Below are 55840 nucleotides of genomic sequence, written 5' to 3' on the forward strand. Positions count from 1 at the left end.
CGGTCGCCTGAGCGCAAGCTCAGGCGAAAGCCCTCCCCGTTGCCCAGCGCCCACGCCCCGGATAGTGTCCGCGGCGACAAGAAAGGACCGCCCCATGATGGACACCGAGAAAACCCGCGCCAGCGCGTGGTTCCGCGACCTCCGCGACCAGATCGTCGCCGCCTTCGAGGCGCTGGAGGACAGCCACGACACCGGCCCCTTCATCGACATGGCCCCCGGGCGCTTCGAGGTGACCGAGACGACGCGCCAGTCCGACGACGGGTCGGATGCGGGCGGCGGCCTGATGAGCGTGATGCGCGGCGGGCGCGTGTACGAGAAGGTCGGCGTCAACGTCTCCACCGTCTACGGCACGCTTGGGAAGGCGGCGCAGCAGGCCATGGCGGCGCGCGGCGTACCGGGGATCGAGGCCGATCCGCGTTTCTGGGCCTCGGGCATCTCCCTCGTCGCCCACATGCAAAACCCGCATTGCCCCGCCGTCCACATGAACACCCGGATGTTCTGGACCCCCGGCGCCTGGTGGTTCGGCGGCGGCTCGGACCTCAACCCCTGCATCGAATACGACGAGGACACAGCGCATTTCCACGCCACCCAGAAGTCGCATCTCGACCCCCACGGCGAGACACTCTACCCCGAGCTCAAGGCCTGGGCCGACGAGTATTTCTACATCCCGCATCGCAAGCGCGCGCGTGGGGTCGGCGGCATTTTCATGGACGACCGCAACACCGGCGACTGGGAGGCAGACTTTGCCCTGACGCAGGACATTGGCCGCGCCTTCCTGCCCGCCTACTTGCCGCTGGTCGAAAAACGCCGCGTGCAAAACTGCACCGATGCGGACAAGGACACGCAGTTGATCCACCGTGGCCTCTATGCCGAATACAACCTCGTCTACGACCGCGGGACCAAGTTCGGGCTGGCCACCGGGCATGATGCCAACGCCGTCCTCATGTCCTTGCCCCCCTTGGCAAAATGGGTTTGAAACATTCGTGATCGCCCAAAGGGGGAGGGACTTGCGAAGCGTTCTCTCTCCTACTAAATCACCGCGCATGGCCGATCTGCTTACGGCCATGGCCGGTGATTCTGGCGCCTCCGAGCGGCTGCCCCGTTCGCGCCCCGTGGCCCCGGCCCCATCTTCTTGGGGCTTACAGTGACCTTCTACGACATCGACGTTTCCGCTCCGGTTTCTGCCAATGCGGACATCCTCATCGACGCGCCTGCCCATGCTGTCTGGGCGCGGCTTTCCCACGTCTCCGGCTGGCCCGAATGGAACACGGGCGTCCAGTGGATCAGCGCGCAGGTGCCGCTGACCACCGGCACCGGGTTCGAGATGCGCTCTGCCGGGCAGACCGTGCGCGGCCGCATCCAGGCCGTCCGCCCCGAGGACATGCTGTGCTGGTCCAGCTCGGCTCTGTTCGTGTCGGCCCGGCATCTGGTGACGCTAGAAGACCTCGGCACGCAGACCCGCGTGCATGTGTCCGCCGCCTATCGCGGTGCCTGGCCCGTGGCCATGCCGAAACGCGCGCGCCGGCATCTGAAAGCGATGATCCAGACCGGCCTCGAAGACCTGCGCAACGCCGTCGAACGCCGCCCGGTCAAGCGCAAGGCCGCCTGAAAATAACACCCTGAACGACAAATCCCGAACGACAAAGGCCGGGCGGATCACACCGCCCGCCATTCTCCCGGCGCAAGCCCTTCGACCGACCAATCCCCCACCGACCAGCGGACCAGCCGCAGGCAGGGCAGGCCCACATGCGCCGTCATGCGCCGCACCTGCCGGTTCCTGCCCTCGCGGATCGTCAGCCGCAGCCACGAATCCGGCACCGTCTTGCGATACCTGACCGGCGGGTCGCGCACCCACAGCTCCGGCGGCGCGATCTGTTCGCAGCCCGCAGGCAGAGTCTTGCCGTCCTTCAGCACCACGCCCGCACGCAATTCGGCCAGCTGCGCCTCCGATGGCACGCCCTCCACCTGCACCAGATAGGTCTTGGGCTGCTTGTACTTGGGCGAGGCAATCCGGGCCTGCAATTTGCCGTTGTCCGTCAGCACCAGCAGCCCTTCGGAATCCCGGTCCAGCCGCCCCGCCGGGTAAACCCCCGGCACATTCACGAATTCCGACAGCGTCTGACGCGCGGTCCCCTCCGTCCCCTTGTCGGTGAATTGCGACAGCACGTTGAAGGGCTTGTTGAGCAGGATCACCTTGGTCACGACCGTTTCTCCCCAAAGAACGCCTGCAACAATTCTGCCGCCGCCGCCGCGCCGATGCCGTCATAGACCTCTGGCACATGGTGGCACTGAGGGTGCGCATAGACCCGAGGCCCGCGCTCCACCCCGCCCGATTTTGGATCGGAGGCCCCGTAATAGACCCGCGCCACCCGCGCAAAGGAGATCGCCGTGGCGCACATCGGGCAAGGCTCCAGCGTCACATACAGATCATGTCCCGGCAGACGGTCCTTGCCCGCCGCCGCGCAGGCCGCGCGCAGGGCCAGCACCTCGGCATGGGCGGTAGGGTCGTGCAGTTCGCGCGTCCGGTTGCCCGCCCGCGCCACCACGACGCCCTCGGGCGACACGACCACCGCGCCGACCGGCACCTCGCCGCGCGCCGCCGCTGCCCGCGCCTCGACCAGCGCCTCATCCATGTAAGACCGAAACTGCATGTGCCCCCATAACCGTTGCGAAAGCCACGGGAAAGCCGCTTCCCCGCAGGACCCACCCGCGTTAATGGAGGGCATGAGCACAGAAACCCCTCCCGGCGACCGAATCGCCAAGGTCATCGCCCGCGCCGGCCGCGCCAGCCGCCGCGAAGCTGAACGCATGATCGAGGAGGGCCGCGTCACCGTGAACGGCGAGGTCGTCACCTCGCCCGCGCTGAACGTCACCGACCGTGACCGCATCGTCGTGGACAACGAACCCCTTGAGGCCGCCGAAGAGGCGCGCATGTGGCTCTATTACAAGCCCAACGGCCTCGTCACGACGAACAAGGACGAAAAGGGCCGGGCCACGATCTTCGACGAACTGCCCGAGGACATGCCGCGCGTCATGTCTGTCGGACGTCTCGACCTGAACTCCGAAGGGCTGCTGCTGCTGACCAATGACGGCGCGCTGAAGCGCAAGCTGGAACTGCCGTCGACCGGCTGGCTGCGCCGCTACCGCGTGCGGGTGAACGGGCGGCCCACCGACCCGCAACTGCAACCGCTGCGCGATGGGATCACCATCGACGGCGAGAATTTCCAGCCGATGATCGTCTCGCTCGACCGCCAGCAGGGCGCGAACGCATGGCTGACCGTTGGCCTGCGCGAGGGCAAGAACCGCGAGATCCGCCGCGCCATGGCCGATATCGGCCTGACCGTGAACCGTCTCATCCGCATTTCCTACGGCCCGTTCCAGCTGGGACAGATGAAGGAAGGCGAGGTCATCGAGGTCCGCCGCAAGGTGCTCCGCGACCAACTGGGCATGGCCGACGCGCCCGAGGACACGGGCGGCGAGGCAAAGCCCAAGCCCCGCGTCCAGCGCAACCGCAAGCCCGGCCCCGCCTCGGGCGTGCCCGGCACCGCGCGTCGCGACGGCAAGCCCGCTGCCAAGCCGTTCGGCAAGTCCGGGGACAAACCATCCGCCAAACCGGGACGACCCGGCAAACCCGTAGCAAAGCCGTCAGGCAAGTCTTCTGGCAAATCGTCTGACAAGCCATCGGGCCGGTCGTTCGGCAAATCCTCGGGCAACCCCGACTCGCGCACGGACAGGGAATCGCCTCGCGCCTTCGGTGCGCGTCCGGCCGGCAAGACCGGTGGGAAAGCGGGTGGGAAGCCCGGCCAGCGGTCAGCCAAAGCCCCCGGACCCCGCTCCGACGGCCCGTCGAGGCCGAAAAACGGCCCGAAACGCCCGCCGCGCTAACGCGATATTAAGGATATCAAGGTTTTTCCCGCTACCCGCCCCGTTTTTGCCCGGATTGGCAAACAGGTTGGGAGCATGATGACAACATCCCTCGCCCTCCTCATCCTGTTCGGATCGGCCCTTCTGGTGCTCGGAAACCTGCGCGTCGTCGTGCAGGACACCTACGCGATGATCACGACCTGCGCCACGCGGGCACGCGCCAGCGGGCAGATGATCCCGCGGCTGGCCTTCCTGCTGCTGTGGCTGCTGATCTTCTCCCTGAGCTTTGCGTGATGACCCGCGCCCTGCATCATAATCGCTCCAGCGAGGTGCCGCCCTGCCATGCGGACACCGATTCCGGCCTGAACATCCTGTTCCTGGCCGCCTTTCCGCTGTTCGCGTGGTTGTTTCAGGGGTCTTTTACCGGCATTGCCACCGCGATGGTGGAACTCTGGCTGCTGTCCGTGGCCCTGCGCCTGATCTCGACGGGCCAGCGCCTGCACCGGCAGTACGACGCCAATCCCACCGCCCGCGCGCCACGTGTCCCACGCAAGCTGCTTGGCTCGGTGCTAATGGGCATCATGGTCATGTTGCTCGCCGGGCACCACTTTCACGCCTTGATGGTGCCGCTGGTGCTGGGCACCGTGGCCGCACTCCTCAGCCTTGCCGCCTTCGGCATCGATCCTTTGCGTCACAAGCCTGCTCCGATGGCGCAGGGCAACGACGACCGCGAAACTGTGCTTTTGACGCTGGAACGGACCGACCATGCGCTCGCGCAGATCGCTGACCGTGTCGCCATGCTGGAAGACGCCGAAATAACCCGCCGAACCGAGGCCGCGCGCACCCTCGTGATGCGCCTCATGCGGAGCTTCTCGCGCGACCCGCAGTCGCTGCAACGGCTCGACCGCCCGGTGGCAAAGTTCATCGGCCTGCTCGACGCAGAGGCCAACCGCCTCTGCACCGGTGCCCCGGGCGAAAGCTCGATCTTCGCGCGCCGCCGTTACATCGCCAAACTCGACGTCATGACCGAAAGCTTCGAAACCTCCGCGCGCAAAACCCGCGTGCGCGGTGACAAGGACGCCTTCGAACTGGAGGCAGACCTGCTTCTCGACCGGATGCCGCAGAACAACGTCGCCTGACATCAGGCACAGCGTCACCTCCGCCCAATCGGCGAAGTGACGCGCCTCCGGCTCAGTTCCCCCTAGCAAGCGCAGCATTTTGCTCCTAAGTTTCCTGCGTATGCACAGTGCCGGGGGGCCATCCATGTCCGGAAACGCCTTGCAAAAGGTCAGTTACATCCTGTTGATCGTCCTGCTTTTCGGAGTGGCAACCGGCTGGCTGGGGGGCGTCTGATGGCCAAGCGTTTCGGTGGAAAATACAGCCCCGGCGGCAGCAGCACGCAGGACCAGCCCCGCGACGAACGGCCCGCCTACAAGGGGGCCAAGGTCGCGCCCGCTGGCGCGCGCTCCAACGTGATGTTCATTCCGGGCATCATCCTCGCCTTCTTTGCCATCCAAAGCGCGCCGATGCAGATGGCCGCTGGCCTTCTGGGCGCCGGTGCGCTGGTGCTGGGCGCCTGGCTCCTGCGTGACGGGCTGAAGGCGCAGGCCGCCTATGACGAACGCAAGGTCGCCCGGCGCCCCGCCATCCCCCGCAAACTGCTGGCCGCCGTGCTGACCGGCATCGGTGCAGGCCTCGCCGTCTGGCGGGCGCATGGCGGGTTGGTCGCGCCCGTGCTCTTTGGTCTGGCTGCCACAGCACTGCACATCGGCGCCTTTGGCGTTGATCCGATGACCGACAAGGGCATGGAGGGCATCGACACCTTCCAGCAGGACCGCGTTGCCCGCGTGGTGGACGAGGCCGAAAGCCACCTCGCCGCCATGACCGACGCCGTCAAACGCGCCGACGACGCCTCGGTCGAGGCTCGCGTCGACCGGTTCGCCACCAAGGTGCGCGAGATGATCCGCACGGTCGAGGAAGACCCGCGCGACCTGACGGCGGCCAAGAAATTCCTCGGCGTCTACCTCATGGGGGCCAAGGACGCCGCCATCAAATTCGCCGACATCTATGCCCGCAACCAGGACCGCGCCGCAAAAAGCGACTTCATGATGCTGCTCACGGACCTCGAGGAAAGCTTCGACCAGAAGCACCGCGCCCTGCTGCTGGATGACAACGCCGATCTGAACATCGAAATTGACGTGCTGCGCGACAGGCTGCGGCGCGAGGGTGTGCATCTCGAACGCGAGATGAGTTAAGTTAAAGAAAACGGGGGATCCCACCAATGTCCGAGAATGTGCGCCAGGAAGCGGAAAAGACGCTCCAGATGGTTGATGAAGTGAACTCCGTTGTTCTGCCGGAACCGGCCGACGCCAACGCCATCGTGCCGCTGAAGGAAGCGCCGGCCGAGACCTCCGAGGAAATCCGCTCGCGGATGGAAGAGATCGACATGGGCGATACGCAGTCCATCGTCTCCTTCGGCTCCGCCGCGCAGGCCGAGCTTCAGACCATCTCGCAGCAGATGCTGACTGACGTGCGCAACAAGGACGTTGGCCCGGCGGGCGACAGCCTGCGCAACATCGTCACCACGATCCGCGGGTTTTCCGTGTCCGAACTGGATGTGCGCCGCGAGCGCAGCTGGTGGGAGAAACTGATCGGCCGCGCCGCGCCCTTTGCGAAATTCACCGCGCGCTACGAGACCGTTCAGGCGCAGATCGACAAGGTCACCGATGACCTGCTCAAGCACGAGCACATCCTGCTGAAGGACATCAAGTCGCTCGACCTGCTTTATGAAAAGACCCTGCAATTCTACGACGAGCTGGCGCTCTACATCGCCGCGGGCGAGGAAAAGCTCGAAGAGCTGGACACCGTGACCATCCCCGCCAAGGAGGCCGAGGTGCAGGCCGCGCCCGAGGGTGAACAGGTCATGACCGCCCAGGAACTGCGCGACCTGCGCGGCGCGCGGGACGATCTGGAACGCCGCGTGCACGACCTGAAACTGACCCGCCAGGTGACCATGCAGTCCCTGCCGTCGATCCGACTCGTGCAGGAAAACGACAAGTCGCTGGTGACAAAGATCAACTCGACCCTCGTCAACACCGTGCCGCTCTGGGAAACCCAGCTGGCGCAGGCGGTCACCATCCAACGGTCCAAGCAGGCCGCCGCCGCCGTGCGCGACGCCAACGACCTGACCAACGAGCTGCTCACCGCCAATGCGTCGAACCTGCGCGACAGCAACAAGATGATCCGCGAGGAAATGGAACGCGGCGTCTTTGACATCGAGGCGGTCAAGCAGGCCAATGCCGACCTGATCGGCACCATCGAGGACAGCCTCCGCATCGCCGACGAGGGCAAGGCCCGTCGCGCCAAGGCCGAGGAAGAGCTCAAGAAAATGGAGCACGAGCTGCGCGACACCCTCGCCGCCGCAAAGGCGCGCAAGACCGGCACCGGCGACGTCGCCGCGACTTCGGTGCCGTCCTGAGCATGCGTCTGCTGGTCCGTACCACGGCCCTGATCGGTCTCGTTGCCCTCGCGGGCTGCGAGACCTCCACCATGGCCCCGCGCCAGACCAGCGTGACTCCGCAGGAACGACCCGCCAGGGTGGCGACGCCCGCCGCCCCGGCGCCCATCGCCCAGCCCGCCGCCCCCTCGGCGGAGAGCCGGGCGATGCAAACCTACTACGCCCGCGTGCAGGCCGACCTTCTGGCGCAGGGCCTTTTGCGCACCGACGGTGGCGGGCCGGACACGCCCTTTACCGACACCATGCTGGTGCGCAACTTCATGTCCATCGCCCTGCAGGAGGAATACGCCCGGGGGCAGGGTCTGCGTCCTTCCGGCGGCGCACCCTCGGCGGTGAAGAAATGGACCCAGTCTGTCCGCATCACCACCGAATTCACGCCCAACGTGCCGCTCGACCAGCGCGACTGGGACCGTGCCGAGGTAGCGAAATACGCCAACCGCATCCGTGGCATCACCGGCCACGACATTCAGGTCACCGATCAGGCCGCCAATTTCCACGTGATCTTTGCCGCGCAGGACGACCAATCCCTCGTGGCAGACCGCATCCGCCAGATCGTGCCGGACGTGAACCCGCAGGCGCTTCGCCTGTTCCGCGACATCCCGCGCGGCATCCATTGCCTCGTCGTCGCCTTCGCCACCGAGAACGGCGGCTACGACTACGGCAATGCCATCGCAGTCATCCGCTCCGAACACCCCGAGCTGATGCGCCGCTCCTGCATCCACGAGGAAGTGGCGCAGGGCTTCGGCCTGACCAACGACGACCCGCGTGCGCGGCCCACGATCTTCAACGACGACGACGAATTTGCCCTGCTGACACGGCACGACGAGCTGCTGTTGCAGATCCTCTACGACCCCCGTCTGCGTCCCGGCATGAGCGCCGAGGCCGCCCTTCCCATCGTCCGGAGCCGCGCCGCCGCGCTGACCGGCTACGACACACCGAGTTGACCCGCATGTTCGATCAGCAGCGTTTCCCCTACGGCCCCCGCCCCGCCACGACCCATGTGGTGCTGATCCTGTTCAGTTGCTGCACCACCGTTGCGGCGCTCGTCGCCTTCATCGGCACCTACCGCGCCGATCTCGGCTTTGACGACACCTCCGCGGGGCTGGCGTTTCTGGGCATCAGCCTGGTGTCAGCCTTCTACTGCGTCGTGTTCAAACGCGCCGCCGACGCGGTGCGCAAGGGGGACACCTACGTTGAACTCGGCCCCCAGCGCCTGACCCTGCGCAAGCTTTTCGAAACCAACCTCATCACCTACGACGGGATCAACCGGCTCGACCTGCGCCAGATCGGCCGCTCGCGCGAGCTGGAGATCCACCATGACGGCACGCCCGTCACGATCCAGGAAAACGCCATCGCCATACCCGGCGTTTTCGACATGATCGTCAAGGAATTGCAGCGCCGCGCCCCCCGCGCCCCGCTCGAGACGTAAAGGAGATTTTCACATGGCCATTTTCGACTTCCTCAAGGGCCAGTTCATCGACGTCATTCACTGGACCGATGACACCCGCGACACCCTCGTCTGGCGGTTCGAGCGCGAGGGCCACGAGATCAAGTACGGCGCCAAGCTGACCGTCCGCGAGGGCCAGGCCGCCGTCTTCATCCACGAAGGCCAGATGGCCGACGTCTTCACCCCCGGCCTGTACATGTTGGAAACCAACAACATGCCGATCATGACGTCGCTGCAACACTGGGACCACGGCTTTCAGTCGCCATTCAAAAGCGAAATCTACTTCGTCAACACCAACCGCTTCACCAACCTGAAATGGGGCACGAAAAACCCCATCATGCTGCGTGACCCGGAATTTGGCCCCACCCGCATCCGCGCCTTCGGCACCTATTCGATCAAGGTGGCCGATCCGGGCGTCTTCATGACCGAGATCGTCGGCACCGACGGCGAGTTCACCACCGACGAGGTCGCCTTCCAGATCCGCAACATCATCGTGCAGGAGTTCTCCAAGGCCATCGCCAAGTCCGGCATCCCGGTGCTCGACATGGCCGCCAACACCGGCGAGGTGGGCGAGCTGATCGCCAAGGCCATCGAACCCACCATCTCCGCCTATGGCCTCTCGCTGCCCGAGATGTACATCGAAAACATCTCCCTCCCGCCCGAGGTCGAAAAGGCCCTCGACGCCCGCACCTCGCGCGGGCTGGCCGGGAACCTCGACGACCACATGAAATGGAAGGCCGCCGAGGCCATGGGCAAGGGCGGTGCCATGGATCAATCCATGGGCATGGGCTTTGGCGCGGGCATGGGCATGAACATGGCCCAGCAGATGACCCAGCCCTCCGGCCCGTGGGGCGCGCAACAGCAACCGCAGGCCGCCCCCCAGATGGCGCCCCCCCCGCCGCCTCCGCCGCCCGTCGAACACGTCTGGCATGTGGCCAAGAACGGCCAGACCAGCGGCCCCTTCTCCAAGGCCGACCTCGGAAAAATGGTCTCAACCGGTGAATTCGACCGCGAGACCCACGTCTGGACCCAAGGCCAGGACGGCTGGAAGAAAGCCTCCGACATCGCGGAACTGGCGCAGCTCTTCACCGTGATGCCGCCGCCCCCGCCGCCGATGTAATCCATCGAAAACCTCACACAGCCCCGGCCCACCGCCGGGGCTTCGCCCATCCGTCCCCTGCTTCTTTGGTTTTCCAAATACCCTCGGGGGAATCGCTCGGCAGGAGCGATGGGGGCAGCGCCCCCTGCTCCGCCCCCCGAAGCCCTATTCCAGCGCGCTCATCAACGCCGGTCCATAGCAGGCATAGCCCGGAAACCGCATCCCATCCGCCCGCTCCGCCGGAAAGGCGCGGTACGGGTCCACTTGGCTCTCCACGATCAGCGCACCGTCGACGCACAGATCCTGCGCCGCGTTCCCGATGTTGAAGCCAAAACCCCCCGGCCCGCAACTCGTCCCGAACCCGTCCATGTTCCAGGCCTGCGGCATGTCCACCCCCATGCCTTCCACCAGGAACTGCGCGCTGGCGGGATCAAAATGCAGCTTCCACCAGGTTTCCTCGTTCAGCCGCGTCAGCCCCCACGTGCCGACCACCGCGCCGTCCCGGCTGCCCTCGATGAAGAAACAGGTCACGTCCCCCGCCGTCACCAACGGCCCCGTGACCGTCCGCGCATCATAGGACATCCCGCCACGCATGACGTAGCCGCCCTCGCCCTCCCAGGCAAAGCGCCAGGCGACCTCTTCGGCCATCGCAGGCCCGCCACACAGCCCGGCGCACAAAAGCACCAGCACGATCCGACACATGTCTCACTCCCGACCGATCCGAGAGCAGCCTACCCTGTCACATCCGCGCGACAACCCCGCCCTGTGTCCCGACGGTCCCGTCAGAAGGTAAATTTCCCGCTACCATCGACGGGTCAGAGCAACTGACACGTTTATTCAGTAGGCTGTCTTCAGGCCCCGGCGACTTTCGCCCGGCCCCGTTCGAAAGGTACTCTCCATGGCCCGTCAATCCGGCTATTCCGCCCTCCAGATCTCGCTCCACTGGATCGTCGCGATCCTCATCTTCGCCGCCTGGTTCCTCGGAGAAGGCATGGGCAAGCTGCTGCACCAGAAAATGGACGGCACGTTCACCGGAAGCACGCCATTGCACGTCATCCTCGGTATCGCGGTGCTGGTCTTCGTCGTCATTCGCATCGCCACCCGGGTCAAGCAGGGCGCGCCCGACGCGGTGCCCAGCGGTCAGCCGCTGCTCGACAAGGCGGCGGGCTGGATGCACGGCCTGCTCTACCTCCTGATGGTGCTTGTCCCCGTCGGCGGCATCCTGACCTGGGGCGCAGGCTTTGCCTCTCTGGGTGACGTACATGCCGTGGCCGGCAATGCGCTGTTCTTCCTCGCGCTCGCCCATGCAGCCGTGGGCATCTTTCACGGCGTGGTCAAGAAGGACGGCGTGATGATGCGCATGATGAAGCCCGCCGCCTGACCGCGCGCATTAACCTTTCCGACGCAACGTCACGGGCACCGACGTCCAAATGGTTAACAACCGGCCGGAATCCCCCCGGAAACCGGCCGGTTCATCCCTTACGGATCGGAAAGGTTCGACAAGATCGGGTAAATCCGGGACCGCAGCCTTGCGCGATCCCGGCGCATCGTCCCCACAGCTTGCGTCCCGCGCAAAACTTGCAGCCCCGCACGCCGTGTTAACGCCCCTCAATCCCTAACCCGCGTTTACCCTTTTTCCCGGCTGCGTCCGCGCATAATATGGCCGCAAACCGCATTTCAGGATCGCCTTTCATGACCGACACGCCGCCCGCCGCCCCGATCCCGGACACGACCCCCGACGCGACCCCGGACAAGGCGAACGAGGAACACCGCTTTCCCTGTGACCAATGCGGCGCTGACTACCGCTTCGATCCTGAAAAGATGATGCTTATCTGTGACTTCTGCGGATCGACCCGCGAAGTCATCGAACAGACCGGCCCCTGGGACGGCGGCATCAGGGAACTGGACTTCGAGAAGGCGATCAAGAACCTCCTCCCCTTGCAGGAGATGGAGGAAACCCGCGTCACCACCTGCCCGAACTGCGCCGCGCAGATCGAATTCGACCCCGACGTCCACGCCACGGAATGCCCGTTCTGCGCCACGCCCGTCGTCACCGACACCGGCACCCACAGGCATATCAAGCCCCGGGGATTGCTGCCTTTTTCCCTCGACGAATCCGCCGCGCGCGAGGCGATGAACGGCTGGCTGGGCAAGCTTTGGTTTGCGCCAAACGGCCTTCAGGACTATGCCCGCAAGGGCCGCAAGATGCAGGGCATCTATGTCCCCTACTGGACTTTCGACGCCAACACGACCTCTGATTACAGCGGCGCGCGCGGCACCGTTTACTACGAAACCCAGACAGTGCATCGCGACGGCAAGACCCAGCAGGTTCAAGTGCAAAAGGTCCGCTGGACCCCGACCTCGGGCCGCGTCTCGCGCTTTTTCGACGACGTTCTGGTACTGGCCTCCAAGGCGCTGCCAAAGCGCTTCACAGACGCGCTGGAGCCGTGGGACCTCACGGCCATGGAGCCCTACCGCCCTGAATTCCTTGCTGGTTTCCGGGCTGAAGGTTACCAGGTCGACCTCGACGAGGGCTTTGTCGAAGCGCGGCAAAAGATGGATCGCCAGATCGAACGCGACGTGAAATTCGACATCGGCGGCGACCGCCAGCGCATCAACCGCATTGACACGGACGTGCGCGACATCACCTTCAAGCATGTCCTCCTGCCCGTCTGGCTGGCCGCCTACAAGTACCGCGGCAAGAGCTACCGCTTCGTGGTAAACGGCCGCACAGGCCGGGTGCAGGGCGAACGCCCGTGGTCGGCATGGAAGATCGCCTTCGCCGTGATCCTCGGCCTGATCGTGGCGGCAGGCGTCGGCTATTTCGTCGCCCAGAACCAGTGAATCGACTCAGGGGGCGAACGGTGCCTTTACCATTGCGTCATTCTCTGGATGTAAACCTTTACGCAACTCAGGTTTACATCCATCGCCCTTCTTGACGCGCGCCAAGTTTTCTCCCTTCCCCGGAGCCTTGAAAAGCTGGTAGATAGCGCAAACATCCTCAACCAAGGACGGCCAAGATGATCCTCTGCTGCGGCGAATCCCTGATCGACATGCTCCCCCGCGAGACCACGGCAGGCGAGCCCGCCTTTTCGCCCTACGCGGGCGGCGCGGTGATGAACACAGCCATCGCTCTGGGCCGTCTCGGCGCGCCTGCGGGTTACTTCGGCGGCGTCTCGGACGACCTCTTTGGCAAGATCCTGACCGACACGCTCAGCGCCTCGCGTGTCGACACCAGCCTCTGCGCCTTCTCTTCGCGCCCAACCACGCTGGCCTTCGTGACGTTGAAGGACGGCCACGCCACATACGCCTTCTACGACGAGAACACTGCCGGGCGGATGCTGTCCGAGGACGACATCCCCGCCCTCGACGCAGGGACCAAGGCGCTGTTTTTCGGCGGTATTTCCCTCGTCAGCGAGCCTGCTGCGGATACCTATGCCGCCTTCTGCGACCGTGCCGGTGACCGCGTGGTGATGATCGACCCGAACATCCGCCCCGGCTTCATCACCGACGAACCCCGCTACCGCGCCCGCCTGAGCGCGATGCTGAAACGCGCCGACATCGTCAAGATCTCGGACGAGGACATGGCCTGGCTCGGCACCTCGCCCGAAGCCCTGCTGAAGGACGGGACCGCGCTGGTGCTGGTCACGCGCGGGGCGGACGGCGTCGACATGCACTCGCGCGAAGGCATGAAGACCGTCCCGGCGCAAAAGGTCACCGTGGTCGACACGGTCGGTGCGGGCGACACGTTCAACGCGGGTTTCCTCGCCGGCCTCGACCGTAACGACATGCTTTCACGGGAAAAACTTGCTGCAGCATGGCTGGACGACCTTGTCCTCGCCGCCGAACTGGGCGTCCAGGCGGCGGCCATCACCGTCTCCCGCGCAGGGGCGAACCCGCCGTGGGAGGACGAACTGTGAGGGCCCTCGTCCAGCGCGTCACCCGCGCCCAGGTCGACATCAACAACACCACCTTGGGCGAGATCGGCCAAGGCGTCCTGATCCTGATCTGCGCCATGCAGGGTGACACCGAGGCACAGGCCGACAAGCTCGCCGCCAAGATCGCCAAACTCCGGATATTCAAGGACGAAGACGGCAAGATGAACCGCTCGCTTCAGGATATCGAAGGCGCCGCGCTGATCGTCAGCCAGTTCACCCTCTCCGCCGACACCTCGCGCGGCAACCGCCCCGGATTCTCCACCGCCGCGCCCCCTGCCGAGGGCGAGCGCCTGTACGAATACTTCACCGCGCGGCTCCAGGCGCAGGGCATCGCTGTCGCCACGGGCCGCTTCGGCGCCGACATGGCGGTCAGCCTCACGAATGACGGCCCTGTCACGATCTGGATGGACACCGAGGCATAGGGGGCTCTGCCCCCGCTCCTGCGGAGCTCCCCCGAGGGTATTTGAAAAACCAAAGAAGAGCAAAGGCGCGCTTCATCTTCTTTGGTTTCCGAAATACCTCCGCCGGAGGCAAACCCGAGGAGACCGCCGAAGGCGGGCGAACGAGACACAAAGCGCGCGCGCAGCGCGCTCCGTCAGATCACCGCTCGCGGAACGCTTCACGCGATTTGTATAGGGGTTTCAATAGGTACTGGAGCACCGTCTTTTCCCCGGTGTGCAGCTCGGCCTGCGCCTGCATCCCCGGACGGACCTCCATCGCCACCTGCCGATCCGTCAGGGACGACGTGTCAACGCGCACCATCACCTTGTAGTGTGGCGGCTGTTCGGGGCGGCGCTCGTCCTTGAAGGTGTCGGCGGAGATCACGTCCACCCGCCCCTTCAGCGTGCCGTAGATCGTGTAGTCGTAGGCCGACAGTTTGATCGTCGCCTCCTGACCCGGGCGGATGTTGGCGATGTTCTCGGGCTTCACCTTGGCCTCGACGAACAGTTCCTCGTCCACCGGGATGATCTGGAGGATCTCCTCGCCGGGACGCACCACGCCACCGATGGTGGTCACCGACAGCTTGTTCACCACGCCATGCATGGGCGACACGAGCACCGTCCGGTTCAGCTGGTCCATGGACGCCTTCAGGTTCTGCTTCAGCGTCGCCAGCTCTTTCAGCGTCTCGGAATATTCCTCCGCACGCACCAGTTCCGTTTGCGTAACGATTTCGTCGTAACTTTTGCGGGCGTCCGCATGAGCCTTGCGGGCGCGAGTCACTTCGATCAGCGCCACGACCTTCTTGTCCAGCAGGTTCTCCAGCAGCGACAATTCCTCGGAGGCCTGGTCCAGCACCTTCTGCGCCCCGGCGCGCCGCGCGAAATAGTCCGACTGCCGCGCCGCCAGCAGCGCCTGTTCCGACGCCACGATGGTCGGCGACCGCTCTGCCAAAGAGGCGGGAACCTCGACGATCGAAGCCCCCGCCAGTTCGGCCTCGAGCCGCAGGCGGCGGATCTCGAGGGCGGTGATCTGGTCGTTCAGGTCGTCCACGGAGGACCGGAACTGCACCCCTTGCAGCCGCGCCAGCACGTCGCCGCGCAGCACTTCGTCGCCCTCTTTCACCAGCAATTCCGAGAGGATACCGCCTTCGAGGTTCTGGATGATCTGCGGGCGCGAGCTGGAAATGATTTCGCCATCCGCCTTCACGATCTCGTCGAGCCAGGCCATCGAGGCCCAGATGATGAAGGCCCAGACCGAGATGGCACAAAGCCAGATGGTCAGCGACGGGCCGCGCAGCTTTGCGTTCAGCTGCGCGTTGAGGTTCGTGGTCGTGGTCGCCATTTACGCAGCCCCCTTCCGCAGATGCGCCAGCACCTGGTCGCGCGGTCCGTCCACGGCCATGCGGCCATGCGACAGGATCATCGTGCGGGTCGCCAGTTGCAGGATCGGCACGCGGTGCGTCGCGATGACCGCCGTGCGCCCGTCCAGCCAGCTTTCCAGCCGCGCAATCAGCGCCTTTTCCAGCGTCTGGTCCAGCGCCGCCGTGGGTTCGTCCAGCAGGCAGATCTGCGGGTCCTGCAACCACAGCCGCGCCCAGCCGATCGACTGTCGCTGTCCGACAGACAGACCTTCGCCGCCGTCATGGATGTCCAGATCCAGCCCCTTGGCATGGGCGCGCACATAGGGACCCAACCCCGCAAAGTCGAGCGCGTCCATCAGGCGCTGGTCGTCGCGTTCCAGCAGAGACAGGTTCAGGTTGTCGCGCAGCGTCCCGTGGAACAGCCGCACATCCTGACCGAGGTAGCCGATGCCGCGCCGCAGGTCCTTGGGTTCGATCTGGGACATCTCCGTTCCGTCGATCAACACCTTGCCCGTGGCGGGCGCATAAAGCCCGGTCAGCATCTTGAGCAGCGTCGACTTGCCCGACCCGTTCGAGCCAAGCACCGCCAGCACCTGCCCCGGCATGATCTTCAGGCCCTTGAGGTCCAGCACCGCCGCGCCCTCGGGGTCGTACTTGTAGGTCACGCCGTCCAGCTCGTAGGTGCCTTCGAACCGTTCCCGGCGCAGGTAGGTGCGCGTTCCGGACCGGTCCTGAGCCGCATGGGCGATGGAATCCAGCCCGTCCAGCGCCGCCTTGACGTTGCCCCAGCGGGCGAGGATGCCAGACAGCTGCGTCAACGGTGCCAGCGTGCGCGAACACAGGATGCCCACGGCGATGATCGAGCCGACAGTGAATTCGCCTGCAAAAACAAGGTAGGTGCCGGTGATGACCGCCGTTACGTAGGTCGCCTGCTGGATGCCCTGCGCCCAGAAGCCCAGCGTCGCCGCCAGCTTGCGCTGGTCCGACGACTTCAGCGCCTGCACGGCGGTCAGTTCCTCCCAAAGGCGCACGAAACGGTCCTCGGCGCGCTGCGTCTTGATGGTGTCCAGCTCGACCACGGCCTCTTGCAGCAGGCGCGACATCTTGGTCGATGCGCCCTGCATTTCCTGCGTCAGGCGGATCATCTTCTTTTGCAGCAGCATCCCCGGCACGACCATCAGCACGCCGCCGATGACCAGCACCCAGACCACCGATCCGGCGATGGACCAGACCATCAGCAGGAAGATGAAAACAAAGGGAATGTCCGCCAGCGCCCCCGCCGTCGAGGCGGTAAAGAACTCGCGCACCGACCCGAATTCGCGCATGGCGCTGAACAGCTGCGCGGGCGACCGCCCCGGCAGGTCCGAGCGCATGCCCAGCAGGCGCTTCATCAGCATGTTCTGCACGCCCAGCTCGATCTGGCGGCCTGCGCCATCCAGCAGTTGCGAACGCGCGACCTTCAGGAACCCTTCCAGCAACAGGGCAAGACCCGCCCCTGCCGCCAGCACCCAAAGCGTTGCCTCGGATTGATGCGGGATCACGCGGTCATAGACCTGCAAGCTGAACAGCGCCACGGACACCGCCAGAAGGTTCGCCATGAACGACCCCACGGCGACCTCGCCAAAGGCCTTGGTGAACTGGCCGAACTGGCCCCAGAACCAATGCCGCTCGCGCTCGACCTTGGCGTGTTTCTCGGAAAGTAGCGCGACAGGCGCTTCGGCCCGGATCAACTGCCCCGAGAAGAAGCGCCCGAACTCGGCAATCCCCACCTCGGACTGGCGCGAGACGGTGGTGTCGTCGTAGATCGTCAGCCCACCCGCGTCCTGAGACAGCACCAGCACGGCCTGCCCGTTGGTCATCACCGCGATGGCAGGCCAAAGGCCGGGCACCAGCGTATCGGGCTCGTCGGTCAGGGCGAGCAGCCCCGCCGCCTCGACCCCCATGCGCAGGGCGAAGGCGTCGAAACTGTCGTCGCAGCCCGCGTGTTGCGACAGCGCTTCGAGGATGTCGGTGGCCTTGGCCTCGACCCCCAGACGCCCCGCAAGCACACGGATCAGGTCCGCGCGCGCCCGTGCCTTGGCCGAGAACCGCGACCCCGAAGCCGTGCCGGATTTGCGCAAACTGTCGCGGGCGCGGCCCGCCATATGCAGAACCTGGCTCAAATCGAGGCTCCCTCCGCAAGCGCACCGCGCAGGCGCGCCAGTTCAAGCTCGGCGCGGGCGGCCTTGTATTTCAGCTCGATCTCGGTTTCCAACGCGCGGGCGTAGGTCTCGTAGGTCCCGACCACGTCCATGACCTGCCGCTGACCGCCTTCGAACTGGCGCTGGAACAGCTCCAGGTTCTGCTTGGCCGACAGGGTCAGACCTTCGGCCTCGGCGGCCTGGCGGGTGTAGGCCTCCAGCTTGGACTGCTGGCTGGCGATATGGCGTGCCGCGATCTCGCGGGATTCGATGACGCGGCGATCGGCGGTTTCCTTGGTGGCCTCGATGGCCTGGAATTCCGCCAGCGTGCCAAGTCCAAAGAGACTGTCCGTGGTGACCTCCAGCCCGCCGTTCAGGCCATTGTCGCCGATGGTGCCCGTGGCCGACAGGCCCGGCAGGTGGCTTGCCCGGGCGATGCGCGCCTCAGCCATGGCCTGCTCGCGCTCGGCCCGTGCACGCAGTACGCCCAGCGCCTCTCCGGCATCGGAATTGCGCAGCGCGCCCAACCCGCGCAGGTCGTTCAGCTGACGCGAGGACATGGCGTTGAGTTCCGCCATGGCGGAGGCCGTTGCCTCCTGCGCCTCAGCGCTGCGGGCGCGGATCGAGGCCAGTTTTTGCTGCAGGATGTTGAGGTCTGACATGTCGGACACGCCGCCGTCCACGCGCTGCTGCATGACCCACTCGAAACGGGCCATATCCTCGTAGGCGCGGTTCAAGTGGTTCGACAGGTCGCGGTTCTCCTCGGCCATCACGTAAAGCGACAGAGCCTCGTAGACGCGCTTGTTGCCATCCTCGACCAGCGTGACGGCGGCCGCCTCGACGTTGGCCTTGGCCAAGTCGCGCTCGGCCTGCTTGCGGCCATTGTCGAACAACACTTGGTTGATGACCAGCTGCGCCACGAAATCGCCCAGCGATGTCAGCGAAATGTTCGGCCCGATGCGCGGCATCCAGTTCTTCTGCGCCGCCTCGGCACGCAGTTGCGCCACGCGCAGCTCCGCCTCGGCCACGCGGGCATCAGACGCGATCACCGCGTCGGCCACCTGCGCGTAGGGCGTGCCCGACATGACCACCGTGGGCCGCGTCTGCAACGCGTTGATGATCTCGGACGCGTCGGTGGGTTTCACCACCGCCTTTTGGACCTGTCCTCCCCCGGTGGGCGCCGTCGCTTCGGACCCACGGAACCGGGATACGATCCCGTCGCCTGTATCACTCATACACCCCGGGAGCATCGCCAAAACAGCGATGAGTCCCAGGCTCCGCCTGCTCGTACTCATGGTCGTGCCCCCGTTATCGGCGCGAAAAGATTCTTGTGTGTCGGGATCCGGGGCCCGGTTTGTCCGGGCCTCCGGATGAAAAACGCCCGCCTCCCCCGCGAGGGAGGCGGATATCCTCAGATCACCCCGTTGATCTTGGTGATCTCGTCATCAATCAGAAGCGTCGCATCACCCAGGGTGAAGACGTTGTAATTGTGGCCGTTCTCGGAATGCGTGCCAGCCGCCTGCGCACCGACGATGTTGATGATATCGTCAGAGCCACCGTGGATCGCCACGGTGTCGGTGGTCTCGGACAGCGCCTTGATTTGGCTTTCCGTGATCGTCAGTTCGCTGTCCTCTGCGAACTGCAGGTCGATGGTGTCGACGTTGAAGGCCCGCAGCGCATTGGCGATGCTGTCCGACATCTGCACCGTATTGGTGTGGGTGTCGTCCGTCACCAGATACGCGCCCGAGGTGTTCCCCGCCGCGTCGGTCGAAGCCAGCACGAGATGCGTGCCGTCGGCCACCGGGTTCTGCAGGAACAGGTAGGCGTCATCGCCGCTTTCGACCACGTTGGACAGCGCGACCTCGGACACGGAGGCCGCACCGCTCGGGTTGATCACCTTGCCCAGGAACAGGGCGTCGTCGGTGTTGTCGGTCCAGATCTGTGCCACACCGCCGCCCGAGCGGCCATAGCCGTCCCAGGACAGCGTGTCCGGTGCCTCGGTGTCAATCGCCAGCGTCTCGGTGATCGTGTCGACGTTGCCTGCCGCGTCGGTCGCCGTGATGCTGATCTGATGGTTCGGCAGGGTCCCCGTCGGGACCGAGCTGGACGGAATGTTGAGCGACCACGCACCCGAGGCCGAAACAACCGCCGTATGCACCACGCCACCCATCGTGACCGTCACGGTCGAGCCCGGCTCGACGTCACCCGTCAGGGTGATGCCTGCTGCCGCTTCGGCGTAGTTGATGACGTTGTCACCGGCGACGGGACGGTTCAGGTCCAGTTCATTCACCAGCGTGTCGATGCCGATGGTCACCGAGGTCTGCGCCGTGTTGCCCGCCACGTCGGTGGTGTCCACCGTCGCCACGCGCGACGTCTCGCCCGTCGGAATGGCCGAGGCCGGGAGGGACACGGACCAGTTGCCCTGGCTGTCCACCGTCGCGGTCTGCTGCACGCCGTTGAAGGTCACCTTCACTGTCGCGCCCGGCTCGGTCGTGCCCGTCAGGCTGAAGCCATCCATGCGCTCGACCGCGTTGATGACATTGTCGCCCTCGACCGGGTTGGTCGAAGTGGCAAAGTTCAGCACCTCGGTGTCGAAATGCAGGCTGTCCGTCCGCAGCAGCTGGTTGCCCGCGCTGTCGGTGATCTGCGCCGTGATCGTGGCGTCATAGGTGCCCTGTGTGATCTCGTGCGCGGCAAAGGGTGCCGTCCACTTGCCGTTGGCACCGGTCAGGACGGTATGGGACACACCGCCCATGGTCACCACGACCCACTGGCCCGGCGTCGAGGTGCCGGTGATGATGACACCATCCGACGCTTCGACGAAGTTCACCACATCGTCGCCCTCGACCGGGGTCGAGTCGATGGTCAGGAGACCCGCGTCGGTGTCAACGGTCACGGTGCGGTTCAGCGTTTCCACGTTGCCCGCAAGGTCCGTGGCGGTGATGGTCATCGCCGCCGTGGTCTCTCCGGTCGGGATCTGCGCGGCGGTGAAATTCGCCGTCCAGTTGCCGTTTGCGTCGACCGAGGCATTCACCGTGTGGCCGTTCATCGTCAGCACAACCGAGCTGCCCGGCTCGGTTGTACCCGTCATGGTCAGGCCCGCCGTCCGCTCTGCCGCGTTGATGACGCCATCGGCACCACCGGGTGTCGAGGTGGTGGCAAAGTTGCGCACCAGCGTGTCCACCGCGACGGTCCCCGAAGCGGTCTCGACGTTGCCCGCCGCGTCGGTCGCCCGCGCGGTGACGGTCAGCGTGCGCTCTCCGGTCGGGATCTCGGCGGCGGAGTAGAACACCGTCCAGCTGCCGTCGCTGGCGACGACCGCCGGGTGGGTGATATTGCCCATGGTGACCGTCACGATCGCGCCCGGCTCGGCAGTGCCGCGCAGGGTCACGCCATCGGAATGCTCAACCTTGTTGATGATGCCGTCGGTCTCGACGCCCGCCGTGTTGACCGAAACGCTGGTCACGGTGTCGATGTCGATGGAGCCATTGACCGTCGCCACGTTGCCATAAAGGTCGGTGGATTTCGCAGCCACAGCCAGAGTGGTGTCGCCGGTCGGGATCTCCGACGCAGGCAGGGTCACGCTCCAGGTCGTGCCGGTGACGGTGGCGGTGTAGTCGCTGCCGTTCACGGTAACTACGACGGTGCTGCCCGCCTCGGTCGTGCCGGTCAGGACCACGCCATCGGCGCGCTCAACCGCGTTCACGGTGCCGTCGCCTTCGACGCCTGCCGTGTTCATCGTGACCGAGGTCGTCGTGTCCACCGGCATCGCGAAGGTCGAGGTGGTGGAGTTGCCCGCAAGGTCGGTCGCCTTGAACGTCCCGGACAGCGTCGACACACCCGTGGGAACCAGCGCCGTCGGGATGGACATGGTCCACTCGCCGTTGCCGTTCGCCGTGGTCTGCAGCGTCGTGCCCTGGATGGTCAGCGTAATCGCGGCCCCCGGTTCGGAGGTGCCGTTGACCATGACGCCCGACAGGCGCTCGGCGGCGTTGATGGTGCCATCCGCGTCCGCCACGAAGTACAGGATGGACACGTTAGTATCCACCGTGACGGTGCCCGAGGCGCTGGAGGTGTTGCCCGCCCCATCGGTCGAGGTCACGGTCAGCGTCCCGGTGTAGCCCAGTTCGGAATGGCCCGGCCCGCCGTCGATCAGCGAGGGAGAGACATTCATCGTCCAGGCACCATTGGTGCCCACGGTGGCGGTGCCCAGCGTGTTGTTGCCAGAGGTCACGACGACCGTCGCGCCCGGCTCGCCGGTGCCGGTCACGGTGACCTGGCCCGCGAATTCCGCCGCGTTGATGACGCCGTCGCTCGCGATGGTCGCGGTGTTGATGGTGACGGCAGCCTCGGTGTCCACGTCAAAGGTATGCGACATGGAGGACACGTTGCCTGCGGTGTCGGTCGACACGATCTCTGCCGTGGCGGTGTAGGTGCCTGCGGCAAGGTCGGTCGCCGAGAAGGTCACGCTCCAGTCGCCATTGGCATCGGCGGTGGCCGTCTGCGCGACGCCCGCGATGGTGACGACGATGCTGGACCCCGCCTGCGAGGTGCCGGTAAAGGTCACGCCCGCCGCATGCTCTGCACCCGAGATCAGGTCGTCCCCGGTCAGCGGCGCGTTGTCCAGCGCGATCGTGTTGACCGTGTCGATCTGCACGCTGTCCGTCACGGTCGTCGCATTGCCGAAGGAATCCGTGGCTGTCAGGGTGATGTCAGTAATGTATTCGCCCTCGGGGAAGACCGAGTCGTCGAAGGTGAAGGACCACGAGCCGTCGCCGCCGATCACCATGGACTGGCTGTTGCCGTCGATGGTGATGGTCACGGTCGCGCCCGCCTCGCCGGTGCCGCCGATGGTCACACCATTGGCGTGCTCGACCGCATTGACGATCTCCGCGACCGAAACGGTGCCCTCGGTGATGTCCAGCGCCGGGGGCGTCGTGTCGATGGTGAAGCTCGGGCCGTCCAGATCGGTCACGGTGCCGTTCGGATCGGTCACGGTGACGTCGACATCGACGTAGGTGCCGTCATCCGGGAAATCGTCGCCCTCGAAGATCACTTCCCAGACGCGGTCCTCGCCTGCGGTGCCGGTGACGGTCTCGTCACCGATGACCACCTCGACCGTCGAACCGGGGTTCGCGGTGCCGGTCACAGTCAGAACCGGAGCATCGTTGCCACTGATATCATAGGACGCGTCGGCGCTGTCCACGGTCGGAGCGACCCAGGTGTCTGTCGGCGTCGTGGTTTCCGTGGGCGTCGGTGTATCGCCACCGCCACCACCACCGCCGCCACCACCGCCGCCACCACCAAACAGCAGCGGCAGACCCAGCAGCGCGCCAAGGCCACCGGCCCCCGCGCCTCCCAGACCCAGAAGCGGCAGGGCGGCCAACATGCCCACATCTTCTTCTTCGCCGTCGTAGGCACCCGCCACCTGCGGCATGACCTCCGGATCGTCGATAAAGATCAGCTGGTCGGAGGGGCTCCACTTGCCCCAGCTTTCGGTCGGGCCGTATTGCGCGAACAGCGCGCCACCATCCGCCTCGACAAAGCTGACCTCGTTCAGGTCGCCATTCGCAGACAGGAACAGACGGCTGTTCGCCGCGCCCGCCATCTCGCCGCTGAAGTAGTTTTCCAGCACGATCACGCGCCCATCAGCGAGCGTGATAAGCAGATCGTTCGCTGCGCGGTCATAGCCACGCAGGTCCATCTGGCTGATATTCAGGGAAATATCGTTGCCGACACCCGCGTCGAGAAGGAAACCTTGGCCTTCGCCGCCCACGGAGCCACGCTCCACCGTACCCGCACTGGTACGGATCACGAAATCAATCGCGTTCATGATCACACCGCTCTACCTCTGTGCCCGCCTTGTTTTTTATGCGGCGGGCTTCTTGCTCTAAGGCATGCTTAACGCATTCCCGCCACATTCGCTAGGCGGAAATTGACGTTAACGGCAAATGACGGGGTTTTCGGGGTCGTCAGCACCAAATCAGCTATAGATTGTGGCAGAAATGTGGCAGGGATACTAACTATTCAGACGTATAGCCTGCCCTGTGGCCGCAGACTCCTGGGCGGCGAGACCCATCTGAACCGCTTTCATGCCATCTGACAGCGTCACTTCGCAGCCCTGAAGGCCCCTGACAGCGCTCAGAAAGCGTTGATGCTGGTAAAAGGTCGATCCGTTGTGGTCGCCCGCGTCCAGCAGGTCCGGGTCGACAGGGATCTCCAGCACGCGCGGGCCGCGAGGATTGCGGGGGCTGACCACAACCTGGGGGACAGGCGGCGCGCCCAGATCAGAGGGCCAGAACCGCCCCGGACCGGGGACGAGCGCCTCGATTTTCCCCGCTGGACCAACGGCGGACAGCTCCTCCTGGTACTCCGCGCCCTCCGCGTACATGCACAGTTCGAGCATGGCACGGGCACCATTGGCGAAATCCACGATGACATAACCGCTGTCCCAGATATCCGGCGTTTCGCCGTCGTAGCGCTCGTCGAGATGGTTCACCACCTGCCCCGCGCTGGCCATCACCCGCACCGGCTCGGACTTCAGCGCCAGCCGCATGAGATCGAAGAAATGGCAGCACTTCTCGACCAGTGTCCCGCCGGTGTTGCGGTTGAACCGGTTCCAATGCCCGACCTTGGGCAGGAAGGGAAAGCGATGCTCGCGGATGGTCAGCATCTTCACGCCACCGGTCACCTCCTGCAGCTGCTCCAGAAAGACCGCGATCGGCGGCATGTAGCGGTATTCCATCGCGACCCAGATCGGCGCCGGGTAGGATTCGGCGATCCGCGCCACGCGCGCCGCATCGGCGGGGTCGGTGAACAGCGGCTTTTCCATCAGGATCGGCATCGGCCGCCGCGCCGCCACCTGCTCCAACTGACCGATGTGCAGATGGTTCGGACTGGCCACCAGCAGCGCGTCGATATCCTCACGCGCCAGAAGCGCATCGATGGAATCGACCATCGCGGCCCCTGGCACCATCAGCCGCGCCGCCTTTGCCATCATCCCGGAGGGCTCAAAGATCGCACCCACCTCGGCCCCGTCCAGAAGCGCGATGTTGCGCAGGTGCTCCTGCCCCATCATGCCACATCCGATCACGCCGTAGCGGATCACCTTCGTTCCGTGGTCCTTCATTTCAATCGCGCCACATAGGTTGCCACATTGGTATCGATCCACCCCCGCGAGACCTCGGCCCGCCGGCCGTCATGGTCAAAACTGATGCGCGTCGCCAGCAAGGTCGACGCCCCGGCGGTCAGCCCGTACTCCGGCGGCGCCCAATCCGGCACCGGGGCAACCCCCATCCTGTCCTCGACCCGGTGGATCACCAGCCCCAGCTTGTCGCGGTAATAAAGATACAGGGACTCCGACAGATCCTCGCGCGCCATGCGCGGCGCATAGGAGGCGTCCAGCCAGATCTCCTCGATGATCGCAGGCACCTTGTTCAGCCGCCGCAGACGGCGAATGCGATGCGCCTTGTCGCTGGTCCCGAATGCGGGCAGGTCGGCGGGCTTGTCCACCGTGGTCACGTCCAGCACCTGCGCCGTGGGCAGGCCACCGCCCTCCAGCAGTTCGACCCGGAAGAAGGCATAGACCGCCTGCACATCCGCCTTGGCCCGGATGTAATTGCCCGACCCCTGCACCCGCTCCAGCAGTCCCTTTTCGACCAGCTGATCCAACGCCTTGCGCAGGGTGCCCACGGAAATCCCCAGCCGTTCGGCATAGTCGCGTTCCGGCGGCAAGCGCTCGCCATCCGCCAACCGCCCCGCGTTGATGTCGCGGATCAGCATCTCGCTGATTTGCAGGTACAGCGGCAGGGCGTGGCGGTCGGTCATCTTTCAATTCCGAAATTGATACACCATTGATCTACTCCGTTTCCGCTGCTACGCAATATGGAAAATGCACCCGGAGGGCATCTTATGACCGTGGTTCCCATCACCTCCCCCGACCTCGACGCGGCCGAGGTGTCGTGGTTCGCGGCGCTCTGCTCGGATGACTACGAATACCTCGGAGTCCCTGAGGGCCGGTTAAGATCATCCTGGTCGCATTGTTCCTCGCTGGTGCAGGAGGCCGAGAGGCAGGGGTTCCGCAACATCCTCTGCCCGTCCTCCTACCAGGTTGGGCAGGACACGCTGTCCTTCGTCGCGGGCTGCGCGCCGATCACCGAGCGTATCAACATGCTGGCCGCCGTGCGCTGCGGCGAGATGCAGCCGATCATGCTGGCCCGCACCATCGCCACGCTCGACCACATGCTGCAAGGCAGGCTGACGGTGAACATCATCTCCTCCGACTTCCCGGGCGAGAAGGCCGACTCGGCCTACCGCTACCAGCGCTCGCGCGAGGTGGTGGAAATCCTCAAACAGGCCTGGACGCAGGACGAAATCAATCACGACGGCCAAGTCTACCAGTTCCACGGCCTCACCACCGACCCCGCGAAGCCCTACCAGCAAGGCGGACCGCTCCTGTACTTCGGCGGCTACTCCCCCGACGCGCTGGAGCTCTGCGGCCAGCACTGCGACGTCTACCTGATGTGGCCGGAGCCCAAGGACCAGATCGCGGAACGCATGAAGGCTGTGCACGCCGTCGCCGACCGTTACGGCCGCACGCTGGATTACGGTTTGCGCGTGCATGTCATCGTGCGCGACACCGAAGCCGAGGCGCGCGAATGGGCCGAGCACATCACCTCGAAACTCGACGACGAGATGGGAAAGCTGATCCGGGAACGGGCACTCGATTCCGGCTCGCTCGGTGTGTCGCATCAGGCGCGGGCGCGGGAACTGGCGGACCAGTACGGGTATGTCGAGCCCCACCTCTGGACCGGCATCGGTCGTGCCCGTTCCGGCTGTGGGGCGGCCATCGTCGGGTCGACGGATCAGGTGCTCTCGGAACTCGAGGCCTACAGGAAGATGGGGATCCGCGCCTTCATCCTGTCCGGCTATCCGCACCACGACGAGTGCCGCCATTTCGGTGCCCGTGTCCTGCCACAGCTGAAGACCTGTTCGTTGCCCCATGCCTATGGCAGGGTGCCCGCAACCGCCCCGCACACTCCGCTAGCCGAAGGACCCCGCCGCTGATGGCCAATGATCTGGAACGAATTTCCCTCACCGATGACGTCACCCTCTCGCGCCTTGTTTATGGCATGTGGCGGCTGGGGGACGATGCGGACACCTCGCCCGAACATGTCCGCGCCAAGATCGACGCTTGTCTGGATCAAGGCATCACCACCATGGACCAGGCCGACATCTACGGCGGCTACATGGCCGAAGAGATCCTCGGCAACGCCCTGACCCCGGCCCTGCGCAAACAGATCGAGATCGTCACCAAGTGCGACATCGTTGCGCCCGTGGGACGCCATGCGGCGGCGCGGGTGAAATATTACGACACCACCCGCAAGCACATCCGACAGTCCGTCGATGCCTCGCTGAAACTGATGAAGACCGATTACATCGACCTGCTGTTGATCCATCGCCCCGATCCGTTGATGGATCATGTCGAGACCGGAGAGGCGCTGGACGAGCTGGTGAACTCCGGGAAGGTGCGCGCCGTTGGCGTGTCGAATTTCCGCCCATGGGATTGGGAGCTGTTGCAATCCGCGATGGAGACGCCGCTTGCCACCAACCAGATCGAAATCTCGCTCACCCATCACGAACCGCTGACAAACGGCGACCTCGCCTTTCATCAGCGGCACAACCACGCTGTCATGGCATGGTCGCCGCTCGGTGGCGGCAGCCTGTTCGCCGAAGCCTCCAGCCCGCTGCGCGCAAGACTGAACCAGATCGCCACCGAGAACGACACCGATGCCGCCGCAGTAGCGGTCGCCTGGCTGCTGCGCCACCCCGCGACGATCCTGCCGGTGCTGGGCACCAATACCCTGTCGCGGATCGCCACGATTTCAGACGCCGCGCGTGTCAGTCTGGACCGTCAGACGTGGTATGAGCTTTATACCCTCGCCCTCGGGCACGAGGTGCCCTAAGTCACGGCCATGACCAACGCCGCGCCACATGTCTTTGACCCTGCCGATGCCGATCCCCGCGCCTTTCGCGATGCGCTGGGGCGCTTTGCCACGGGCGTCTGCATCGTCACCTGCGCCACACCCGACGGGCCGCTGGGGATCACCGCAAACAGCTTTGCCTCGGTGTCCCTGGATCCGCCGCTGGTTCTGTGGTCACCGGCAAAGCATTCCTATCGCTACCCTTTCTTCCTGAAGGCCGAGCGGTTTGCGATCCACGTCATGGGCCATGAACAGGAAAAGCTCTGTCAGGGATTTGCCAAAGCCGGCACAGCTTTCGACGGGCTTGAACTGGCCTACGACGACCACGGCACCCCGTTGATCGAGGGCTGCCTTTCGCGTTTCGAATGCACACAGGAGGCGGCACATGATGCGGGGGACCATACGATCATCGTGGGCCATGTCCATCGCGTCACAACCCGGACGGGTGCGCCGCTGCTGTTCCACTCCGGCTTTTATGGGCGCCTGGCGGATCCGGACTGACGCAAGGTCAGATCACGCACAGAATCAGTAGGATTTTTTGCGCTCCCGATTTCGGGAACGACGCCCAAAACGCAGGCGGAAAATCGCGCATTCTGTGGATAACCGCGAAAACAGGGTAAGAAATCTAGGACTTGCCATCCCCGCACGACCGGATCACATTTTAGTCAGATACATTTCGTTTTCTCGATCAAAGGTCTGCCATGCCTGCGATGCATATTATCACGAAGCCGCTCGTGCGGGCGGCAACTGCCGCGTGTGCTGCGCTGCTGTTTTTCGGAACGTCGGCGCAGGCCGACACCATGACGGCGGAGGATTTCCTGCCGGTCGAAGCGGCGCAGGCCCGTCTCGGCCAGTTGCTGTTCTACGACAAGATCATGTCGGGCAACCTGAACATCAGCTGTGCCACTTGCCACCACCATGACCTGAACAGCGCCGACGGCGTCAGCCTCGGTCTTGGCGAGGGCGGTTACGGCCTTGGCCCTGATCGTCTGTCCGGCCTTGTCGGCAACACGCGCGTGGCCGAGCGTATCCCGCGCAACGCACCTGCGTTGTGGAACATCGGCCACAAGGACCGTCGCGTCCTGTTCCATGATGGCCGGGTCGAGCGGGACGCCTCCCAGCCGTCGGGCTTCAAGACCCCGGCCAAGGGCCAGACCCCGCTCGGGCTGAACTCCATCGTTGCGGCGCAGGCGCTGTTCCCACCGACCTCCGCTGCCGAGATGAAGGGCCAGCCCGGCGACAATGATGTGGCCGACGCCTTTGCGCGCAGCTTCACCGAAGGGTGGGAAACCATCGCCGCCCGTGTCCGCTCAAAACCGGCTTACGAGACCGCCTTCCGCATCGCCTATCCGCATGTGAAGTCGCCCGAGGACATCACCATCGTCGAGATCGTGAATGCCATAGCGGCGTTCGAAATGTCGGAGTGGCAGAGCTTCGACAGCCCCTACGACGCCTATGTCAACGCGGGCAAACCCTTGGACCCGCTTGCAGAAAAAGGCCGTCAGCTGTTCTTCGGCGAGGCGGGCTGTTCGTCCTGCCACTCCGGTCCGCTGTTTACCGACCAGAACTTCTACGCCGCCGGGGTGCCGCAGTTCGGGCCGGGACGAAAATTCGACGGCAACGACCTGCCGCGCGACATGGGTCGCATGGAAACCACGCGCGACCCCGCCGATGCCTACAAGTTCCGCGTGCCGTCGCTGCGCAATGTCGCCCTGACCGGCCCCTACGGCCACAACGGCGCCTATACTGATCTGCGCGACATGATCCGCCACATGTGTGACCCGGTGACGACCCGCGCCAACTGGACGCCCGGAATGGCGCGGCTGCCGCAGGTGCCCTGGCTGGACAAGGACGATTTCACCATCGTCTCGCTGGCCGACGAGCAGGAGCGCCAGATTTCCAAGCTGGACATCACGCCGGTCGAGATGGTCGAGGCAGATATCGACGCGCTAGAGGCCTTCCTCAACGCGCTCACCGGCGAGACGGCCATGCAGCGCCCGCTGGGCCGCCCGGACCGCGTGCCGTCCGGCCTGCCCGTGGATTGATCCCGCCGATTTGAAACGCGAAAGGCGCCCGTCAGACTGACGCGGCGCCTTTTTCATGGCCATTTGGCAAGCATCAGGCCGTGTGCTTCATGAGGTGTTTCACCGCAGGCTGCTTGCGCGGCTTCTTGTGCAGCAGCATCAACAGCTCCGCCAGTTCCGGCTCAACCACACGCTTCGCAGCGGCCTTGGGCGTGAACCACTTGCGCTTGCGCTGTTTGCGCTCTTTCCAGTCACGCAGCAGTTTGCTCACCACCATCGGGTAGACCCGCACGACACAGGGCACGACGCGCCCATCCTTCATGATCTTGGGGTAACGATAGGTGCCCAGCGCCTCGGAGCTGATAAATCCCTTGGCCCCGGCCTCTTCCAGCGCCTCGATCTCGGCGGCGGCCCAGGGCTTGTGGCCGTCCATCTCCCAGCCCTTGGGCATGACCCAGCGGCCGGTGTCCCGCGAGGTCACCATCAGGACCTTCACCTGGCCCTTGTCGTCCCAGCGCAGCGGCAGGGCGGCAATCTGTTCACCTATCTCGGGCAATCGTCCTCCTGTCGACCGCTCGCGGACCTTTTCGAGGTGCGCGTCGCCTCCCCGCGAAGATGCACCCAAGATCCTAAGACATTGAAAAGAACTAAGGCCGCGTCAGTGACTGACGCGGCCTTGAATTCTGGCGGACCGAGGAGGATTCGAACCCCCGACCCCTTGATTCGTAGTCAAGTACTCTATCCAGCTGAGCTATCGGTCCGTGAGGGCGGGATGTACATATGCCGCCCGGGATGCGCAAGAGCGAATTTTGAATTTTTCACGACATATCGCCCATGGGCAGTCGAATACTGAAACAAGTCCCTGTTTCATCTGAATTTTTCAACGTCAGCGTGCCGCCGTGACCGCGGATCAGCTCTGACACGATGGCCAAACCCAGCCCCGAGCCGCCTTTGCGCACACCGCCCTGAAATGGCTGGAACAGGTGTTCGCGTGCCTTCGGCGGCAAACCGGGCCCGGTGTCGGTCACCTCGATGATCCAGGCGTCATCCTCGGCCCGTGCGGCGACCGAGATCTCACCGCCCTCCCCCGTGGCCGTGATGGCCTGACGCGCGTTGCGCACCAAGTTCGACAGCGCGCGGTAGATCTGTTCCGGATCGCCCCGAATCATCAGGCTGGCTGGGATGTCCTCGGACAGCGAGACGTCGTCTTCGCCGATGGCCAGCCGCTCGGCCTCCAGCACCTCGTTGGCGAGATTCGACAGGTTGAAATGCGTCAGTGCCGGCGCGGGCTCTTCGGCCCGACCAAAGGCAAGCGTGTTTTCGCACAGGCTCACCGCCCGCGTGATGGAGTTCACCAGCTTGGGCGCCATGCGTTTCACCGCAGGGTCCTCGGACATCTCGATACGGTCCGTGAACAACTGCGCCGAGGTCAGGATGTTGCGCAGGTCATGCGAAACCCGCGCCACGGCCCCACCCAGCTGCGCCAGCCGCTCTTTCTGCCGCAGCGATTGCGTCAGCTGCGTCTCGAGCGCCTGCAGGGCCACCTCCGCCTCGCGCAGTTCACGCACCGTCGCCTGCGGGGTGATGATGCGACGCGCATCCTCGGGGGCCTCGGCGTAACGCATCATGTGACCGATGACGCCTTTCATCGGCTTCACGATCAGCGAGCGCACGGCAAGGAACAGCAGCCCCGCCGTGATGATCGAAATGACCGCAGACAGAAGCAGCACCCGCAGCCCGTAATCGAGCATGGCCACCCGCAGATCGCCGGTTTCCATGGTGACTTCGATCAGTTGCCCTGCATCCAACGATGGCGCGCCAATCACCCGTATGATGGTCGGGTCCGTTTGCAACAGGCGAAACATGGCGTCGCGCATCAGGTCCCAGGCGCTCGCCATGCGCAGGTCGTACGAGGCCTCGATCTCTCCCGGGATTGGGGAGGACAGCACCAACTGCCGCATCGAATCGCGCCGCAGGACCACGTTGTAGACGCCTGCGTTGTCCAACAGCTCCTTTTCGAGGTCCTCGGTCAGCATGTCGTCAGCCAGCAAGGCCAAGGACGCGATCTGCGCCCGCTCCAGGCGCGCCAGAAGGTAGTCCTCGCGGAAGCGTGCCACCGAAGGGACAAATATCAGCACTTCGGCCAGCATCACGAAGATGACGGTCAGAACGAGGAAGCGGCCAGAGAGCGAGTTCAACATAAGGGTTTATGGCAGCCAGCGTTGCACCAGCCTGACAACTTTCTTCACGGTTTCGTTTTCGAACAATTTGGGAGAGAAATAGGCGCCCGCAACCCGTTTGTTAATCTCTCCAACAGTTGGATAGGGCGAAACCATGCCCGAAACCGCACTCATTTTCAGATTGTTCGCGATCACCAGCGACCAGAGGTTCACCAGTTCCCCTGCCTGCGGGCCCGCGATCGTCACGCCGACGGGTCGCCCCTTGACCACCATCGCCTTGATGAAGCCCTTTGCCTGACGCTCCGCCAGCAGCCGGTCGCTGTGGTCAAAGTCGAACCGCGCGACTTCCAGCCGATCACCATACTGCTCGCGCGCCTCGGCCTCGGTCAGGCCGACCTGAGCCAGTTCCGGCTGCGTGTAGGTGGCGCGCGGGATATGCGCGGTTTTCGCCTTGGCCGGCAGCCCCAGCACGGCCGAGCGCACCACGATCCCGGCGTGATAGCCCGCAAGATGGGTGAACTGCATCCCGCCCGCCACATCGCCGATGGCATAGACCCGGCGGTTCGTGGACTTGAGCGACTCGTCCACCTTGATCCCCGTGCGCGTGGTCTCGATGCCGGCGGCGTCCAGGTTCAACCGTTCAGTATTCGTCTTGCGCCCGACAGCCACCAACAAGTGCGATCCCTCGAAAACGCGCCCGTCTTCGACCTCGACCGCAATGCCCGGGCGGACCGCCGTGACCTTGGCCTCCTCGACGATTTCGACCCCCTCGGCGCGCAGCGCCTCCAGCACCAGCGCGCGGGCCTCCGGATCATCGCGTCCCAGCGCCTTTGCCCCTTCGATCACCGTCACGCGACAGCCAAGGCGCACATGCGCCTGCGCCATTTCCATACCGATAGGACCGCCTCCGATAATGAGAAGGTGGTCGGGACGTTCCTTCAGTTCCCAGAGGGACTCGTTGGTCAGAAACGGCACCTCTGCCAATCCCGGAATCGGCGGCACCAGCGGCGACGATCCCGTGGCCACCACGATCCGCCGTGCCGAGATGCGGTAGTCCCCCGCCTCCACCTCGGTTTCCGAAACGAAGCGCCCAAAGGCGCGGATCACACGGACACCGAAGCCTTCAAAGCGCTCCTGACTGTCCACCGGAGCAATCTGCGCGATCACCCCCGCCACATGATCCTTGGCAGCGGCATAGTCGACGACGGGATCGACAGGAGAAATGCCATAAGGGGCGGTGCGGCGCATGGTCTGCGCCCGGGCCGCAGCGGCGATCAAGGCCTTTGACGGAACGCAACCGTAGTTCAGGCAGTCGCCGCCCATCTTGTGTCCTTCAAGCAGAATCACGTCAGCGCCCATCTGGCTGGCGCCCGCAGCAACGGACAAACCACCGGAGCCCGCACCGATAATCAGGATGTCGCAACTCAGCTTTTCCATCAGTCCAATTCCTTCTTGCCACGCAGGGTCTTGATAACGATGGGAAGTGCCGACAAAGCCGCCAGACCGAGGATCGGACCGATCACCTGTGGCGCCCAGAGCAACGACAGGTCCGGACGCTCTCCCCGGTCGAAAACCTCGCCAAGACCCACACCGATAGAGGTGAACACCAAAGCGCCCGGAATGATTCCCAGACCCGTGGTCAGCAGGAAGTTCCGCAGCTTCACCCCAACCAGCGCGGGCAACAGGTTCGCGACAAAGAACGGAACTGCGGGCACCAGCCGCATCATGAAGAGGACAGAGATCTCATGCTCTGCCAGCCCCTTCTTGATCCGCCCCAGCGTGCCCTCCGACGCGTGCATCCGCGCCGCCAGGGTTCGCCCCAGCCCCGCGCGCGCCGCGAGAAAGATCGCCGTCGCCCCGATGGTGGCGGCGATCACGTTCAGCGCCGTGCCGGTCCACAGCCCGAACAGGAACCCTCCCGTCACCGAAGCCACTGCCGCGCCGGGCAGCGAAAAGGCCACGATCGCGACGTAGATCACGACGAATCCCAGCGCCATCAGCAGATAATGCGCGTCCCGCAGCGCCAGCAGCTCTTCGCGGTTTTCGGCAAGCGTGTCAAAGGTGATATAGTCGCGCAAAGTCAGCGCCCCGACCACCGCCACGATAGCGATCAGTATCAACGGCAAATGCCGCGCCAAACCGTTGGTCTTGCCTTCGGATTTCGAAGCTTCCGTCATTCTGCGCTCCCGCTTGCCCAGCCCATCGCGGGCAGCCTGAACCGCAACATGCGCCAAAGAGGGCCTTCAAGACACCCGCTTCACGCCGGGTTGAAGCGTGACTTGCGGTTTCGTGAGGATTCGCCCGTAACGCCGTGCGGTCTGAAACATTAACCTTCTTCGGGACGGGCGGACTGAAACAATCAACCCCGCGGCCTCAAGCCGCCAAAAAAGACAGGTTCAACCCCTTGAATTGCAAAGCTGCATGTATCATCCAGTCCTCAAGCCTGCCGCAGAAAGAGATTTTGATTTCCCTGCCAACAGGCATTTGACAACATCCCCACGCCCCCCTATAGGCAGGGCTTCGAATGTCCCTGGTGGCGACTCGCGTCGCGGCCAATGAACCCGGAGTAGCCGCGATGAAACGCACTTACCAACCGTCGAACCTCGTCCGCAAGCGCCGCCACGGCTTCCGTGCACGCATGGCAACCAAGGCCGGCCGCAAGATCCTGAATGCGCGCCGTGCACGCGGCCGCAAGGTTCTGAGCGCCTGATCCAAGACACTGCCGTCATGGCTGACACACAGGCCGTCCCGGACCGTTCCGAGACGGCCTTGTTGTCGTTTCGGGTCCTTTCCAAGCGCGCAGATTTCCTCCGCGCCGCCCGCGCCCGCCGCGTCCCCTGCGAAGGCTTCCTTCTGCAGGCTCGGCTGCGTGACGAGGGCGAAGCCGAAGGGATGCGGGTCGGCTTTACGTGCTCCAAGAAGGTCGGGAACTCCGTGGCGCGCAACCGTGCCAAGCGCCGATTGCGTGAAATTGCCCGGCTGGTTCTGCCCGCCATGGGGCAACCGGACCACGATTACGTGCTGATCGGCCGCGCCGAGAAGACCGCGACCCGAGACTTTGCCCTGATGCAGGACGACCTTCGCCGCGCCCTGCGCAAGCTGCATGGCCAGTCCGACCCGAAGAAGGCCGCGACATGAGCCCGCTGGCCTTCGTCGCGTCCCTGCCGGTGCGCGCGTACCGTCTGGTCCTGTCCCCCTGGGTCGGCCATGGTTGCCGCTACCACCCCACCTGCTCGGCCTACGCCATGGAAGCGCTTGAAAAACACGGCGCCTTCAAGGGCTGCTGGCTGGCCGCCCGCCGCATCGCCCGCTGCCACCCTTGGGGTGGATCGGGTATCGACAACGTACCGGACTGATCCCCGGAGGACCCCCATGCTGGACGACGCCGACGAGATTCACCCGCTGTTCTACGGCGCCCCGAAAAGCACCGAGTTCAAGAAGCTGCGCAAGCGGCTGGTGCAGAACGTGCGCGAAGCGGTCGAACAATATGGCATGATCGAAGCCGGCGACACGCCGCAGAAATGGCTGGTCTGCCTGTCCGGTGGCAAGGACTCGTACACCCTGCTCGCGATCCTGCACGAACTGAAATGGCGCGGTCTGTTGCCGGTCGAGTTGCTCGCCTGCAACCTCGATCAGGGCCAGCCCGGCTTTCCCGCGACCGTCCTACCGGAGTTCCTCGAGAAGATGCAGGTTTCGTATCGGATCGAGTATCAGGACACCTATTCCATCGTGATGGACAAGGTTCCGCAGGGGCGCACCTATTGCGCGCTGTGTTCGCGTCTGCGTCGCGGCAACCTGTATCGAATCGCGCGCGAGGAAGGGTGTAACGCGGTTGTCCTCGGCCATCACCGGGACGACATTCTAGAGACATTTTTCATGAACCTCTTCCATGGCGGACGGCTGGCGACCATGCCTCCGAAGCTGGTGAACGAGGACGGTGATCTATTTGTTTTCAGACCCTTGGCCCATGTGGCCGAGGAAGATTGCGAAAAGTTCGCCCGCGCCATGAACTACCCGATCATTCCCTGTGACCTCTGCGGCAGCCAGGACGGCCTGCAGCGACAGCAGGTGAAACAGATCCTCGACGGATGGGAGAAAAACAGCCCCGGCCGCCGCCAGGTCATGTTCCGGTCGCTGATGAATATCCGCCCGTCCCATATGCTCGATCCAAAGCTTTTCGACTTCGCCGGACTGACCCGGACGTTTGACGAACGCAATTCGAACAAAAACTGACCGCGGCGTTAACACCCGAGTTACCCGCGTCTTCTAGGGTCCTTGTCCAGTAACGGAAGGACGGGCTCATGAAGATGTCCATCGGCACGGGATTCGCGAGGGTCCGCTCATTTCTCCGGCGGGGGCTGCAGGGTCCCCAGTCGCTGGCTTTCCTGCCGGCAATCGTGCTGGCGGCTTTCTGGATCGGCGGCGAGCCCTTTCTGATCTTCACGGCACTCGGCGCACCCTTCCTGTATCTGTTGGCCAGCGGGCCGAGCGGCAGAGCGGCAGAGGAAGAGCCCGCAAAACAGGCGTCAGACGTGGTCGACATGGCGGCCGCCCGTTCTCTCGCCCAGAACGCGCTGGACCGCGCGAAAGCCGCGAACCTCGCGACGGCCTGCATGCTCGTCGAACTCGACGGCCTCGATGACAGCGCGCAAATGGCAGGCGACGGGACCGTCGATACCCTGCGTGAACTTGCGCTCTCCCGGCTGCGCAACACGTTGCGGCGCGACGACATAGCGCTGCGCATGGGGGACCGCCGGTTCCTTTTGCTCTTGGGCCCGTCCCTGCGGCTGGACCTCGAGGCCTTGTTGCAACTGGCCTCCCGCCTTCAGAACGCAGTCGAAGAACCGGCTGCCGTGGAAAACTCCATGCGGTATATGTCCGCCTCCATAGGGTTCTGTGCGGGCGTGCGCCTGCCGGCCACGGCTACGGGCGCCCAGATGCTCGAAGCGGCGCAGGTCGCCTTGTCAGAGGCCGTGGCAAATGGCCCCTCCGCCATCCGCGCCTGGTCAGAGCACATGCGCATGGCGCACAGCGAGCAAAAGACACTCCGCAGCGAGGTAGACCGCGCCTTGGCCAGCGGCCAGATCCAGCCTTGGTTCCAGCCCCAGGTCTGCACCTCGACGGGCCGCATCAGTGGCGTAGAGGCACTGGCGCGATGGATCCACCCCACTCGTGGGATCGTTCCCCCGGGGCAGTTTCTTCGCGTTCTCGAGGATTCGGGCCGCATGGAACGTCTCAGCGAAGTCATCCTGCAGCATTCCCTGACGGCCTTGCGCAGCTGGGATTCCGCAGGTCTGGACATTCCACGTGTCAGCGTAAACTTCTCAGATCCCGAACTGCGAGATCCGCGTCTGGTCGAACGCATCCAGTGGGAACTGGACCGCTTTGGCCTGACACCGCAGCGTCTGGGCATCGAAGTGTTGGAAACCGTGATCGCCGGATCACCCGAGGGCGTGGTCGCCCGGAACATCGTCGAACTGGGTAAACTCGGGTGCCATATCGATCTTGACGACTTCGGCACCGGTCATGCGTCCATCACCTCCCTGCGCCGGTTCAAGGTACATCGTCTGAAGATCGACCGCAGCTTTGTCACGCGCATCGACCGCGATGAGGAACAACACCGCATGCTGGCAGCCGTCCTTGGCATGGCCGACCGTCTCGGGCTGGAAACGCTTGCCGAGGGCGTCGAAAGCGTTGGCGAGCACGCGCTGCTTGCCCAACTTGGCTGCGATCATGTGCAGGGCTTCGGCATCGCCCGTCCGATGCCCGCCGACCAACTGGTCGACTGGGCCAATCAGCACGCCAATCGCATTGCCGAAGCGCAAAAGCTCGGCCGCGGCTCCGCCTGAGCTCCTCCGGCGCCAAGGCGGTTCCCTTGCACGACGTTCGCCCGTGGAATGGCGGCGCGCAAGGACACAGGGAATCGCGCGCTTTCTGTCCCGAGCATCACAACGGGGACCGCCCCGCCTGGAAAACCCGTTCAATCTGCCGCTCGCAGCCGACCAGACACCTAAAATCCGCCGTCTGCCCCGTCGCGTCCCAAGGATGTGACGGAAATGCGCTTGACCTTTCAGGCCGGGGACGTTTGAACCCACCGGGACTTTCAAACGGAAAGGCAGGCTTCCCAAATGGATGAACAGAACAAGAACCTATTCCTGGCGACGGCGCTCAGCTTTGTCGTCATTCTCGTATGGTTCATCCTCTTTCCACCGCCAGAACCGGTCGAGGATCCCAATGCACCCGCTGAGGTCACTCAGACGGTCCCGGCTACGGATGGCGTCGCGACAACGCCTTCGGTTGCTCCGGGTGGCACACCCGCTCCGGAAGCCGCTCCGGACCCCCTCGCCGATGCTCCGCGTCTGCCGCTGGAAACACCGCGCCTCGAAGGGTCGATCTCTCTGGCTGGTGGCCGCATCGACGACCTGCGCCTGAAAGACTACACTGTATCGCTGGACAGCGACGAGATCGTGCAGATGCTCGACCCCGTTGGCAATGACACGGCCTATTACGTGCTGTACGGTTGGGCACCCGGCAATGGCGTGGCCGCCAGCGAAGCTCCCGGACCGAACAGCGCATGGACCGTCGAATCAGGCGAGAAACTGACTGTCGACTCGCCGGTCACACTGCGCTGGGACAGCCCTGCGGGGCTGATCTATCGCCGCACGATGGCAATCGACGCGAACTACATGTTCACCGTCACCCAGACGGTCGAGAACACAGGCTCCGCCGAGATCAGCCTCGCTCCCTACGGTGTCATAGCCCGCCACGGTGAGCCCGACAGCAAGAAGTTCTTCGTCCTGCACGAAGGTGCGATGCAGATGTCCGACGGCATCCTCGAGCAGATCACCTACGGCGACATGCCCGACATGGACGTAGACCCCGGCGAAGGCATCCGCGCTTCCGTGCAGCGCGTGTCCGAGACGGGTTGGGTCGGTTTCACAGACCATTACTGGATGGCCATGATGATCCCGGGCAACGACCAGCCTTTCAAGTCGGTGGTCAAGTACGACCAAGCCTCGGACATCTATCAGGCAGAGGCCGTGATGGCGACGGTGACTGTCGCCCCCGGCCAGACGCAATCTGTGTCCACGCAACTCTTCGCCGGTGCCAAGGAATGGGAAACCATCAAAGAGTATGAGGCACAGGGCGTCGACCGTTTCATCGACTCCATCGACTGGGGCTGGTTCTTCTTCCTGACCAAGCCGATATTCGCCGTTCTGCACTGGCTGCATGCCCAGATCGGCAACATGGGCCTCGCCATCATCGCGCTGACCGTCCTGCTGAAGGCCCTCCTCTTCCCGCTGGCGTACAAGTCCTACGCCTCCATGGCGAAGATGAAGGAACTTCAGCCGGAAATGGAAAAGCTGAAGGAGCGCGCCGGTGACGACCGCGAGAAGCTCCAGAAGGAGATGATGGCGCTCTACAAGGAGAAGAAGGTCAACCCGGCCGCGGGCTGCCTGCCGATCCTGCTGCAGATCCCGATCTTCTTCAGCCTTTACAAGGTGATCTTCGTCACGCTGGAACTGCGGCATGCCGATTTCTTTGGTCCTTTCCGCGACCTCAGCGCGCCGGACCCCACCTCGATCTTCAACTTCTACGGCCTGCTGCCCTGGGCCGCGCCGGAGGCGGGTTCGATCCTCGCGCTGGTCTTCATCGGCATTCTGCCGCTGCTGCTGGGTATCTCCATGTGGCTGCAACAGAAACTGAACCCGGCGCCCGCTGACCCCGCGCAGCAGATGATCTTTGCCTGGATGCCGTGGATCTTCATGTTCATGCTGGGCGGTTTCGCGTCGGGCCTGGTGGTCTATTGGATCACCAACAACGTGATCACCTTCACGCAGCAGTACCTCATCATGCGCAGCCATGGGTACAAGCCGGACATCCTTGGCAACATCAAGGGCAAGAAGGCCGAGGCGGCCAAGAAGTAACGCCCCTCACCGACGAAACGGAAACCGCGGTCGTGATGGTCTCACGGCCGCGGTTGCTTTATAGACCATGCGAATCCGCAGGAGACGCCCGATGCAACTGCCCTTCCCCCTCGCCGAAGACCCCGATGATGCCGCCCGCGAAGCGGCTCGCAAGCTGTTCGTCGGCGACGGCGTGGATTTCGTCAAAGGTGTCGTCGCCATGGATGGCCTGCCGCCCGACGACCGGGGCGAGGTCTGCTTTGCAGGCCGCTCCAACGTGGGCAAATCCAGCCTCATCAACGCATTGACCGGGCGCAAGAACTTGGCCCGTGCGTCGAACACGCCGGGCCGGACGCAGGAGATCAACTACTTCACCCTCGGGGCCGAAAAGTACCTCGTCGACCTGCCGGGCTATGGCTTTGCCAATGCGCCCGTGGCCGTGGTCGAGAAATGGCAGCGCCTGCTGAAGCAGTACCTCTCGGGCCGCGCGACCTTGCAGCGCGCCTTCGTGCTCATCGACTTCCGCCATGGCATCAAGAAGGTGGACGACGAGATCCTGACCCTGCTGGACAAGTCCGCCGTGCCGTTTCAGGTCGTGCTGACCAAACAGGACAAGGTCAAGAAGGCCGAGCAGGACAAGGTTCTGGCGCAGGTCCGCGAGGCGTTGAACAAGCACCCCGCCGCCTATCCAGAGCTGGTCATCACCTCGTCGGAGAAGGGCGACGGCATCGCCACGCTCAGGTCGATCATCGCCAAACTCTGAGACCACTGGAACTCTCGCGGCCTTCGGGGCATGGTAAATGCCAGCCCGTTAAGGATACCCAGATGAGACCGCGCAACATGAACAAAGACTGGAAAGCCACCGCACGCACGCTGTCAGAGGCCCTGCCCTTCATGCAGCGTTACTCGGGTGCCATCGTCGTGGTGAAATTCGGCGGCAACGCCATGGGCGATTCCGACGCCATGGCAGAGTTTGCCCGCGACATCGTGCTGATGCGGCAGGTGGGCATCAACCCTGTCGTGGTGCACGGCGGCGGACCGATGATCAACGAGATGCTCAAGAAGCTCGACATCAAGTCCGAGTTCGTGCGCGGCAAGCGCGTCACGGATCAGGCCACCGTCGAGGTGGTCGAGATGGTCCTGACCGGCCTCGTGAACAAGCGCATCGTACAGGCGATCATGGACGAAGGCGGCCGCGCCGTGGGGCTGTCCGGCAAGGACGACGACCTCATGGTCTGCGAGGCGGACGACCCGGAACTGGGCTTCGTCGGCCGCCCGATCGAGATGAACGTGCAGGTGCTGCGCGACCTCTTTGCCGCCGGGATCATCCCTGTCGTGGCCCCCGTGGCGACCGGCATGGACCCGCTGGAAACCTTCAACGTCAACGGCGACACTGCCGCCGGGGCCATCGCGGGCGCGCTGAAGGCCGACCGCCTGCTGCTGCTGACCGACGTGGCCGGGGTCAAGAACGCCGAGGGCGAGGTCGTGACCGAGATGGTCCCCGACGACATCATCCGCATGACCGAGGAAGGCGTCATCGCGGGCGGCATGATCCCCAAGACCGAAACCGCGCTGAAGGCGCTGGAGCAAGGCGTGCGCGCCGTGGTCATCGTCGATGGCCGCGTGTCCAATGCCTGCCTGCTGGAACTGTTCACCGAACACGGCTCCGGCTCGATGATCCGACAGCCGGACCTGCCCTCGCTGACGCAGCGCCATCCGTGACGCTCGCGGCCTTGCAGGCTGCCGCGCAGGCCCATGGCCTGACGATTCGCGGTGGCCTGCACCCAGACGCCGATCCCACCCTGCCGCAAGGCGCCCGGACCCTCGTGATGATCGGCCCGGACGAGCCGCGCTTCTGGCCGATCTTCACCGCCGCGCCGGAATATAGCGACGGGCTGCCCGACCCGATGGACCGCTGGTCGAAACGCATCCTGCCCGCGCTGGCGGCACCTTACCACGGCACCGCGCTGTTCCCGTCGGACGGGCCACCCTATCCGCCCTTCATCCAGTGGGCGCAGGCCTCCGGCCACAGCTGGCCCTCCCCTGTGGGCCTGCTGGTGCATGACGACGCGGGGCTGTTCGTGTCCTATCGCGGCGTGATCGCCCTGCCCGATCACTATGACCTGACGGCGGGGCAACGCCCCTGTGACACCTGCGCAGCGCCCTGCCTGACCGCCTGCCCCGTCGACGCCTTCGCTTCTGGCAGCTACGACGTGCCGCGCTGTCAGGCGCATGTCCACGTCAGCGCCGCCTGCCAATCCGGGTGCCTCGTGCGCCGCGCCTGCCCCGTGGCGCGCGGGTTTGAGCGACTACCCGATCAGTCAGCTTTCCACATGTCTGCCTTCATGAGAAACTACAGACCATGAAACGCCTCATCCTCATGCGCCATGCCAAGTCCGACTGGGCCGCCGGCACCCCTGACGCCGAGCGCCCCCTCAACGGGCGTGGTAAGCGCTCCGCCAAGGTCACGGGCCTCTGGCTGAAGGACATGGGCTACCTCCCTGACGAGGTGCTCTGTTCCTCGGCCCTGCGCACCCGCGAAACGCTGGAGAAGCTGAAGATCGAGGCGCGCACCAGCTATCAAATGGCGCTGTACCTCGCCGAGGCGACAGAGATGCTCGCAGTCCTGCGGCAGGCCACGGGCGACACGGTTCTGATGCTGGGCCATAACCCCGGCATCGGCGATTTCGCCCATGCGCTTGTCGCCAAAGGCCCCGAGCACGCGCGTTGGAACGACTATCCCACCTGCGCGACCCTTGTGGCGGACTTCGAGATCGACGACTGGGAGGCGCTGACACCCGGCACGGGCCGCGTCACCGACTTCGTCGTCGGGCGCGACTTTACCGACTGAAGCGACCCGCCTTTAACGGGACGCACCGATACCCTGCCGCGCCTTCGGCGCTCTCGGGACATCGGCGCACAGTTTGATCAAGTTGAAAAGCGGGGCGCTAATCGTCAGCGAAACGGCGGGCTGTACAACAGCCCACCCTCCGTCCATTGCAGGTTCAACCCGCGCGACAGGCCGATCGGGGTCGTCTCGCCGATGTTCTTTGCGAACAATTCACCGTAGTTGCCCCCGGCCTTGATCGCCCGCACGGCCCAATCGGCGTCCAGCCCCAGCATCTCACCCATCAGTCCTTCGAGGCCCAGCAGGCGGTTCACCTCGGGCGTCGAGGTGCCCTGCGCCTTCAACTCGTCCACGTTGGCCGAGTTCACGCCCAGTTCCTCGGCAGCGATAAGCGCGTTCAGCACCCAGCGCACGAGGTCGGCCCAGTCGTCATCGCCATGACGCACAACCGGTCCCAGCGGCTCCTTGGAGATGATGTCCTCCAGCAGCACATGGTCCGCAGGCGCGGCAAAGGTTGCCCGGATCGCCGCCAGCTGCGACGCATCCGACGAATAGACCTCGCAGGCACCTTCCAGGTACAGGCTCTGGGCCTCGGCGGTGCCCGCAACCGGGATCGCCTCGTAGGTCATCTCGTAGCGCTTGAAATACTCCGCCACGTTCATTGCGCTGGTGGTGTCTTCCTGCACGCAGATCTTGCGGCCATCCAGCTCGCGGGCGGAGGACAGGCCAAGCGCCTTGGGCACCATGAAGCCCTGCCCGTCGTAGTAGTTGATGCCCGCGAAATCGACCTTGAGGTCCACGTCCGTCGTGAAGCTCCACGTCGTGTTGCGCGCCAGCAGATCCGCCTCGCCCGCGTTCAGCACGCGATAGCGCGTCGCGGCGGTGGTCTCGATGAAATTGACAGCGTTGGGATCGCCCAGCACCGCGGCGGCCACCGCGCGGCACAGGCCCACGTCAAAGCCCTGCCAGACCCCTGCCGCATCCTTGGAAGCAAAGCCGACAAGCCCCGTGTTGACGCCACAGTTCAGCGCGCCACGGGTCTTCACCTCGTCCAGCGTGCCACCGGTCGCGGTGGTTGCCGCCAGCATCACAGACGCGACGCAGAGAATCCTGTACATTCCGTCCTCACCTTAAGGTCTTTGCCTCGTTACCATCCGGCGACGATCTGCCACCGGGTACAGGATACACCGGGGGCGCACACCCTCGCCCCCTTCGAATTGCCCGCAGTTTGGGCGGAATACCGCCAAGAGGTCAAGGCAGGAAGCCCTGACCGGACCGCCTGTCACGCGCTCGCGAGCGCGTAAAAACGTGCAGCGTGCAGGAATTCACCGCGCTTTCGCTCGGCGATTGCAGTGGCTTCCTCGTCCGGCCCCCACTGTTCCTCCTGCCATTCCTCGTCGAGGCGCGACAAATGCCACGCGGCCTCGGCGTCCACCGCCCCGCGCGTCACGGCCAAGGCCAGCACCAGCGACCCGGACATGGCCACGAGATCGTGAAACGCCGCCAGCTGGAACGGCGATTGCGCATGCACCTCGCGCGCCAGCGCCGCCACGGCCAACGGGTCCTGTGGCTGGTGAATCACGCCCGCCTGCGTGGTCAACCGCGTGCCATAGGTCTCAAGCAGCCAGTCCAGCATCGGGTCCCAACGCTCGGACTGCCGGGTGACCAGTTCCTCGGGGTGGTCGGCGCGGTAGCACAGCAGGTCGCTGTCCCCATAGGCCGCCAGCATGTCGGCCACCTCGGCGTGTTGCGTCGCCACCTTGTCCAGCGCCGAATTTGACGTGCGGGTAAAGGGCATCTCGGCCGGGTTCACCTTTTCGCCCTGCGCCTGCCATTCGTAGGCAATCGCCTCGGCCAGCCCCTCGGTCGGCACCACCAGAGGCGTCTTGGCGGGGGTCTTTACCCCGCGCCCGTCCAGCTTGATCGCGAAACCGCCTTCGCACGGCTCCGCCAGCGCTTCTTTCCAGAAGCGTTTCATCGCCCATTCGCTCATCAATGCATCTCCAGCAGGTCGTATATGGCGGCTTCCAGCGCGTCCGTGTCGCTGACCACCCGCGTCGCCGCGCTCAGGGCGCTGGCGGGGTGGTAGCCCCAGGTAACGCCGATGCCACGGATACCCGCGGCCGCCGCCATGTCCATGTCGTAACTCGTATCGCCGATCATCACCGCCTGCTCAGCCTCCAGCCCCGTGTCGTCGAGGCAGGCGAACAGCATCGCAGGATGTGGCTTCGACGGGTGGTCATCGGCCACTTGTGTGGTGATGAACCGTTTTTGCAGGCCGTGCGCCTCGATCAACCGGGTCAGGCCGCGCCGCGACTTGCCCGTCGCCACACCCAGAAGCAGCGCGTCGACCTGCGCCAGCCGGTCCAGCAGCTCGGGGATGCCGGGGTACAGCGGCGAGGCCGTGGCCGTCACCTGCGCCGCATAGGCGACCTTGTAAGCCTCCACCATGCGGGTGCGCTGCACCGCGCCAAGGTCGGGCACCAGCCGTTCCATAGCCTGCGGCAGCGACAGTCCGACGATGCCCAGCACCGCCTCGCGGCAGGGCGCGTCCAGTTCCTCCGAAGCGAATGCCGCGCCCATGGCGCCAAGGATGTCCCCCTGGCTGTCCACCAGCGTGCCGTCCACGTCGAATATGACCAGCTTCAGGCTCAATGCAGGGACTCAAAGGGGTCAGCGTCGGCAAAGCTCTCTTCCCAGCCGAGCGTCTCCCAGCTGTGGGCCATGTGCTCGGGCAGGGGCGCGGTCACGGTCATCAGCTTCTTGGTGATCGGGTGCTCGAAGGTCATCGACCGCGCATGCAGGTGCAGCTTCTTCGAGATCACACCACCCAACTGAGCGCCCCAGCCATCGCCAAGGTTCTCCTGGCCCGAGCCGCCGTACTTGCCGTCGCCGATGATCGGGTGCCCGATCTCGGCCATATGCGCGCGCAACTGGTGCGTGCGTCCGGTCAGCGGCTCCAGCGCCACCCAAGACGCGCGCGAGGCCACGCGGTAGAGCGTGGCATAATAGCTGTGCGCGCGCTTTGCGCCCTCGGTCGTGGCCATGTCGCGCGGGTGGACGCAGATCATCTTCTCGCCCTCGCCGCCCTTACCGTGGCCGGGGGCCTTTACCAAGCCGTACTTGATCTCGCCCAGGTAGGGCACCGGGACACCGGCCACCAGCGCCCAGTAGATCTTGCGCGTCTGGCGATGGCGCAGCGCCTCCGTCAGGCCCTTCGCCGCCTCGCGCGTGCGGGCCAATAGCAGAACGCCCGAGGTGTCCTTGTCCAGACGATGCACAAGGCGGGGTTTTTCGTCGTAGCCAAAGGTCAGCGCCTCCGCCAGCCCGTCGACGTGTTTCACCTGCTTGGACCCGCCCTGCGTCGGCAGGCCCGGAGGCTTGTTCAGCGCGATGATGTGGTCGTCCTTGTAGATCACGCAATTGCGGATCATCTCGGCGTCCTTGGGGCTGATCCGGGTCTTGGGTGCGCTTTCCACCTGCCCGGGTTCAGGCAGCGGCGGGATACGCACCTCCTGCCCGACCTCGATCCGGGTCGAGGCCTTTACCCGGCCACCGTCCACGCGGATCTCGCCTTTGCGGCACAGTTTTTCGATCCGCGTCTGGGCGACATGCGGGAACAGCCGCTTCATCCAGCGGTCAAGACGCTGGTCGCCGTCGCCCGGCCCCACGGTGATGGTCTGTACTCGGCTCATGTGGTCAGGCTCCTCGCCAGCAGCAGCCCCGCAAAGAGCGCCGCGATCGACACCACCACCGAAGCCGCGACATAGCCCGCCGCCAGCCCCAGCTGCCCGCGCTCATAGATCGTGACCGCGTCCAGAGAAAAGGCGGAAAAGGTGGTGAACCCGCCCAGCACACCGGTCATCAGAAAGGGCGCAAACCGGTTGCCGCCGAAATGCGCGAGGATGACCACGAGCACGCCCATGGCGAAGGAGCCGACGATGTTCACCGTCAGCGTCCCCCAGGGGAAGCCCTTGCCCATCAGGCGGGTCATCATCAATCCGGTCATGTAGCGCCCCGACGCGCCAAGCGCGCCGCCAATGGCGACTTGTAGAAGTGGTGTCATCTGGCTGCTGTCGCGTGGATGGCGGATGTTGTCAAGGAATGTGGGGGCTCTGCCCCCACGCCCCCGAGAGTATTTGGATCAAGATGAAGGCAAAGGCGCCGGGATCTGCTCAGAGGCGGAACTGCAGCACCATGCGGCGCGTGCCGCGCAGCGCTTCGATCTGCACGCGGCGGCCGCCTTGCCGCATCAACACATCGACGTCGCCCGGCGCCTGTACCGCCCTGCCATTCACGCCCAGCACCACGTCCCCCGCCGCCAACCCGGCCCGCGCGCCGTAGGGGCCGGGGTCCAGCACGACGACGCCGTCCTTCACCGCAAAGGAGGTGCCCAGCTCGGCCTCCACGCGTGGATTGATCCTGGACAGGGTCAGCCCCGGCAGCACGGCGTCTTCCCCCAGCGAGACCTGTTCGCGCGCGGGGACCTCGGGCGGAGTGGTCATGGCAACCTGCGCGTGGGCCACGTCGCCGTCGCGCGCATAAAGCACATCCGACATGGCACCGATCCCCGCGACGGACATGCGGAACAGCATCTCCGGCGGGGTGTTCACCGCGCTGCCATCGACCTCGAGGATGACGTCCCCGACCTGCAAACCGGCTTCGGCAAAGGGGCTGGCCGGGTGCAGGGCCGAGATCACGACGCCGCCCGGCACGTCCAGACCCAGCGTCTCGGACAGGTCGGCATCCACCGGCTGGCCGGTCATGCCCGCCCAAGGCCTTTGGAACCGGTCAAAGCCGTCATGCGCCTGCTTCACAAACTGCGCCACCAGCCCGGCCGGAATGGCAAAGCCGATGCCGTTCGACCCGCCCGACCGCGTCAGGATGGACGTATTGATCCCGATCAGCCGCCCCATCACGTCGATCAGCGCGCCGCCGGAGTTGCCCGGATTGATCGGCGCATCGGTCTGGATGAAATAGCCGCGCGCGTTGCCGGTCGCCGTGCCTGACCGCGCCAGCCCGCTGACAATGCCCGAAGACACCGTCTGCCCGACGCCAAACGGGTTGCCGATGGCCAGCACCAGCTCGCCCACTTCGACTGTATCCGAATCGCGCAATTCGAGGTGCGGCATGTCCTCCGCCCCCTCCAGTTGCAGGATCGCCAGATCGGCCTCCTCGTCGCCCAGCAGCACCTTGGCCGCGTATTCCTGCCGGTTGTTCAGGACAACGCGAATGTCCGTCGCCTGCCCGACCACGTGGTAGTTCGACACCACGATCCCATCCGCCGACAGGATCACGCCCGACCCGAGCGAGTTCTGCACCCGCGCCCGCCCTGGTGCATTGCGAAAGAAGTCGCGGAAGAACGGATCGCCCGCAAAGGGGCTGCGCTCCTGCACCACGCGCCGCGCGTAGATGTTCACCACCGCCGGGGTCGCCTGTTTCACCAGCGGCGCAAAGCTCAGGCTGATCTCCGCCTGACTTCCCGGCACACGCGTCTCGGCCGCGCTTTGTGACCCGGTGAAGCCCCCCGTGGCCAGCATCAGACAGACAAGCAGAACACGCATCCCAGCCTCCTTCGAAACACCTCCGAGATATGCCCGCACCCCCTGTGTCATGCAAGCCACGCGCCCGTGAGCGTTACCGCTGACGGAAACGTCAACGGAACGCGCACCGCCCCTTCTGCGTTGAGCCAGCGAAACAGAAAACGATGGAGGAACCGATGGTTGAGCGATTGAGATCGCAGGACGGCACGCGCGAGACGGAGGCCTATATCGACGACGTGGACACCCCCTCGCAGCAGGGCCGCGCGCAGGGCAACCTCGAACGTCAGGTCGGGACCCGTGACGAGGAAAAGCGCGCCGAGCAGGACCGCGCCGGTGCCACCCGCGTGACGAAATCCGACGAGAAAGGCCAGGGCAACCTTGGCGGCCATCACGGGACGGGAGACGACAAATGAGCAAACTTTCCAATGGCACCTGGGTCGTGGTGACGGACAGCGAAAAGGCACTGTTCCTGCGCAACCTGACGGACCACGCAAACCCGAACCTCGACGTCTTTGACGAGGACCAACAGGACAACCCGTCCGACCGCGAGCAGTCCGCCAACCGGCCCGGCCGGATGCATGACGGCGGCCCCGGTCAGAAGTCCGCCATGGACGACACCGACTGGCACGAGCTGGCCAAGGAACGCTTTGCCGCCGACCTTGCGGAGAAGCTCTACGAAGAAGCCCACAAGGGCAGCTTCGACAAGCTGGTCATCGTCGCCTCGCCGCAGGTGCTGGGGGTGCTGCGTGACGAAATGCACAAGGAGGTGGCCGACAAGGTCATCGCAGAGGTGCCAAAGACCCTCACCAATCATCCGGTCCCCGAGATCGAGAAACTGGTGAAAAAGGAGTTGGATGCGGCGTAACGCCCGCGTCGCGGGTGGGGTTCCATCCGACAAGACAGGAGGACCCTCATGTCCAATCTACGCAAAACCTTTGCCGCCGCGCTGGGAATGCTCGGCTCGGCGGCCTACGCCAACGGCGCGATGTTCTCTACCTTGCCACCGGATCGGGGCAGCCTCTCTGCATACAAGTGGGAGGCCCGCCCGGTGCTCATCTTCGCCCCGAGCGCCGACCACCCGGATTTCAAGGATCAGGTCGCCGAACTGCGTGACGCCCGCGCGGGTCTCATGGAGCGTGACATGGTCGTGCTTCTGGACACCGACCCCGATGCCCATGGCAAGCTGCGCAGCGGCTTGGCGGTTGACGGGTTCGAGATCGTGCTTGTTGGCAAGGACGGCGGCGTGAAACTGCGCGAAGGGCAGCCCCTGACGGCGCGCACCCTGTTCGAGACCATCGACGCCATGCCCATGCGGCAACGCGAAATCGTGCAGTGACGCCACTTATCGCCCCTTCCGGCGGAGCAGCGCCTCGGTGAACAGAACGTTCACCGCGACACCCGCCGCCGAGGCGGGCACGAAGGTCGACATGAATTCCAGTCCGGCAAGCGCTTCGGCCAGATCAATGAAAATCCGCGTCGTCGAGACGGACAATCCCAGCGCGTAGGCCCGCATCATGGCACGCCGATGCTGCGCGATCTGACGCCGCCGGGCGCAGCGCCAGCCCCACGACATGAGACAGATGATGGCTCCCACGATGGCCATGGTGACGGCCTGCGTCAGCAGTCCCCCCACTGCGGGAAACACCCAGACCATCCACACAACGCCAATGCCGGACAGCGTTCCCGTCAGGATAAACAGACGGCCTGCCCAACGGTGCCACGGCCCACGCCTTAGCCGGGACAAAAACTGCAAAGGCCCCAGTAGAAAAAACACCGCGCCCGGCATAAGGTGCAGGGCACTCAACCACGGATGATCGGCATACCGCTGATCGACCCAAGGCGCGCCCACCGCTCCCTGTGCGACAAAGACCAGCCGCTCCCACGTGCCAAGCAGAACCGGCAGGCTCACCAGAAAAAGCAAACCGATCTTCACCCAGTCACGCACAACACCTCCGAAACGCAAAAGGCCCCTTCCGCGCCGGAAGAGGCCCTCGATCCGACCTTGCGGTCAAGATTTATTCTTCGGCTTCAGCCGCTTCGAGACGTGCGCGGTCTGCGGCGCCCTTGGCGTCCACGTCGCGGTCCACGAGTTCGATGATCGCCATCGGCGCCATGTCACCATAACGGAAACCGGCCTTCAGGACGCGGGTGTAACCACCGTTACGCTCTGCGTAGCGCGGGCCGAGGACGTCGAACAGCTTGGACACGTGCATGTCCTGCTTCAGCTGGGCGCGTGCCTGACGGCGGGCGTGCAGGTCGCCGCGCTTGCCGAGCGTGATCAGCTTGTCGGCGATGCGCTTGAGTTCCTTGGCCTTCGGCAGGGTGGTCTTTATCTGCTCGTGTTCGATGAGCGAGCCAGCCATGTTCGCCCACAGCGCCTTGCGGTGCTCGTGGGTACGGTTCAGGCGGCGATAACCTTTTGCGTGACGCATTGTCTTACTCCTAATCTGCCCTCTACGGGCGGTTTTGCTTTGTCAGACCGGCGATGCGTGTCACCGGCTCTCCTTGGGGCCATGCGGCCCGGGGTAATGTCCCGCCCCGCCCCGGACTTGCTCCGGGGCCTCGCGAGTGGAGGTCCCGGGGCAAGCCCGGGACGGGAGTTCCGTTATCAGAACGAGTCTTCCAGCTTCTTGGCCAGGTCCTCGATGTTGTCCGGCGGCCAGTCCTCGACGTCCATGCCAAGGTGCAGACCCATGCCCGACAGCACTTCCTTGATCTCGTTCAAGGACTTGCGGCCGAAGTTCGGGGTGCGCAGCATCTCGGCTTCGGTCTTCTGGATGAGGTCGCCGATGTAGACGATGTTGTCGTTCTTCAGGCAGTTTGCCGAACGGACCGACAGCTCCAGCTCGTCGACCTTCTTCAGCAGCAGCGGGTTGAACTCCAGACCGTCGTCGTCGTCCTGGCGGGTGGCCGACTCGGGCTCTTCGAAGTTGACGAAGATCGACAGCTGGTCCTGCAGGATGCGCGCCGCGTAGGCAATCGCGTCTTCCGGCGTGACGGACCCGTCGGTTTCGATCTTCAGCGTCAGCTTGTCGTAGTCCAGAACCTGACCTTCGCGGGTCGGCTGCACGTCATAGGCGACCTTCTTGACCGGCGAATAGATCGCGTCGATCGGGATCAGGCCGATGGGTGCATCTTCCGGCTTGTTCTTGTCGGCGGACACGTAGCCCTTGCCGGTGTTCACGGTGAATTCCATGTACACTTCGGCGCCTTCGTCCACGTGACAGATCACGTGATCGCGGTTCAGGATCTCGATGCCGTTCGATTCCGAGATGTCGCCGGCGGTGACGACGCCCGGGCCCTTGGCGGAGACGGACAGGCGCTTCGGCCCTTCCACTTCCATCTTCAGGGCGACCTGCTTGAGGTTCAGGATGATGTCGGTGACGTCTTCACGCACACCGGCCACCGACGAGAACTCGTGCAGCACGTTGTCGATCTGAACGCTGGTGATGGCCGCGCCTTGCAGCGAGGACAGCAGCACGCGACGCAGCGCGTTGCCGAGGGTTAGACCAAAGCCACGCTCAAGCGGTTCGGCGACACAGGTCGCCTGGCGCGACGGATCGGCGCCCGGCTTGATCTCAAGCTGGGTCGGCTTGATAAGTTCTGCCCAATTCTTGTGGATCATGCATTTCCCTCCATACCTGCCCGTCTCCCATGTCCAGAAGAGACCGACGCCCGAGGTTGTGAAAACGGCAGAACGAGGCGAGGGAAATTCCCCCGCCTCGTCCGTAATTCAATGTCGATCAGACGCGACGACGCTTCGGCGGACGGCAGCCGTTGTGCGCGATCGGGGTCACGTCGCGGATCGACGTGATGTTGAAGCCGACGGCAGCCAGCGCGCGCAGCGCCGATTCACGGCCCGAACCGGGGCCCTGCACTTCGACTTCCAGCGTCTTCACGCCGTGTTCCTGTGCCTTCTTTCCTGCATCTTCTGCGGCCAGCTGGGCGGCGTAGGGGGTCGACTTGCGCGAACCCTTGAAGCCCATGGTGCCAGCGGAGGACCAGGAGATAGCGTTGCCCTGAACGTCAGAGATCAGGATCTTGGTGTTGTTGAAGGTCGAGTTCACATGCGCAACGCCAGCTGCGATGTTCTTGGAAACCTTCTTCTTGCCACCACGACGAGTATCACGTGCCATAGGTCAGATCCTCCCTTACTTCTTCTTGCCGGCGATCGGCTTGGCCGGGCCCTTGCGGGTACGGGCGTTGGTGTGGGTACGCTGACCGCGCACCGGGAGGTTGCGGCGATGGCGCAGGCCGCGGTAGCAGCCCAGGTCCATCAGACGCTTGATGTTCATGGTCACGTCGCGGCGCAGGTCGCCCTCGACGGTGTAGTTCGCGTCGATGTGCTCGCGGATGGCCAGCACTTCGGCGTCGGAAAGCTCGTTGATCCGGCGGGCCTGGTCGATGCCCACGGCGTCGCAGATTGCCTTGGCCGAGGTGTGGCCGATGCCGGTGATGTAGGTCAGCGCGATCGGAACGCGCTTGGAGGTCGGGAGGTTGACGCCGGAAATGCGTGCCAAGTCTCTTATCCTTTCGTTGCGAGCCCGTCATTCCGGGCCCTTTTTTCACAACATGAGGCCCGAGGCATTCGCCGCCGGGCCCAGGCTGATCAGGTGATCTTCGAACCGGGGGCGACCCGGCGCGAATTTTGGCTCTTCTTTCGAAGATGGGGGTGGGTAGAAGGATTCGCTGGCACTGTCAAGCGCAGAACGCGCCAAGCGGGGGACGCAGCGCAAAGCCCCATCAATGGCCCCCGTCAACTGGTGACGTAATTGCCCACGCGGACCAGCGCCGGATCAAGCCCGGTGATGCCCTTTACCACGGCAACGGCCCGGCCATCCACCGCGATATGCGTGTCGCCGTCGCGATCCTCGAAGGTCAGCGCGTAGTCCTCGGACATCTTCGGGGTATCGGTCTCGACGTAGATCCGGATCTCGTCGCGGTTGGTCTCGAAATCCTCGATCGTCACCTCGGCCACGTCGCGCTCCGGCAGGTAGACGCCCAGCACGTCATGCCCCTGCCCGCCCGAGACCGTGTCGCCATCGTCGCCAAAGACGGTATCGTTGTCCCAACCGCCCCTCAGCACATCCGCGCCCCGATTGCCTACCTCGTCGCGCCCGTTCAGCACGTCGTCGCCGGTATCGCCCATCAGCGTGTCGCTGCCCACGCGACTGATGAGGAAATCATCGCCCGGCCCGCCGCGCACGAAATCATCGCCCGCGTCTTCGTTGACGAAACGCGCCGCGTAAACATCGTCGCCGTCCTGAAGGAAGATGCGGTCATCACCCTCCCAGCCAAAGACATCGTCATTGCCGTCACCGGTATACATCGTGTCATCGCCGGGCGTGCCCAGAACCGGATCAGCCTCCGGCCCGCGATAGACCTCCAACGCCGCTTCGTAACTGTCACGATCCGTGACCTCGATGCCCGTGGCCCAGGTCAGATCGGCAGCCGCCTCGGCAAAACTGTAAGCCTCTGGCACGGCGGCATAGTCCGGGGCGTATCCCTCCGGCGCATCGCCCCAGGCGATCACCGACTCCGTCTCGCTGATGGCTGCGCCAACCTCCGCGTCATCCAATCCGGATTGCGTCGGAAAATCCTCTTCGTCGTCCCCGTCCCGGCCGAAAAGGCCGGGGATCAACAACCCGAACAACCCGAAGCCCAACAACATCGCCAACATTTCAAACGCCCCCAAGCGTGTGACCTCACACGCAAACACCCCTACAGACTACCTCGGCAAACGGGCGGATATGCAGCCCCCGAAACCGAAACACTCCGTTTCAACATCAAGAGATATGCGCCAATATCACCAAAATCTTGTCGCAACGTCCCAAGTTTGTTCAACTTGCGACACGCACGTTAAGCCATCAGGGGAGGCCGGGATGCTGGCTTGTCTCGCCTACGACAGCCTGCGCGCCAATGCCGCGAGCCCCGCCGAAGACCTCGCCATCCTGAAAACCGCGCTCGAGATGAACACGACCTTCGGCATCACCGGTTGTCTGCTCGCCACCGAAACCGAATTCCTCCAGTATATCGAAGGCGAAGAAGCGCCGCTTCTGTCACTGCTCGAGAACCTGCAAGCCGATGCGCGCCATCGCGTGCAACTCGTCACCCCACCCCAAGGGCTCGGCCAACGCCGCTTTCACGATTGGTCGATGGGCTACGCAGCCCTTCCCTCCGGGCATCAATTGATGAACGACTACATAACCGCTGAGGGAGCGCTGCCCTTAGGTGATTTCACCGATGCCATAAAGGCCAAGCTGACGGTGTTCCGAACACTCTCCCGGATTCGTGTCGAAACCGAAAAATGGCGGAATCTGAAACCCATCATCGAGTCCCAAATCGACGTTGCCCGCCGTCTGCGCGCAACCGATCCCGACGGCTGACCTCACCCGCCCCACTCTCAAAAATATCTGGCCTCAAAAAGAAAAAGGTCGGCACCGGCCGACCTTTCGCGCTTTTCCTGTCCGGACGGCTCAGGCGTCCAGCTTCTCCGCGATAGCGGACTTGATCGCGTCGATCTCGCCCAGACCATCCACGCGCGAGTGCACCCCTGCGTGGTAGTAGTAGCCGATCAGCGGGGCGGTCTGCTTGTAATACGCCATCAGGCGCGTGCGCAGGCTGTCCTCGTTGTCATCGGCGCGGCGCTTGAACTCGCCTCCACCGCACTTGACGCACTTGCCATCCGACGGGATCGGCTTGGTGATGTCGTTGTAGACCTCGCCGCAATCGCCGCAGGTGGAGCGCGCCGTGATGCGCTTGACCAGCGCCTCGTCCTCGACACGCAGCTCGATCACCTTGTCCAGCGTCTGGCCCACTTCGGCCAGCAGATCGCCCAGGGCGTCCGCCTGCTTCAGCGTGCGCGGGAAACCGTCAAAGATAAAGCCGTTGGCCCCACCCGACTCCAGCTTCTCGCGGATCAGGCCGATGACGATCTCGTCCGTCACCAGATCGCCGCGTGCCATGACGTCTGCCACGACCTTGCCCATCTCAGTGCCGCTGTCCTTGGCCTCGCGCAGCATGTCCCCGGTGGACAGCTGCACCATGCCGCGTTCTTCAACCAGGAAACGTGCCTGTGTGCCTTTGCCTGCCCCCGGGGGGCCAATCAGAATGATGTTCATCGCCGCGCCGGTCCTCCCCGCTTTTTGCGAGCCTTACCCTTACCACGCAGCTGCGATTTCTGGATAAGACCTTCGTATTGATGCGCCAGCAGGTGGCTTTGCACCTGTTGGATGGTGTCCATGACGACCGAGACCACGATCAGCACAGAGGTGCCACCAAAGTAGAACGGGATCGCCAGCTGCGTGCGCAGGATCTCCGGCAGCAGCGCCACGGCCGCCAGGTAGAGCGAGCCCACCACCAGCACGCGGTTCACCACGTATTCCAGGTAATCTGCCGTCTTCTTGCCCGGGCGGATGCCGGGAACGAATCCGTTCTGATTTTTCAGGTTGTCTGCTACGTCATCCGGCTTGAAGGAGACGTTAAACGTGTAGAAGTACGCGAAGAAAA

The 55840-nt window shown here is 64.5% G+C and carries 59 protein-coding genes and 1 tRNA gene (1 of these 60 cut by a window edge); 32 read left to right on the plus strand and 28 right to left on the minus strand.

Annotation, left to right across the window (positions count from 1 at the left end; translation table 11 throughout):
- The first annotated feature begins 94 nt into the window (after positions 1-94).
- Both hemF and ACP16H_RS17935 read left to right on the plus strand, forming a co-directional pair.
- Positions 95-976, plus strand: coding sequence for an oxygen-dependent coproporphyrinogen oxidase (hemF, locus tag ACP16H_RS17930; protein WP_425073629.1), 882 nt, complete (start codon positions 95-97; stop codon positions 974-976).
- A gap of 168 nt (positions 977-1144) precedes the next feature.
- Entirely contained in the window at positions 1145-1609 is a 465-nt protein-coding gene (locus tag ACP16H_RS17935; protein ID WP_425073630.1) for an SRPBCC family protein, read from the plus strand.
- 47 nt (positions 1610-1656) lie between these two features.
- On the opposite strand, the gene ACP16H_RS17940 is transcribed toward ACP16H_RS17935, so the two are convergent.
- Positions 1657-2202, minus strand: a complete 546-nt coding sequence (locus ACP16H_RS17940) for a pseudouridine synthase (RefSeq protein ID WP_425073631.1) — start codon at positions 2200-2202, stop codon at positions 1657-1659.
- Positions 2199-2651 (minus strand): nucleoside deaminase, encoded by a 453-nt coding sequence (locus tag ACP16H_RS17945; RefSeq protein WP_425073632.1) that lies wholly within the window; start codon positions 2649-2651, stop codon positions 2199-2201. Before ACP16H_RS17945 ends, ACP16H_RS17940 begins: the two co-directional genes overlap by 4 nt.
- On the opposite strand from ACP16H_RS17945, the gene ACP16H_RS17950 reads away from it, so the two are divergent.
- From ACP16H_RS17950 to ACP16H_RS17985, 8 genes are all read left to right on the plus strand, one after another.
- Complete coding sequence (locus tag ACP16H_RS17950) at positions 2650-3885, plus strand: pseudouridine synthase (protein WP_425073633.1); 1236 nt, start codon at positions 2650-2652, stop codon at positions 3883-3885. The genes ACP16H_RS17945 and ACP16H_RS17950 overlap by 2 nt on opposite strands.
- A gap of 75 nt (positions 3886-3960) precedes the next feature.
- Complete coding sequence (locus tag ACP16H_RS17955) at positions 3961-4158, plus strand: hypothetical protein (RefSeq protein WP_425073634.1); 198 nt, start codon at positions 3961-3963, stop codon at positions 4156-4158.
- On the plus strand, positions 4158-5003 hold the full coding sequence (locus ACP16H_RS17960; protein WP_425073635.1) for a hypothetical protein: 846 nt from the start codon (positions 4158-4160) through the stop codon (positions 5001-5003). Before ACP16H_RS17955 ends, ACP16H_RS17960 begins: the two co-directional genes overlap by 1 nt.
- Before the next feature lie 213 nt (positions 5004-5216).
- The gene (locus tag ACP16H_RS17965) at positions 5217-6119 is read left to right on the plus strand and encodes a 5-bromo-4-chloroindolyl phosphate hydrolysis family protein (protein WP_425073636.1); all 903 of its coding nucleotides are present in this window, start codon (positions 5217-5219) and stop codon (positions 6117-6119) included.
- A gap of 26 nt (positions 6120-6145) precedes the next feature.
- On the plus strand, positions 6146-7342 hold the full coding sequence (locus tag ACP16H_RS17970; protein WP_425073637.1) for a toxic anion resistance protein: 1197 nt from the start codon (positions 6146-6148) through the stop codon (positions 7340-7342).
- 2 nt (positions 7343-7344) lie between these two features.
- A complete protein-coding gene (locus ACP16H_RS17975) occupies positions 7345-8325 on the plus strand; it encodes a DUF2927 domain-containing protein (protein WP_425073638.1) in 981 nt (326 codons plus the stop codon).
- A 5-nt stretch (positions 8326-8330) separates the two neighbouring features.
- On the plus strand, positions 8331-8810 hold the full coding sequence (locus ACP16H_RS17980) for a hypothetical protein (RefSeq protein ID WP_425073639.1): 480 nt from the start codon (positions 8331-8333) through the stop codon (positions 8808-8810).
- Positions 8811-8823: 13 nt separating this feature from the next.
- Positions 8824-9948: an SPFH domain-containing protein gene (locus ACP16H_RS17985; protein ID WP_425073640.1), complete on the plus strand. Its 1125-nt coding sequence runs from the start codon at positions 8824-8826 to the stop codon at positions 9946-9948.
- A gap of 144 nt (positions 9949-10092) precedes the next feature.
- Here the strand turns inward: ACP16H_RS17985 and ACP16H_RS17990 are convergent, their stop codons facing one another.
- On the minus strand, positions 10093-10629 hold the full coding sequence (locus ACP16H_RS17990; RefSeq protein ID WP_425073641.1) for a hypothetical protein: 537 nt from the start codon (positions 10627-10629) through the stop codon (positions 10093-10095).
- Between the two features lie 196 nt (positions 10630-10825).
- Here ACP16H_RS17990 and ACP16H_RS17995 point away from each other — a divergent pair, with 196 nt between their 5' ends.
- From ACP16H_RS17995 to dtd, 4 genes are all read left to right on the plus strand, one after another.
- The gene (locus ACP16H_RS17995) at positions 10826-11308 is read left to right on the plus strand and encodes a cytochrome b (RefSeq protein ID WP_425073642.1); all 483 of its coding nucleotides are present in this window, start codon (positions 10826-10828) and stop codon (positions 11306-11308) included.
- A gap of 311 nt (positions 11309-11619) precedes the next feature.
- Positions 11620-12771: a primosomal protein N' (replication factor Y) - superfamily II helicase gene (locus tag ACP16H_RS18000; RefSeq protein WP_425073643.1), complete on the plus strand. Its 1152-nt coding sequence runs from the start codon at positions 11620-11622 to the stop codon at positions 12769-12771.
- Between the two features lie 176 nt (positions 12772-12947).
- The gene (locus ACP16H_RS18005) at positions 12948-13847 is read left to right on the plus strand and encodes a carbohydrate kinase family protein (protein ID WP_425073644.1); all 900 of its coding nucleotides are present in this window, start codon (positions 12948-12950) and stop codon (positions 13845-13847) included.
- A complete protein-coding gene (gene dtd / locus ACP16H_RS18010; RefSeq protein WP_425073645.1) occupies positions 13844-14287 on the plus strand; it encodes a D-aminoacyl-tRNA deacylase in 444 nt (147 codons plus the stop codon). Before ACP16H_RS18005 ends, dtd begins: the two co-directional genes overlap by 4 nt.
- A gap of 178 nt (positions 14288-14465) precedes the next feature.
- Here the strand turns inward: dtd and ACP16H_RS18015 are convergent, their stop codons facing one another.
- The 6 genes from ACP16H_RS18015 to ACP16H_RS18040 all read right to left on the minus strand — a co-directional run bounded on the left by ACP16H_RS18015 (position 14466) and on the right by ACP16H_RS18040 (position 25673).
- Positions 14466-15647 carry an HlyD family efflux transporter periplasmic adaptor subunit gene (locus tag ACP16H_RS18015; protein ID WP_425073646.1) on the minus strand — a complete coding sequence of 394 codons (1182 nt, stop codon included), beginning with the start codon at positions 15645-15647 and terminating at the stop codon, positions 14466-14468.
- Positions 15648-17810, minus strand: coding sequence for an ATP-binding cassette domain-containing protein (locus tag ACP16H_RS18020; RefSeq protein WP_425073748.1), 2163 nt, complete (start codon positions 17808-17810; stop codon positions 15648-15650). It lies immediately after the preceding gene.
- A gap of 14 nt (positions 17811-17824) precedes the next feature.
- Complete coding sequence (locus ACP16H_RS18025; RefSeq protein WP_425073647.1) at positions 17825-18991, minus strand: TolC family protein; 1167 nt, start codon at positions 18989-18991, stop codon at positions 17825-17827.
- A gap of 266 nt (positions 18992-19257) precedes the next feature.
- Positions 19258-23679 (minus strand): Ig-like domain-containing protein, encoded by a 4422-nt coding sequence (locus tag ACP16H_RS18030; protein ID WP_425073648.1) that lies wholly within the window; start codon positions 23677-23679, stop codon positions 19258-19260.
- A 186-nt stretch (positions 23680-23865) separates the two neighbouring features.
- Positions 23866-24975 carry a Gfo/Idh/MocA family protein gene (locus tag ACP16H_RS18035; protein ID WP_425073649.1) on the minus strand — a complete coding sequence of 370 codons (1110 nt, stop codon included), beginning with the start codon at positions 24973-24975 and terminating at the stop codon, positions 23866-23868.
- Positions 24972-25673, minus strand: a complete 702-nt coding sequence (locus ACP16H_RS18040) for a GntR family transcriptional regulator (RefSeq protein WP_425073650.1) — start codon at positions 25671-25673, stop codon at positions 24972-24974. Before ACP16H_RS18040 ends, ACP16H_RS18035 begins: the two co-directional genes overlap by 4 nt.
- Positions 25674-25757: 84 nt before the next feature.
- Between ACP16H_RS18040 and ACP16H_RS18045 the strand changes: the two genes are divergently transcribed.
- From ACP16H_RS18045 to ACP16H_RS18060, 4 genes are all read left to right on the plus strand, one after another.
- Positions 25758-26912 (plus strand): LLM class flavin-dependent oxidoreductase, encoded by a 1155-nt coding sequence (locus tag ACP16H_RS18045; RefSeq protein WP_425073651.1) that lies wholly within the window; start codon positions 25758-25760, stop codon positions 26910-26912.
- Positions 26913-26923: 11 nt separating this feature from the next.
- Positions 26924-27811 carry an aldo/keto reductase gene (locus ACP16H_RS18050; RefSeq protein ID WP_425073749.1) on the plus strand — a complete coding sequence of 296 codons (888 nt, stop codon included), beginning with the start codon at positions 26924-26926 and terminating at the stop codon, positions 27809-27811.
- Positions 27812-27820: 9 nt separating this feature from the next.
- Entirely contained in the window at positions 27821-28330 is a 510-nt protein-coding gene (locus ACP16H_RS18055) for a flavin reductase family protein (protein WP_425073652.1), read from the plus strand.
- A 200-nt stretch (positions 28331-28530) separates the two neighbouring features.
- Positions 28531-29874: a cytochrome-c peroxidase gene (locus ACP16H_RS18060; protein ID WP_425073653.1), complete on the plus strand. Its 1344-nt coding sequence runs from the start codon at positions 28531-28533 to the stop codon at positions 29872-29874.
- 73 nt (positions 29875-29947) lie between these two features.
- Here ACP16H_RS18060 and ACP16H_RS18065 read toward each other — a convergent pair whose 3' ends face one another.
- The 5 genes from ACP16H_RS18065 to ACP16H_RS18085 all read right to left on the minus strand — a co-directional run bounded on the left by ACP16H_RS18065 (position 29948) and on the right by ACP16H_RS18085 (position 34210).
- Positions 29948-30409 carry an NUDIX hydrolase gene (locus ACP16H_RS18065; RefSeq protein WP_425073654.1) on the minus strand — a complete coding sequence of 154 codons (462 nt, stop codon included), beginning with the start codon at positions 30407-30409 and terminating at the stop codon, positions 29948-29950.
- Positions 30410-30537: 128 nt separating this feature from the next.
- Positions 30538-30614 (minus strand) — tRNA-Arg (locus ACP16H_RS18070).
- Positions 30615-30671: 57 nt separating this feature from the next.
- Positions 30672-32054: a sensor histidine kinase gene (locus ACP16H_RS18075; protein WP_425073655.1), complete on the minus strand. Its 1383-nt coding sequence runs from the start codon at positions 32052-32054 to the stop codon at positions 30672-30674.
- 6 nt (positions 32055-32060) lie between these two features.
- Positions 32061-33470, minus strand: coding sequence for a dihydrolipoyl dehydrogenase family protein (locus ACP16H_RS18080; protein ID WP_425073656.1), 1410 nt, complete (start codon positions 33468-33470; stop codon positions 32061-32063).
- Positions 33470-34210, minus strand: coding sequence for a TVP38/TMEM64 family protein (locus tag ACP16H_RS18085; RefSeq protein WP_425073657.1), 741 nt, complete (start codon positions 34208-34210; stop codon positions 33470-33472). The genes ACP16H_RS18080 and ACP16H_RS18085 overlap by 1 nt, the downstream gene beginning before the upstream one ends.
- Positions 34211-34608: 398 nt before the next feature.
- Here ACP16H_RS18085 and rpmH point away from each other — a divergent pair, with 398 nt between their 5' ends.
- The 10 genes from rpmH (at position 34609) to ACP16H_RS18135 (ending at position 42791) form a co-directional block, all read left to right on the plus strand.
- A complete protein-coding gene (rpmH, locus tag ACP16H_RS18090) occupies positions 34609-34743 on the plus strand; it encodes a 50S ribosomal protein L34 (protein ID WP_425073658.1) in 135 nt (44 codons plus the stop codon).
- A gap of 17 nt (positions 34744-34760) precedes the next feature.
- Positions 34761-35171, plus strand: a complete 411-nt coding sequence (gene rnpA / locus ACP16H_RS18095) for a ribonuclease P protein component (protein ID WP_425073659.1) — start codon at positions 34761-34763, stop codon at positions 35169-35171.
- Positions 35168-35389, plus strand: coding sequence for a membrane protein insertion efficiency factor YidD (gene yidD, locus ACP16H_RS18100; protein ID WP_425073660.1), 222 nt, complete (start codon positions 35168-35170; stop codon positions 35387-35389). Before rnpA ends, yidD begins: the two co-directional genes overlap by 4 nt.
- Before the next feature lie 16 nt (positions 35390-35405).
- Positions 35406-36266: a tRNA 2-thiocytidine(32) synthetase TtcA gene (ttcA, locus tag ACP16H_RS18105; protein WP_425073661.1), complete on the plus strand. Its 861-nt coding sequence runs from the start codon at positions 35406-35408 to the stop codon at positions 36264-36266.
- A 68-nt stretch (positions 36267-36334) separates the two neighbouring features.
- Positions 36335-37882, plus strand: a complete 1548-nt coding sequence (locus tag ACP16H_RS18110; RefSeq protein WP_425073662.1) for a putative bifunctional diguanylate cyclase/phosphodiesterase — start codon at positions 36335-36337, stop codon at positions 37880-37882.
- A gap of 279 nt (positions 37883-38161) precedes the next feature.
- Complete coding sequence (gene yidC / locus ACP16H_RS18115) at positions 38162-39961, plus strand: membrane protein insertase YidC (protein ID WP_425073663.1); 1800 nt, start codon at positions 38162-38164, stop codon at positions 39959-39961.
- 91 nt (positions 39962-40052) lie between these two features.
- Positions 40053-40703 carry a ribosome biogenesis GTP-binding protein YihA/YsxC gene (gene yihA, locus ACP16H_RS18120; RefSeq protein ID WP_425073664.1) on the plus strand — a complete coding sequence of 217 codons (651 nt, stop codon included), beginning with the start codon at positions 40053-40055 and terminating at the stop codon, positions 40701-40703.
- Between the two features lie 62 nt (positions 40704-40765).
- Entirely contained in the window at positions 40766-41662 is an 897-nt protein-coding gene (argB, locus tag ACP16H_RS18125; RefSeq protein WP_425073665.1) for an acetylglutamate kinase, read from the plus strand.
- A complete protein-coding gene (locus tag ACP16H_RS18130; protein ID WP_425073666.1) occupies positions 41659-42306 on the plus strand; it encodes a ferredoxin in 648 nt (215 codons plus the stop codon). Before argB ends, ACP16H_RS18130 begins: the two co-directional genes overlap by 4 nt.
- Positions 42303-42791, plus strand: a complete 489-nt coding sequence (locus ACP16H_RS18135) for a SixA phosphatase family protein (RefSeq protein WP_425073667.1) — start codon at positions 42303-42305, stop codon at positions 42789-42791. Before ACP16H_RS18130 ends, ACP16H_RS18135 begins: the two co-directional genes overlap by 4 nt.
- A gap of 104 nt (positions 42792-42895) precedes the next feature.
- Here the strand turns inward: ACP16H_RS18135 and ACP16H_RS18140 are convergent, their stop codons facing one another.
- The 6 genes from ACP16H_RS18140 to ACP16H_RS18165 all read right to left on the minus strand — a co-directional run bounded on the left by ACP16H_RS18140 (position 42896) and on the right by ACP16H_RS18165 (position 48352).
- Positions 42896-43906 (minus strand): amino acid ABC transporter substrate-binding protein, encoded by a 1011-nt coding sequence (locus tag ACP16H_RS18140; protein ID WP_425073668.1) that lies wholly within the window; start codon positions 43904-43906, stop codon positions 42896-42898.
- Between the two features lie 164 nt (positions 43907-44070).
- The gene (locus tag ACP16H_RS18145) at positions 44071-44781 is read right to left on the minus strand and encodes an ATP12 family chaperone protein (protein ID WP_425073669.1); all 711 of its coding nucleotides are present in this window, start codon (positions 44779-44781) and stop codon (positions 44071-44073) included.
- On the minus strand, positions 44781-45443 hold the full coding sequence (locus ACP16H_RS18150) for an HAD-IA family hydrolase (RefSeq protein WP_425073670.1): 663 nt from the start codon (positions 45441-45443) through the stop codon (positions 44781-44783). Before ACP16H_RS18150 ends, ACP16H_RS18145 begins: the two co-directional genes overlap by 1 nt.
- Positions 45440-46483, minus strand: coding sequence for an RluA family pseudouridine synthase (locus tag ACP16H_RS18155; RefSeq protein ID WP_425073671.1), 1044 nt, complete (start codon positions 46481-46483; stop codon positions 45440-45442). Before ACP16H_RS18155 ends, ACP16H_RS18150 begins: the two co-directional genes overlap by 4 nt.
- Positions 46480-46854, minus strand: a complete 375-nt coding sequence (gene crcB / locus ACP16H_RS18160) for a fluoride efflux transporter CrcB (RefSeq protein WP_425073672.1) — start codon at positions 46852-46854, stop codon at positions 46480-46482. Before crcB ends, ACP16H_RS18155 begins: the two co-directional genes overlap by 4 nt.
- Before the next feature lie 109 nt (positions 46855-46963).
- Entirely contained in the window at positions 46964-48352 is a 1389-nt protein-coding gene (locus ACP16H_RS18165) for a trypsin-like peptidase domain-containing protein (RefSeq protein ID WP_425073673.1), read from the minus strand.
- Positions 48353-48507: 155 nt separating this feature from the next.
- Between ACP16H_RS18165 and ACP16H_RS18170 the strand changes: the two genes are divergently transcribed.
- From ACP16H_RS18170 to ACP16H_RS18180, 3 genes are read left to right on the plus strand one after another with little or no spacing between them, the layout of a single operon-like run.
- The gene (locus tag ACP16H_RS18170; protein ID WP_425073674.1) at positions 48508-48744 is read left to right on the plus strand and encodes a hypothetical protein; all 237 of its coding nucleotides are present in this window, start codon (positions 48508-48510) and stop codon (positions 48742-48744) included.
- A complete protein-coding gene (locus ACP16H_RS18175) occupies positions 48741-49196 on the plus strand; it encodes a host attachment family protein (protein ID WP_425073675.1) in 456 nt (151 codons plus the stop codon). Before ACP16H_RS18170 ends, ACP16H_RS18175 begins: the two co-directional genes overlap by 4 nt.
- Positions 49197-49244: 48 nt before the next feature.
- Positions 49245-49667, plus strand: coding sequence for a DUF4174 domain-containing protein (locus tag ACP16H_RS18180; protein WP_425073676.1), 423 nt, complete (start codon positions 49245-49247; stop codon positions 49665-49667).
- 6 nt (positions 49668-49673) lie between these two features.
- Here ACP16H_RS18180 and ACP16H_RS18185 read toward each other — a convergent pair whose 3' ends face one another.
- From ACP16H_RS18185 to ACP16H_RS18210, 6 genes are all read right to left on the minus strand, one after another.
- Positions 49674-50276, minus strand: a complete 603-nt coding sequence (locus ACP16H_RS18185) for a DUF2306 domain-containing protein (RefSeq protein WP_425073677.1) — start codon at positions 50274-50276, stop codon at positions 49674-49676.
- 70 nt (positions 50277-50346) lie between these two features.
- Positions 50347-50763, minus strand: coding sequence for a 50S ribosomal protein L17 (gene rplQ, locus ACP16H_RS18190; protein ID WP_425073678.1), 417 nt, complete (start codon positions 50761-50763; stop codon positions 50347-50349).
- 176 nt (positions 50764-50939) lie between these two features.
- The gene (locus ACP16H_RS18195) at positions 50940-51956 is read right to left on the minus strand and encodes a DNA-directed RNA polymerase subunit alpha (RefSeq protein ID WP_425073679.1); all 1017 of its coding nucleotides are present in this window, start codon (positions 51954-51956) and stop codon (positions 50940-50942) included.
- Between the two features lie 118 nt (positions 51957-52074).
- Positions 52075-52467 (minus strand): 30S ribosomal protein S11, encoded by a 393-nt coding sequence (rpsK, locus tag ACP16H_RS18200; RefSeq protein WP_058247669.1) that lies wholly within the window; start codon positions 52465-52467, stop codon positions 52075-52077.
- Between the two features lie 15 nt (positions 52468-52482).
- Positions 52483-52851, minus strand: coding sequence for a 30S ribosomal protein S13 (rpsM, locus tag ACP16H_RS18205; RefSeq protein ID WP_425073680.1), 369 nt, complete (start codon positions 52849-52851; stop codon positions 52483-52485).
- Positions 52852-53087: 236 nt separating this feature from the next.
- Positions 53088-54011 carry a calcium-binding protein gene (locus ACP16H_RS18210; RefSeq protein ID WP_425073681.1) on the minus strand — a complete coding sequence of 308 codons (924 nt, stop codon included), beginning with the start codon at positions 54009-54011 and terminating at the stop codon, positions 53088-53090.
- A 202-nt stretch (positions 54012-54213) separates the two neighbouring features.
- Between ACP16H_RS18210 and ACP16H_RS18215 the strand changes: the two genes are divergently transcribed.
- Positions 54214-54717 (plus strand): BLUF domain-containing protein, encoded by a 504-nt coding sequence (locus ACP16H_RS18215; protein ID WP_425073682.1) that lies wholly within the window; start codon positions 54214-54216, stop codon positions 54715-54717.
- A 90-nt stretch (positions 54718-54807) separates the two neighbouring features.
- Here ACP16H_RS18215 and ACP16H_RS18220 read toward each other — a convergent pair whose 3' ends face one another.
- Together ACP16H_RS18220 and secY are read right to left on the minus strand one after the other, a co-directional pair.
- Positions 54808-55452 (minus strand): adenylate kinase, encoded by a 645-nt coding sequence (locus ACP16H_RS18220; RefSeq protein ID WP_425073683.1) that lies wholly within the window; start codon positions 55450-55452, stop codon positions 54808-54810.
- Positions 55449-55840 carry the final stretch of a preprotein translocase subunit SecY gene (gene secY / locus ACP16H_RS18225; protein WP_425073684.1) on the minus strand. 976 nt of this gene lie beyond the right edge of the window, so the window shows 392 of its 1368 coding nt (coding positions 977-1368); the start codon falls outside the window, past its right edge — the gene reads right to left on this strand; its stop codon occupies positions 55449-55451. The genes ACP16H_RS18220 and secY overlap by 4 nt, the downstream gene beginning before the upstream one ends.

The organism is Sagittula sp. S175, assembly GCF_049800975.1.
Lineage (GTDB): Bacteria > Pseudomonadota > Alphaproteobacteria > Rhodobacterales > Rhodobacteraceae > Sagittula.

Bases quoted from the DNA above. Each gene is read 5' to 3' on its own strand.
- ACP16H_RS18015 (WP_425073646.1), bottom strand. From the start codon at position 15,647: ATGGCGACCACGACCACGAACCTCAACGCGCAGCTGAACGCAAAGCTG.
- ttcA (WP_425073661.1), top strand. From the start codon at position 35,406: ATGCTGGACGACGCCGACGAGATTCACCCGCTGTTCTACGGCGCCCCG.
- ACP16H_RS18170 (WP_425073674.1), top strand. From the start codon at position 48,508: ATGGTTGAGCGATTGAGATCGCAGGACGGCACGCGCGAGACGGAGGCC.
- ACP16H_RS17950 (WP_425073633.1), top strand. From the start codon at position 2,650: ATGTGCCCCCATAACCGTTGCGAAAGCCACGGGAAAGCCGCTTCCCCG.
- hemF (WP_425073629.1), top strand. From the start codon at position 95: ATGATGGACACCGAGAAAACCCGCGCCAGCGCGTGGTTCCGCGACCTC.
- ACP16H_RS18180 (WP_425073676.1), top strand. From the start codon at position 49,245: ATGTCCAATCTACGCAAAACCTTTGCCGCCGCGCTGGGAATGCTCGGC.
- ACP16H_RS18075 (WP_425073655.1), bottom strand. From the start codon at position 32,054: ATGTTGAACTCGCTCTCTGGCCGCTTCCTCGTTCTGACCGTCATCTTC.
- ACP16H_RS17990 (WP_425073641.1), bottom strand. From the start codon at position 10,629: ATGTGTCGGATCGTGCTGGTGCTTTTGTGCGCCGGGCTGTGTGGCGGG.
- argB (WP_425073665.1), top strand. From the start codon at position 40,766: ATGAGACCGCGCAACATGAACAAAGACTGGAAAGCCACCGCACGCACG.
- ACP16H_RS18035 (WP_425073649.1), bottom strand. From the start codon at position 24,975: ATGAAGGACCACGGAACGAAGGTGATCCGCTACGGCGTGATCGGATGT.
- ACP16H_RS18195 (WP_425073679.1), bottom strand. From the start codon at position 51,956: ATGATCCACAAGAATTGGGCAGAACTTATCAAGCCGACCCAGCTTGAG.
- ACP16H_RS17945 (WP_425073632.1), bottom strand. From the start codon at position 2,651: ATGCAGTTTCGGTCTTACATGGATGAGGCGCTGGTCGAGGCGCGGGCA.
- ACP16H_RS17975 (WP_425073638.1), top strand. From the start codon at position 7,345: ATGCGTCTGCTGGTCCGTACCACGGCCCTGATCGGTCTCGTTGCCCTC.
- ACP16H_RS18140 (WP_425073668.1), bottom strand. From the start codon at position 43,906: ATGTACAGGATTCTCTGCGTCGCGTCTGTGATGCTGGCGGCAACCACC.
- rnpA (WP_425073659.1), top strand. From the start codon at position 34,761: ATGGCTGACACACAGGCCGTCCCGGACCGTTCCGAGACGGCCTTGTTG.
- ACP16H_RS18060 (WP_425073653.1), top strand. From the start codon at position 28,531: ATGCCTGCGATGCATATTATCACGAAGCCGCTCGTGCGGGCGGCAACT.
- yidC (WP_425073663.1), top strand. From the start codon at position 38,162: ATGGATGAACAGAACAAGAACCTATTCCTGGCGACGGCGCTCAGCTTT.
- ACP16H_RS17960 (WP_425073635.1), top strand. From the start codon at position 4,158: ATGACCCGCGCCCTGCATCATAATCGCTCCAGCGAGGTGCCGCCCTGC.
- ACP16H_RS18110 (WP_425073662.1), top strand. From the start codon at position 36,335: ATGAAGATGTCCATCGGCACGGGATTCGCGAGGGTCCGCTCATTTCTC.
- ACP16H_RS18080 (WP_425073656.1), bottom strand. From the start codon at position 33,470: ATGGAAAAGCTGAGTTGCGACATCCTGATTATCGGTGCGGGCTCCGGT.
- ACP16H_RS18145 (WP_425073669.1), bottom strand. From the start codon at position 44,781: ATGAGCGAATGGGCGATGAAACGCTTCTGGAAAGAAGCGCTGGCGGAG.
- ACP16H_RS18000 (WP_425073643.1), top strand. From the start codon at position 11,620: ATGACCGACACGCCGCCCGCCGCCCCGATCCCGGACACGACCCCCGAC.
- crcB (WP_425073672.1), bottom strand. From the start codon at position 46,854: ATGACACCACTTCTACAAGTCGCCATTGGCGGCGCGCTTGGCGCGTCG.
- ACP16H_RS17955 (WP_425073634.1), top strand. From the start codon at position 3,961: ATGATGACAACATCCCTCGCCCTCCTCATCCTGTTCGGATCGGCCCTT.
- ACP16H_RS18155 (WP_425073671.1), bottom strand. From the start codon at position 46,483: ATGAGCCGAGTACAGACCATCACCGTGGGGCCGGGCGACGGCGACCAG.
- ACP16H_RS18135 (WP_425073667.1), top strand. From the start codon at position 42,303: ATGAAACGCCTCATCCTCATGCGCCATGCCAAGTCCGACTGGGCCGCC.
- ACP16H_RS17995 (WP_425073642.1), top strand. From the start codon at position 10,826: ATGGCCCGTCAATCCGGCTATTCCGCCCTCCAGATCTCGCTCCACTGG.
- ACP16H_RS18215 (WP_425073682.1), top strand. From the start codon at position 54,214: ATGCTGGCTTGTCTCGCCTACGACAGCCTGCGCGCCAATGCCGCGAGC.
- ACP16H_RS18085 (WP_425073657.1), bottom strand. From the start codon at position 34,210: ATGACGGAAGCTTCGAAATCCGAAGGCAAGACCAACGGTTTGGCGCGG.
- ACP16H_RS18005 (WP_425073644.1), top strand. From the start codon at position 12,948: ATGATCCTCTGCTGCGGCGAATCCCTGATCGACATGCTCCCCCGCGAG.
- ACP16H_RS18020 (WP_425073748.1), bottom strand. From the start codon at position 17,810: ATGGCGGGCCGCGCCCGCGACAGTTTGCGCAAATCCGGCACGGCTTCG.
- ACP16H_RS18055 (WP_425073652.1), top strand. From the start codon at position 27,821: ATGACCAACGCCGCGCCACATGTCTTTGACCCTGCCGATGCCGATCCC.
- rpmH (WP_425073658.1), top strand. From the start codon at position 34,609: ATGAAACGCACTTACCAACCGTCGAACCTCGTCCGCAAGCGCCGCCAC.
- ACP16H_RS18165 (WP_425073673.1), bottom strand. From the start codon at position 48,352: ATGCGTGTTCTGCTTGTCTGTCTGATGCTGGCCACGGGGGGCTTCACC.
- yihA (WP_425073664.1), top strand. From the start codon at position 40,053: ATGCAACTGCCCTTCCCCCTCGCCGAAGACCCCGATGATGCCGCCCGC.
- ACP16H_RS18040 (WP_425073650.1), bottom strand. From the start codon at position 25,673: ATGACCGACCGCCACGCCCTGCCGCTGTACCTGCAAATCAGCGAGATG.
- ACP16H_RS17980 (WP_425073639.1), top strand. From the start codon at position 8,331: ATGTTCGATCAGCAGCGTTTCCCCTACGGCCCCCGCCCCGCCACGACC.
- ACP16H_RS18045 (WP_425073651.1), top strand. From the start codon at position 25,758: ATGACCGTGGTTCCCATCACCTCCCCCGACCTCGACGCGGCCGAGGTG.
- ACP16H_RS17965 (WP_425073636.1), top strand. From the start codon at position 5,217: ATGGCCAAGCGTTTCGGTGGAAAATACAGCCCCGGCGGCAGCAGCACG.
- ACP16H_RS18175 (WP_425073675.1), top strand. From the start codon at position 48,741: ATGAGCAAACTTTCCAATGGCACCTGGGTCGTGGTGACGGACAGCGAA.
- ACP16H_RS17985 (WP_425073640.1), top strand. From the start codon at position 8,824: ATGGCCATTTTCGACTTCCTCAAGGGCCAGTTCATCGACGTCATTCAC.
- yidD (WP_425073660.1), top strand. From the start codon at position 35,168: ATGAGCCCGCTGGCCTTCGTCGCGTCCCTGCCGGTGCGCGCGTACCGT.
- ACP16H_RS18210 (WP_425073681.1), bottom strand. From the start codon at position 54,011: ATGTTGGCGATGTTGTTGGGCTTCGGGTTGTTCGGGTTGTTGATCCCC.
- ACP16H_RS18030 (WP_425073648.1), bottom strand. From the start codon at position 23,679: ATGAACGCGATTGATTTCGTGATCCGTACCAGTGCGGGTACGGTGGAG.
- ACP16H_RS18220 (WP_425073683.1), bottom strand. From the start codon at position 55,452: ATGAACATCATTCTGATTGGCCCCCCGGGGGCAGGCAAAGGCACACAG.
- ACP16H_RS17970 (WP_425073637.1), top strand. From the start codon at position 6,146: ATGTCCGAGAATGTGCGCCAGGAAGCGGAAAAGACGCTCCAGATGGTT.
- rpsK (WP_058247669.1), bottom strand. From the start codon at position 52,467: ATGGCACGTGATACTCGTCGTGGTGGCAAGAAGAAGGTTTCCAAGAAC.
- rplQ (WP_425073678.1), bottom strand. From the start codon at position 50,763: ATGCGTCACGCAAAAGGTTATCGCCGCCTGAACCGTACCCACGAGCAC.